At 66.4% G+C, this 57,671-nt stretch carries 48 protein-coding genes and 1 pseudogene (1 of these 49 running past the window's edge); 20 read left to right on the top strand and 29 right to left on the bottom strand.

Features of this window, described 5'->3' with window-relative positions:
* Positions 1-948, top strand: the 3' end of a protein-coding gene (locus ABZ004_RS29265; RefSeq protein WP_355684290.1) for a glycoside hydrolase family 6 protein. It extends 1,071 nt beyond the left edge of the window; the window shows 948 of its 2,019 coding nt (coding positions 1,072-2,019); its start codon lies off the left edge, out of view; the stop codon is at positions 946-948.
* Between the two features lie 126 nt (positions 949-1,074).
* Entirely contained in the window at positions 1,075-2,982 is a 1,908-nt protein-coding gene (locus ABZ004_RS29260) for a cellulase family glycosylhydrolase (protein WP_355684289.1), read from the top strand.
* A 53-nt stretch (positions 2,983-3,035) separates the two neighbouring features.
* Here the strand turns inward: ABZ004_RS29260 and ABZ004_RS29255 are convergent, their stop codons facing one another.
* Complete coding sequence (locus ABZ004_RS29255) at positions 3,036-3,665, bottom strand: helix-turn-helix domain-containing protein (protein WP_355684288.1); 630 nt, start codon at positions 3,663-3,665, stop codon at positions 3,036-3,038.
* A gap of 41 nt (positions 3,666-3,706) precedes the next feature.
* Here ABZ004_RS29255 and ABZ004_RS29250 point away from each other — a divergent pair, with 41 nt between their 5' ends.
* A complete protein-coding gene (locus ABZ004_RS29250; RefSeq protein ID WP_355684287.1) occupies positions 3,707-4,381 on the top strand; it encodes a flavodoxin family protein in 675 nt (224 codons plus the stop codon).
* Positions 4,381-4,701, top strand: coding sequence for a multidrug efflux SMR transporter (locus ABZ004_RS29245; RefSeq protein ID WP_355684286.1), 321 nt, complete (start codon positions 4,381-4,383; stop codon positions 4,699-4,701). The genes ABZ004_RS29250 and ABZ004_RS29245 overlap by 1 nt, the downstream gene beginning before the upstream one ends.
* Positions 4,702-4,708: 7 nt before the next feature.
* On the opposite strand, the gene ABZ004_RS29240 is transcribed toward ABZ004_RS29245, so the two are convergent.
* The 3 genes from ABZ004_RS29240 to ABZ004_RS29230 form a co-directional block, all read right to left on the bottom strand.
* The gene (locus tag ABZ004_RS29240; RefSeq protein WP_355684285.1) at positions 4,709-5,257 is read right to left on the bottom strand and encodes an N-acetyltransferase; all 549 of its coding nucleotides are present in this window, start codon (positions 5,255-5,257) and stop codon (positions 4,709-4,711) included.
* Between the two features lie 41 nt (positions 5,258-5,298).
* The gene (locus tag ABZ004_RS29235; RefSeq protein WP_355684284.1) at positions 5,299-5,967 is read right to left on the bottom strand and encodes a nucleotidyltransferase family protein; all 669 of its coding nucleotides are present in this window, start codon (positions 5,965-5,967) and stop codon (positions 5,299-5,301) included.
* Between the two features lie 119 nt (positions 5,968-6,086).
* Positions 6,087-6,725, bottom strand: coding sequence for a DUF4245 domain-containing protein (locus ABZ004_RS29230; protein WP_355684283.1), 639 nt, complete (start codon positions 6,723-6,725; stop codon positions 6,087-6,089).
* A 133-nt stretch (positions 6,726-6,858) separates the two neighbouring features.
* On the opposite strand from ABZ004_RS29230, the gene ABZ004_RS29225 reads away from it, so the two are divergent.
* Together ABZ004_RS29225 and ABZ004_RS29220 are read left to right on the top strand one after the other, a co-directional pair.
* Positions 6,859-7,878, top strand: a complete 1,020-nt coding sequence (locus tag ABZ004_RS29225; RefSeq protein ID WP_355684282.1) for a carbohydrate kinase — start codon at positions 6,859-6,861, stop codon at positions 7,876-7,878.
* Entirely contained in the window at positions 7,875-8,378 is a 504-nt protein-coding gene (locus ABZ004_RS29220; protein WP_355684281.1) for a hypothetical protein, read from the top strand. Before ABZ004_RS29225 ends, ABZ004_RS29220 begins: the two co-directional genes overlap by 4 nt.
* Positions 8,379-8,385: 7 nt before the next feature.
* Here ABZ004_RS29220 and ABZ004_RS29215 read toward each other — a convergent pair whose 3' ends face one another.
* Entirely contained in the window at positions 8,386-9,066 is a 681-nt protein-coding gene (locus tag ABZ004_RS29215; protein ID WP_355684280.1) for a DUF1707 domain-containing protein, read from the bottom strand.
* A gap of 170 nt (positions 9,067-9,236) precedes the next feature.
* Here ABZ004_RS29215 and ABZ004_RS29210 point away from each other — a divergent pair, with 170 nt between their 5' ends.
* Positions 9,237-10,901 carry a fumarate hydratase gene (locus ABZ004_RS29210; protein WP_355684279.1) on the top strand — a complete coding sequence of 555 codons (1,665 nt, stop codon included), beginning with the start codon at positions 9,237-9,239 and terminating at the stop codon, positions 10,899-10,901.
* 348 nt (positions 10,902-11,249) lie between these two features.
* Here the strand turns inward: ABZ004_RS29210 and ABZ004_RS29205 are convergent, their stop codons facing one another.
* The 3 genes from ABZ004_RS29205 to ABZ004_RS29195 all read right to left on the bottom strand — a co-directional run bounded on the left by ABZ004_RS29205 (position 11,250) and on the right by ABZ004_RS29195 (position 13,695).
* Positions 11,250-11,411, bottom strand: coding sequence for a hypothetical protein (locus ABZ004_RS29205; RefSeq protein WP_157979776.1), 162 nt, complete (start codon positions 11,409-11,411; stop codon positions 11,250-11,252).
* 197 nt (positions 11,412-11,608) lie between these two features.
* Positions 11,609-12,298 (bottom strand): DUF402 domain-containing protein, encoded by a 690-nt coding sequence (locus ABZ004_RS29200; RefSeq protein WP_355684278.1) that lies wholly within the window; start codon positions 12,296-12,298, stop codon positions 11,609-11,611.
* On the bottom strand, positions 12,295-13,695 hold the full coding sequence (locus ABZ004_RS29195) for a class II fumarate hydratase (RefSeq protein ID WP_355684277.1): 1,401 nt from the start codon (positions 13,693-13,695) through the stop codon (positions 12,295-12,297). Before ABZ004_RS29195 ends, ABZ004_RS29200 begins: the two co-directional genes overlap by 4 nt.
* 221 nt (positions 13,696-13,916) lie before the next feature.
* Here ABZ004_RS29195 and ABZ004_RS29190 point away from each other — a divergent pair, with 221 nt between their 5' ends.
* The gene (locus tag ABZ004_RS29190) at positions 13,917-14,294 is read left to right on the top strand and encodes a DUF3224 domain-containing protein (RefSeq protein WP_355684276.1); all 378 of its coding nucleotides are present in this window, start codon (positions 13,917-13,919) and stop codon (positions 14,292-14,294) included.
* Here ABZ004_RS29190 and ABZ004_RS29185 read toward each other — a convergent pair.
* The 4 genes from ABZ004_RS29185 to ABZ004_RS29170 form a co-directional block, all read right to left on the bottom strand.
* Complete coding sequence (locus ABZ004_RS29185; RefSeq protein ID WP_355684275.1) at positions 14,279-14,920, bottom strand: hypothetical protein; 642 nt, start codon at positions 14,918-14,920, stop codon at positions 14,279-14,281. The two genes, ABZ004_RS29190 and ABZ004_RS29185, sit on opposite strands and share 16 nt — an antisense overlap.
* A 380-nt stretch (positions 14,921-15,300) precedes the next feature.
* On the bottom strand, positions 15,301-15,999 hold the full coding sequence (locus tag ABZ004_RS29180) for a hypothetical protein (protein WP_355684274.1): 699 nt from the start codon (positions 15,997-15,999) through the stop codon (positions 15,301-15,303).
* Positions 16,000-16,162: 163 nt separating this feature from the next.
* The gene (locus tag ABZ004_RS29175; protein ID WP_355684273.1) at positions 16,163-17,500 is read right to left on the bottom strand and encodes a PhoH family protein; all 1,338 of its coding nucleotides are present in this window, start codon (positions 17,498-17,500) and stop codon (positions 16,163-16,165) included.
* A gap of 1,629 nt (positions 17,501-19,129) precedes the next feature.
* Entirely contained in the window at positions 19,130-19,909 is a 780-nt protein-coding gene (locus tag ABZ004_RS29170) for an isoprenyl transferase (RefSeq protein WP_112244371.1), read from the bottom strand.
* Between the two features lie 234 nt (positions 19,910-20,143).
* On the opposite strand from ABZ004_RS29170, the gene ABZ004_RS29165 reads away from it, so the two are divergent.
* On the top strand, positions 20,144-20,848 hold the full coding sequence (locus ABZ004_RS29165; protein WP_355684272.1) for a hemolysin III family protein: 705 nt from the start codon (positions 20,144-20,146) through the stop codon (positions 20,846-20,848).
* On the opposite strand, the gene ABZ004_RS29160 is transcribed toward ABZ004_RS29165, so the two are convergent.
* The gene (locus ABZ004_RS29160) at positions 20,833-21,291 is read right to left on the bottom strand and encodes a MarR family winged helix-turn-helix transcriptional regulator (protein ID WP_355684271.1); all 459 of its coding nucleotides are present in this window, start codon (positions 21,289-21,291) and stop codon (positions 20,833-20,835) included. The two genes, ABZ004_RS29165 and ABZ004_RS29160, sit on opposite strands and share 16 nt — an antisense overlap.
* Before the next feature lie 96 nt (positions 21,292-21,387).
* Between ABZ004_RS29160 and ABZ004_RS29155 the strand changes: the two genes are divergently transcribed.
* Positions 21,388-22,596, top strand: coding sequence for a phosphotransferase (locus ABZ004_RS29155; protein WP_355684270.1), 1,209 nt, complete (start codon positions 21,388-21,390; stop codon positions 22,594-22,596).
* Here the strand turns inward: ABZ004_RS29155 and ABZ004_RS29150 are convergent.
* Positions 22,589-23,059, bottom strand: coding sequence for a nitroreductase/quinone reductase family protein (locus ABZ004_RS29150; protein ID WP_355684269.1), 471 nt, complete (start codon positions 23,057-23,059; stop codon positions 22,589-22,591). The two genes, ABZ004_RS29155 and ABZ004_RS29150, sit on opposite strands and share 8 nt — an antisense overlap.
* A gap of 44 nt (positions 23,060-23,103) precedes the next feature.
* On the opposite strand from ABZ004_RS29150, the gene ABZ004_RS29145 reads away from it, so the two are divergent.
* Positions 23,104-23,622 carry a hypothetical protein gene (locus ABZ004_RS29145; protein WP_355684268.1) on the top strand — a complete coding sequence of 173 codons (519 nt, stop codon included), beginning with the start codon at positions 23,104-23,106 and terminating at the stop codon, positions 23,620-23,622.
* Here the strand turns inward: ABZ004_RS29145 and ABZ004_RS29140 are convergent.
* The 5 genes from ABZ004_RS29140 to ABZ004_RS29120 form a co-directional block, all read right to left on the bottom strand.
* Positions 23,619-25,037 carry a M28 family metallopeptidase gene (locus ABZ004_RS29140; RefSeq protein ID WP_355684267.1) on the bottom strand — a complete coding sequence of 473 codons (1,419 nt, stop codon included), beginning with the start codon at positions 25,035-25,037 and terminating at the stop codon, positions 23,619-23,621. The two genes, ABZ004_RS29145 and ABZ004_RS29140, sit on opposite strands and share 4 nt — an antisense overlap.
* A gap of 77 nt (positions 25,038-25,114) precedes the next feature.
* Positions 25,115-26,698, bottom strand: a complete 1,584-nt coding sequence (locus ABZ004_RS29135) for a M4 family metallopeptidase (RefSeq protein WP_355684266.1) — start codon at positions 26,696-26,698, stop codon at positions 25,115-25,117.
* A gap of 98 nt (positions 26,699-26,796) precedes the next feature.
* The gene (locus ABZ004_RS29130; protein ID WP_355684265.1) at positions 26,797-28,869 is read right to left on the bottom strand and encodes a M4 family metallopeptidase; all 2,073 of its coding nucleotides are present in this window, start codon (positions 28,867-28,869) and stop codon (positions 26,797-26,799) included.
* Between the two features lie 250 nt (positions 28,870-29,119).
* A complete protein-coding gene (locus ABZ004_RS29125) occupies positions 29,120-31,102 on the bottom strand; it encodes a thioredoxin domain-containing protein (protein ID WP_355684343.1) in 1,983 nt (660 codons plus the stop codon).
* A 134-nt stretch (positions 31,103-31,236) separates the two neighbouring features.
* Positions 31,237-33,633, bottom strand: coding sequence for a DEAD/DEAH box helicase family protein (locus ABZ004_RS29120; protein WP_355684264.1), 2,397 nt, complete (start codon positions 33,631-33,633; stop codon positions 31,237-31,239).
* A 396-nt stretch (positions 33,634-34,029) separates the two neighbouring features.
* On the opposite strand from ABZ004_RS29120, the gene ABZ004_RS29115 reads away from it, so the two are divergent.
* A complete protein-coding gene (locus ABZ004_RS29115; protein WP_355684263.1) occupies positions 34,030-34,638 on the top strand; it encodes a type IV toxin-antitoxin system AbiEi family antitoxin in 609 nt (202 codons plus the stop codon).
* Positions 34,635-35,582 (top strand): nucleotidyl transferase AbiEii/AbiGii toxin family protein, encoded by a 948-nt coding sequence (locus ABZ004_RS29110; protein WP_355684262.1) that lies wholly within the window; start codon positions 34,635-34,637, stop codon positions 35,580-35,582. The genes ABZ004_RS29115 and ABZ004_RS29110 overlap by 4 nt, the downstream gene beginning before the upstream one ends.
* A 460-nt stretch (positions 35,583-36,042) precedes the next feature.
* Here the strand turns inward: ABZ004_RS29110 and ABZ004_RS29105 are convergent, their stop codons facing one another.
* Genes ABZ004_RS29105 through ABZ004_RS29090 form a run of 4 tightly spaced genes read right to left on the bottom strand, consistent with a single transcriptional unit; the run spans position 36,043 to position 43,110 of the window.
* Positions 36,043-37,209 (bottom strand): Wadjet anti-phage system protein JetD domain-containing protein, encoded by a 1,167-nt coding sequence (locus tag ABZ004_RS29105; RefSeq protein ID WP_344220890.1) that lies wholly within the window; start codon positions 37,207-37,209, stop codon positions 36,043-36,045.
* Positions 37,206-40,703: an SbcC/MukB-like Walker B domain-containing protein gene (locus ABZ004_RS29100; RefSeq protein ID WP_355684261.1), complete on the bottom strand. Its 3,498-nt coding sequence runs from the start codon at positions 40,701-40,703 to the stop codon at positions 37,206-37,208. The genes ABZ004_RS29105 and ABZ004_RS29100 overlap by 4 nt, the downstream gene beginning before the upstream one ends.
* Positions 40,700-41,551, bottom strand: a complete 852-nt coding sequence (locus tag ABZ004_RS29095) for a DUF4194 domain-containing protein (protein ID WP_355684260.1) — start codon at positions 41,549-41,551, stop codon at positions 40,700-40,702. The genes ABZ004_RS29100 and ABZ004_RS29095 overlap by 4 nt, the downstream gene beginning before the upstream one ends.
* A complete protein-coding gene (locus ABZ004_RS29090; protein ID WP_355684259.1) occupies positions 41,548-43,110 on the bottom strand; it encodes a DUF3375 family protein in 1,563 nt (520 codons plus the stop codon). Before ABZ004_RS29090 ends, ABZ004_RS29095 begins: the two co-directional genes overlap by 4 nt.
* A gap of 1,243 nt (positions 43,111-44,353) precedes the next feature.
* Between ABZ004_RS29090 and ABZ004_RS29085 the strand changes: the two genes are divergently transcribed.
* Together ABZ004_RS29085 and ABZ004_RS29080 are read left to right on the top strand one after the other, a co-directional pair.
* On the top strand, positions 44,354-46,435 hold the full coding sequence (locus ABZ004_RS29085) for an ATP-dependent endonuclease (RefSeq protein ID WP_355684258.1): 2,082 nt from the start codon (positions 44,354-44,356) through the stop codon (positions 46,433-46,435).
* Positions 46,419-48,272, top strand: coding sequence for a UvrD-helicase domain-containing protein (locus ABZ004_RS29080; protein WP_355684257.1), 1,854 nt, complete (start codon positions 46,419-46,421; stop codon positions 48,270-48,272). The genes ABZ004_RS29085 and ABZ004_RS29080 overlap by 17 nt, the downstream gene beginning before the upstream one ends.
* Before the next feature lie 66 nt (positions 48,273-48,338).
* On the opposite strand, the gene ABZ004_RS29075 is transcribed toward ABZ004_RS29080, so the two are convergent.
* The 3 genes and pseudogenes from ABZ004_RS29075 to ABZ004_RS29065 all read right to left on the bottom strand — a co-directional run.
* Complete coding sequence (locus ABZ004_RS29075) at positions 48,339-48,440, bottom strand: GMC oxidoreductase (RefSeq protein ID WP_355684342.1); 102 nt, start codon at positions 48,438-48,440, stop codon at positions 48,339-48,341.
* The gene (locus ABZ004_RS29070) at positions 48,419-48,910 is read right to left on the bottom strand and encodes a GMC oxidoreductase (protein ID WP_355684256.1); all 492 of its coding nucleotides are present in this window, start codon (positions 48,908-48,910) and stop codon (positions 48,419-48,421) included. Before ABZ004_RS29070 ends, ABZ004_RS29075 begins: the two co-directional genes overlap by 22 nt.
* Positions 48,911-50,949: 2,039 nt before the next feature.
* Positions 50,950-51,123, bottom strand: a pseudogene (locus tag ABZ004_RS29065) (DUF255 domain-containing protein); the annotation flags it as partial.
* A gap of 121 nt (positions 51,124-51,244) precedes the next feature.
* Between ABZ004_RS29065 and ABZ004_RS29060 the strand changes: the two are divergent.
* On the top strand, positions 51,245-51,601 hold the full coding sequence (locus ABZ004_RS29060) for a DoxX family protein (protein WP_355684255.1): 357 nt from the start codon (positions 51,245-51,247) through the stop codon (positions 51,599-51,601).
* A 19-nt stretch (positions 51,602-51,620) separates the two neighbouring features.
* Positions 51,621-52,496, top strand: coding sequence for a sigma-70 family RNA polymerase sigma factor (locus ABZ004_RS29055; protein ID WP_355684254.1), 876 nt, complete (start codon positions 51,621-51,623; stop codon positions 52,494-52,496).
* A 39-nt stretch (positions 52,497-52,535) separates the two neighbouring features.
* Here the strand turns inward: ABZ004_RS29055 and ABZ004_RS29050 are convergent, their stop codons facing one another.
* The 3 genes from ABZ004_RS29050 to mca all read right to left on the bottom strand — a co-directional run bounded on the left by ABZ004_RS29050 (position 52,536) and on the right by mca (position 54,918).
* On the bottom strand, positions 52,536-53,558 hold the full coding sequence (locus ABZ004_RS29050) for a CopD family protein (protein ID WP_355684253.1): 1,023 nt from the start codon (positions 53,556-53,558) through the stop codon (positions 52,536-52,538).
* Between the two features lie 98 nt (positions 53,559-53,656).
* Positions 53,657-53,965, bottom strand: coding sequence for a hypothetical protein (locus ABZ004_RS29045; protein WP_355684252.1), 309 nt, complete (start codon positions 53,963-53,965; stop codon positions 53,657-53,659).
* 41 nt (positions 53,966-54,006) lie between these two features.
* Positions 54,007-54,918, bottom strand: coding sequence for a mycothiol conjugate amidase Mca (gene mca, locus ABZ004_RS29040; protein WP_355684251.1), 912 nt, complete (start codon positions 54,916-54,918; stop codon positions 54,007-54,009).
* On the opposite strand from mca, the gene ABZ004_RS29035 reads away from it, so the two are divergent.
* The 3 genes from ABZ004_RS29035 (at position 54,906) to ABZ004_RS29025 (ending at position 57,254) form a co-directional block, all read left to right on the top strand.
* On the top strand, positions 54,906-55,319 hold the full coding sequence (locus tag ABZ004_RS29035; RefSeq protein WP_355684250.1) for a DUF4307 domain-containing protein: 414 nt from the start codon (positions 54,906-54,908) through the stop codon (positions 55,317-55,319). The genes mca and ABZ004_RS29035 overlap by 13 nt on opposite strands.
* A 190-nt stretch (positions 55,320-55,509) precedes the next feature.
* Positions 55,510-56,022, top strand: coding sequence for a transcription elongation factor GreA (gene greA, locus ABZ004_RS29030; RefSeq protein ID WP_355684249.1), 513 nt, complete (start codon positions 55,510-55,512; stop codon positions 56,020-56,022).
* Between the two features lie 410 nt (positions 56,023-56,432).
* A complete protein-coding gene (locus ABZ004_RS29025) occupies positions 56,433-57,254 on the top strand; it encodes a DUF72 domain-containing protein (protein WP_355684248.1) in 822 nt (273 codons plus the stop codon).
* Positions 57,255-57,671 lie beyond the last annotated feature (417 nt).

Raw genomic sequence — 57,671 nt, 5'->3', positions numbered from 1 at the left:
AACCACCGCGGCGCGTGGTGCAACCCGCTCGGCGCCGGGATCGGCGAGCGTCCGCAGGCGACACCGGCCGCCCCGGCGGCCTCGCACCTCGACGCGTTCGTCTGGATCAAGCCGCCTGGTGAGTCCGACGGCGCGTCCACCGACATCCCGAACGACGAGGGCAAACGGTTCGACCGGATGTGCGACCCGACCTTCGTGTCGCCCAAGCTCGGCAACCGGCTCACCGGCGCCTCCCCCGGCGCGCCGCTTGCGGGCCACTGGTTCGAGTCGCAGTTCGTCGAGCTGGTCCGCAATGCATTCCCGGTGATCAACGGTGGCGGCAACCCGCCTGCGGACCAGACCTCACCTTCGGTACCCACCGCGCTCCGGGCCGGGACGATCACCGACACGTCGGTGGCGCTGACCTGGACGCCCTCGACGGACAACGTCGCAGTCACCGGCTACGACGTCTACCGCGGTACGACGCTCGCCGGAAGCTCCAGTACTGCGAGTTTCACCGCGACCGGCCTGACGGCGAACACCGCCTACTCGTTCACCGTCCGGGCGAAGGATGCCGCAGGCAACGTGTCTGCCGCCTCCGCCGCCTTGTCCGCGACAACGACCGGCACCACCAATCCGCCGCAGGGCAGCTGCAAGGTGAAGTACTCGGCGAACACCTGGAACACCGGTTTCACGGCGTCGATCAAGCTGACGAACACCTCGACCAGTCCGCTGAGCAACTGGCGGTTGACCTTCGCCTTCGCCAACGGGCAGACGGTCCAGCAGGGCTGGAGCGCCGTCTGGTCCCAGGCCGGCAGCGTCGTGACAGCCACCGCCATCCCGGGCCAGGGCACCGAGACGCTCGCCCCCGGAGCGAGTGTCGACATCGGCTTCAACGGCGCCCACTCCGGCACCAACAACGCACCGACCGCGTTCTCGGTCAGCGGTCAGCCCTGCACCATCGGCTGACCATCCTCGGAACCGCCGGTCGTGGTTCCAGCCTCTGCCCTTCAGGCAGGAGCCACGACCGGTCCCGCACAGTGTCCTGAGTCGGAGGTTCTCGTGTTCCTATCTTCAAGCACACGCATACTGTCCATGGCCGCAGCTGTAGTCCTCCTCGCCGGCACACTGATGTGCCAACCGGCGGCAACGCCCGCGGCTCAGGCTGTGCCTGCCCAGGACTGGTTGCATACCCAGGGCAACAAGATCGTCGACGAAGCCGGCAAGGAGGTCTGGCTGACCGGCACCAACTGGTTCGGCTTCAACACCAGCGAACGAGTTCTGCACGGCTTGTGGTCGGGCAACCTGCAGCAGATCACCAAGTCGATGGCGGATCGCGGGCTCAATGTGGTCCGGATCCCGATCTCGGCGCAGCTGCTGCTCGAATGGTCGAACGGCCAGACGATCATGCCGAACGTCAACACCAACGCGAATCCCGACCTGGCCGGGCTGAACAACCTGCAGGTGTTCGACCGCTTCCTCGCGCTCTGCGAGCAGCACGGACTGAAGGTCTTCCTCGACCTGCACAGCGCCGAGGCGGACAACGCCGGCCACGTCTATCCCTTGTGGTACAAGGGATCCATCACCACCGAGAACGTCTACCAGGCCTGGTCGTGGGTCACCAACAGGTACAAGACCAACGACACGATCATCGGCGCCGACCTGAAGAACGAGCCCCACGGTCAGTGGTCGGAGACCCTGTTCGCGAAGTGGGACAACTCCACCGACCCGACCAACTTCAAGCACTTCGCCGAGACCGCTGCGCAACGAATCCTGGCCATCAACCCGAAGCTGCTGATCTTCGTCGAGGGCACCGAGGTCTACCCCAAGGACGGCGTCTCCTGGACGTCGAAGAACAAGGACGACTGGTACAGCAACTGGTGGGGCGGACAGCTCCGCGGTGTCGCCCAGCAGCCGATCAACCTCGGCCAGTACCAGCATCAGCTGGTCTACTCCCCGCATGACTACGGTCCACTCGTCTACGAACAGCCCTGGTTCACCGGCGACTGGAACCGGACCACGCTCGAGCGGGACGTGTGGGACCCCAACTGGCTCTACATCCACAAGCAGGGCATCGCCCCACTGCTGATCGGTGAGTGGGGCGGCTTCATGGACGGCGGCCGGAACCAGAAGTGGATGATGGCGCTACGCGACCTGATCAAGGAGCAGCACCTGCATCACACCTTCTGGGTGCTGAACCCGAACTCCGGCGACACAGGCGGCCTGCTCAAGGACGACTGGGTGACCTGGGACGAAGCGAAGTACACGTTGCTCAAGTCGGCTTTGTGGACCCAAGGCACCAAGTTCGTCAGCCTCGACCACCAGGTCCGGCTCGGTGGCGCCGGCAGCACGACCGGCATTTCGTTGTCAGAGGCAACTGGAGGATCGGGTCCGGTCGACACGACGCCACCGAGTACGCCGACCGCGCTGACCGCCGGTACCGCGACGTCGACGTCGATCCCGCTCACCTGGGCGGCGTCCAGCGACGACGGCAGCGGCATCGCGGGCTACGACATCTACCGTGGCACGACTCTCGTCGGCACCTCGACCACCCCGGCCTACACCGCCACCGGGTTGACACCATCGACGACGTACTCGTTCACCGTGCGGGCGCGTGACGTGGCCGGCAATGTCTCGGCTGCTTCGACAGCCGTGACCGCCACGACGGCCGCGGGCCAGTCGACCGGCTCCTGTTCGGTCCAGTACCGGACGAACGACTGGAGCGGCGGGTTCACCGGCACGATCCGCATCACCAACACCGGCACGACGGCGCTGGCCGGCTGGACGCTCGGCTTCACCTTCCCGAGCGGCCAGCTCCTCTCCAACGGCTGGAGCGCGACCTGGACGCAGACCGGCACCTCGGTCAGCGCAACCGCCTTGTCGTGGAACGGCACCCTGGCTCCCGGAGCCGTAGTCGAGGTCGGCTTCAACGCGACCTCGCCGGGCGCCAACACCGCACCGACCACGTTCACCCTGAACAACAACCCCTGCAGCACTACCTAGTACGACGTACTCGGGGCGACGCCTTTCTCTGGGCGTCGCCCCTCACGCCTGAGCTACACCGGGCCCAGCAATCTCGTCACCAAACCGCGGAGACTCAGTTTCATCCGGTGGAGATCGAAACCCTCGGTCCGTAAGGCGTTGTGCAGGTCGGCGGCCAGCGGAGCCAGCAGGAAATGGGCCGTGTAGTCGACATCGAGCTCGGGTCGTGCCTCGGCGATCAGGATCGACAGGTGCCGATGCCACAACCGGTAGGAACCGATCCGGTACCGCGCGCTGTCCGAAGCGTTCTCGCTGTCCATGAACAGCTCGACATGCCGATCGAGCAGGTCCAGATACGCGTCCAGGAACGCGGTCACCCGCGCGACCGGCGCAGCACCTGGTCCCAGCGGCGGTGGCCCGGTCAGGATCTTGCCCTGCAGTTCCACCTCGCGTTCGTCGAGCAACGCGACGGCCAGGCCCGCGCGATCACCGAAGCGCCGGAACACCGTCCCCTTGCCGACGCCCGCCGCCGCCGCGATCGCATCGAGCGACACGTTCTTCACGCCGTGCTCGGCGAACAGCCGCTCGGCCGCCTCCAGCACCTTCAGCCGATTGCGGCGGGCATCAGCCCGTTCCGGACGGGGTTCGTCCAGCAACGGCAGACCCGATTGTGAAACGGACCGCGGTCCGTTACTGTCGTTCATAAGACGGACTGTAGTCCGCTAACGACGTGGGAGGAAGCACCATGAGCACCGAAGCAGCGATTGCCGACCTCGACCAGGGCCAGCCGGCCGACCGGAAAGTGGTCGTCGGCGCCGAGCCGGGCAGTTCCAGTGTTCGGATCGCAGTTGCGTACCACTCCGGACAGGGCCACACCGCGCGGCAGGCCGCGGCCGTCGCGGCGGGAGCGTCCGCAGTACCGGGGGCCGCCGCTGATCTGGTATCGCTGGACGAGTTGACCGAAGAGACATGGGACCGGCTGGCCGCCGCGGACGCGATCATCTTCGGCGCGCCCACCTACATGGGCAGCCCGAGCGCCGTCTTCAAGGCGTTTGCGGAGGCGAGCGTCCGGGTCTGGGCGGCCGACCTCGGCTGGCGGGACAAGTTCGCGGCCGGGTTCACCAACTCCAAGGCGATGGCCGGCGACAAGCTGAACAGCCTGGTCGACTTCGCTGTTCTCGCCGCCCAGCACGGGATGATCTGGGTAGGTCTGGATCTCTACCCGGGCTGGGCCGAGTCAACGGCCAGCATCGAGGACCTGAACCGGCTCGGCAGCTGGCTCGGCGCGACCGCCCAGTCCGACGCCGACCTTTCGGCCGAGAAAGCGCCGCCGGAGACCGACCTGCGCACCGCCGCCTACCTGGGTGAGCGGGTCGCGAAGATCACCCTCCGGCACCAGCGCGGTTCGCTGGCCGCCTGATGGCCTGGTTGATGCTGATCGCGGCGGCGGTCTTCGAGATCGCCTTCGCGCTCAGCCTCAAACCGAGCGAGGGGTTCAGCCGGTTCTGGCCGACGGCCGGCGTCCTGGTCTTCGGCGTCATCTCGGTCGTCCTGCTCTCCCGCACCCTCGACCGGCTTCCGGTCGGTACGGCGTACGCGGTCTGGACCGGGCTCGGCTCGCTCGGCGTCGTCATAGTGGGCGTGGTCCTGTTCGGCGAACCTTTGACCCTCGCCCGGGTCGCCTCGATCACGCTCATCATCGCCGGCGTCGTCGGCCTGAGAATCACCGGCGCAGCCTGACCGGACTCTATTCGTTCGGCTCGCGGAGGCCTACTGCGTCGTGCCGCCAGAACGCCTCTGCGTAGACCAGGGTCCCGGTCATCCAGGGCTCGTACTCCGGGAGCTTGACGACCTGGAAGGCGCCGTCTGGAATGCGCAGGGACGGCTTCCGGAAACCCTGGTCGCCACCGGGCAGGAAGCCCAAGCGGGAGTAGTAGCCCGGGTCGCCCTCCAGGAAGACGAGCGGGACGGCTCGCTCAGCGAGGGTCTGCAGCCCTTGGCGGACGAGGGCCGAGCCGATACCGCGTCGGTGATGCTCGGGTAGGACGGCCAACGGGCTGAGCACCTGCACCTCAACCAGTCGCCGTGGGGCGTCGAGGAGGCTGCGGGTGAACAGGACGTGCCCGACGAGCTGGCCGTCGAGCTCGGCGACCAGCGAGAGACCGTCCGTGGGCGTGATCGTGGTCCGCAGAGTGTCGACCAGGTCGGCCACGACTGAGCCATGGTCGCCGAAGGCCCGTAGGTGGATGTCCCGCACGGATTCCCTGTCACCCGGAAGTTCTTCGCGAAGCTGCATGACCGGAGGGTAGGGGTCTGACCCAGTCGCTCGCGAACGGTTTAGTGGCCGGTGCCTTCGCGGCGGCGTCGGCGGCGGTGGAGGCGGCTTCGGTTGGTGTGGACCGCGGGTGCGGGGACGGCGGGTGCGCCACCAGGCTCGTACTGCGCGACGAGGGACTGGTAGTCGTCCCAGGTCTCGACCCGGAGCGGAACGTTGCCGATGGCATCGACATCGGTGACCGGGGCCGGACCGTCGTCGATCAGCTTCCAGATGTCCTGGTCGCGACGCAGCGCCCGGAGCTTGCCGAACATCTCGCGCATGAAGAAGCACGGATGACCACGCCCGTTGTCGTAGCGGCTCACCCCGACCGGAGTGGCCACCTCCGCCACCAGCGACCAGACCGCGGCCGACGTCACGCCCGGCTGATCACCGAGCATCACAACCAGGCCGTCCGTCCGCCGGTCGAGCGCGTCGAGCGCCGGCACGATCGACGAGCTGCCTGTGTCGGCGTGCGGGGACTCGACCACCCGCGCGCCGTCCAGGTCGACCCGTTCGCGGACCTGCTCGGATGCCGCCCCCAGCGTCACGATCAGCTGGTCGAACCCGCAGTTGCGCGCGGTGTCCAGCGAGGCGCCGAGCAGCGTTTCGCCCTGGTAGGACAGCAGTTGTTTGGGAACGCCGAGCCCCGGCGAACCTTCGGCGGCGAGCACCAGCCCCGTGACGAACATGTCCGCCTCAGCCTCCGCGCCGAGAACAGGGGGTGAGCATGAGGGCTCCTTCGTCGCATCCGATCCATTGATCGAACAACGCGGCGCCCGTGATGTCAACCGTGCATAACTCGGAACAATCAGTGCAATGTGGCGGCAAACGTTTCGAGCGCGGAATATCCGGCATTCCCGGTGACGATCGTCGTCGCTCCGGAACCGATCAGAACAAGCGCATGTTCGTCATGCCTGTCCAGCAAGGTCTTCCGCTGCCAGACCACGCCCGCCACGGTCGACGTACCGTCATCGGCGGTCTTGCCGAGCTTGTCGGTCTGAAAGTTCTTGCCGGTAACATTCGACTGTTCCAGCCCGACGTATTTCTTCTGGTCGGTGACAATGCCCAGATGCCAGGTCATCGGGCTTTGCTCCGGAGCCTTGAATTCGGCACTGGTCGCGGTCCAGCCGGTCGGCATCGGGGCCGGCCCGAGCACCCACGGCGCCAGCTTCTTCGCATCCTGCAACTGCGCGGTGTACTCGATCGCGCGGACCTTCTCCGCCTTCGGCCGCCAGGTCACGATCGCCAGAAAGGCGACCACGATCAGGCAGGCCAGCATCGCCCAGAACATGTTGGTCAGCGTCCGCGCCTTCGCCCGGTTCGCGTTGTTCTGTTCCCGGAAGGCCGCTGCCTCGGCGCGGACCCGGGCCCGCTCGGCCTGCTCCGGGGAAACGTTCTCCCCGGTACCGGGCTGCGCGTGGGTCGACTCGGAATCCGTCGGGCTCATGGCACCAGTGTCTCCTGAGGCCGAACTCGGCCGATCAACGAGGTCGGGCGTTGGCTACGATCCGTGGCATGAGCGACGCCAGTACGCCCCCCGCCCAGCCCGCCGACGCCCGCGACCGGAACCTCGTCATCCGATGACGGCACCCGTCCTCGTCATCGGCGAGGCTCTCGTGGACATCGTCAGCGGCGGCCCGGCGAACAACTCCGGCGGCTCGGGCCCTGGCAGCGGCTCGGGCCCTGGCAGCGGTTCGGGCTCTGGCAGCGTTTCGGGCAACGGTCGCAGCGGGAAGAACGGCAGCAAGGCGACCCCGGGTGGCTCGCCGGCCAACGTCGCCGTCGGCCTGGCCCGGCTCGGCCTGCCCACTCAGCTGGTGACAAGATTCGGCACCGACCCGTACGGCGACCAGCTGGGCGCGCACCTGTTCGGCAACGGGGTCCAGCTCGCGCCGGGCTCGGTGGACCCGAGCTTCCGGACCAGCACGGCGACGGCGAAACTCGATGCGGCCGGCGTCGCGTCGTACGAGTTCGACATCACCTGGGATCTGCCGGCCCTGTCGCTGTCCCGTGGCTGCCCGGCGGTGCACACCGGGTCGATCGCGACCGTTCTCGAACCGGGTGCCGACGCGATCCGCCGGTTCCTCTCGTCGCTCGCTTCGGAGCCGGTGACGGTGACCCTCGACCCGAACGCGCGGCCGACGATCACTCCCGATCCGGTGACGACCTGGGCCGCAGTACGGGCTCTGGCTGCTGACGCGGATCTGGTGAAGCTCAGTGACGAGGACTGTGAGTTCCTGCGGCCGGGGTTGTCTCCGGACGAGATCGCGGCTGAGCTGCTGAGTGTGGACCGGACGTCCTGCGTGGTGATCACCCGTGGCGGCGAGGGCGCGATCGGTGTCAGCCGGACCGCACGTGTCGAGGTGGGCGCTCCGGCGATTGACGTGGTCGACACTGTTGGTGCTGGTGACTCGTTCATGTCGGCGTTGATCGCCGGGCTACAGACGCGCGACCTGCTGGGCGCAGTACGGCTGAAAGGCCTTACAGAGCAGAGCTTGCACGATGTTGTCGACTACGCGGTGAAGGCGGCTGCGATCACTTGCACCCGGCACGGTGCAGACCCGCCGACCGCAGCCGAACACACGGCGACGTGGGGATGAGTACTGCGGACGCCTGGTCCGCCGAGCTGGAGTCGAAGGGCAGCGTGGTGTTCCTGCCACGCCGCAGCCGACTGGCGATCAGACTGGCCGGATTCGGGCTCCTGATGGTGCTGTCGGCCTGGACAAACCTGGACCACCTCCGCGCCGACGGCATGTCCAGCACTCTCGCCGTACTCCGCCTGACGGCCCTAGCCGCCTTCGTCTACGGCACCGGTCTCACTGTCTGGCAACTCATTACCAACCGCCCAGCAGTCACCGTCGACGAAGCAGGCATCACCCGAGGCCGCACCCTCCCCTGGTCCCTCATCGCCACCATCGAAGACCCCACCGGCCTCCCCGGCGCCCGAACCATCCAGATCCGCCCCACCAACCCCCGCACCCGCCCCCTCACCATCCCCCAGGACAACACACCCAACCTCCCCGCCCTAGCCTCCTGGCTCCGCACCCTCCACGCCCACCACACCTCAAACCCAGACAGCCCATACCAGCCAGGCTCTTAGCAAGACGTCAGGTGAGGCGGAGGCGTTTGGTTAGGCGGGGGCCTCGTTTGATTTTGATTTCGCCGAGGATGGCGGTGCCTTGGATGTGGAAGGTCTTCGGGGGGCCGGTGGTGGGGTCTACGGTGCCGCCGAAGCCGGCGGATTCTTCGGAGACGGAGCCTAGGACCGGGTTGCTGTCGAGGTGGACGATGGCGTTCTGGGGGACGCGGATCTTGACGTCGGCCAGGATCGACTTCACCTCGATGTAGATCTCGTCGTACGGGAGATGGGCCTCGGTGTAGTCCAGGGTGACGTCGCCGAGGACGGCGTTGACCTCCTGGCGTTGCGGCGGCGTCCAAGGGCCTTGCCGCTTCTGCTCGGACATGAAGACGGTCATCGTCGGCGCGGTCGCCGGACCCGGCACGTACTGCGGGGTCAGTGTCGACGCAGCCGCGTTCGGTACGGCGAGGCCGTTCGGGAGGTCGGCGGTGATCTGGATCAGCTCGCCGTACGTCTTCGCGCCGTACACCGTCTCCAGGCGATCCTCGAGCTCGGTGTAGCTCAGCCGACCTTCACCGGCTGCTTCGCGGAGGCGTTCGGCGACGTCCTCGCGTTCCAGGTCCGAGACCCGTCGGCGCAGCGCCAACTCGTCACCGGTCGGCGGCCGCGGTGCATCCTGCTGCTGGGGAACCTCGTCGTCCTGAGCCACAGCAAAACCCTACGCGCGCGCACGGTCATCCCGGCATGAGATGAACCCCCGAGAAGTCCCCTAGACCGACCCTGACTCTTGAAGCGAAGCTAGGTAACCCTTACCTACGACGTGAGGACCGACAGACTTACGCTGGTGGGGCTCAGACCACTCGCCTGGAGGTATGCCCGGTGTCTGCCGATTTCCAATACTCCGACCTGCTCCCGCTCGGAGCCGACGACACGGAGTACCGGCTCCTCACCACCGAAGGGGTGAGCACGTTCACCGCCGGCGGGCGCAGCTTCCTGCAGGTCGACCCCGCGGTGCTGCAGATGCTGACCGCCGAGGCGATGCACGACATCTCGCACTACCTCCGTTCGGCGCACCTGGCCCAGCTCCGCCGGATCATCGACGACCCGGAGGCGTCCGGGAACGACCGGTTCGTCGCCCTCGACCTGCTGAAGAACGCGAACATCGCGGCCGGCGGTGTGCTGCCGATGTGCCAGGACACCGGTACGGCGATCGTGATGGGCAAGAAGTCCGAGGGCGTGCTGACCGGCGCGGTCGACGAGGAGTGGATCAGCCGCGGCGTGTACGACGCGTACACCAAGCTGAACCTGCGCTACTCCCAGATGGCGCCGCTGACGATGTGGGACGAGAAGAACACGGGCTCGAACCTTCCGGCCCAGATCGAGCTCTACTCGACACCGGGCACCGACAACCCGGCGTACAAGCTGCTCTTCATGGCGAAGGGCGGCGGGTCGGCCAACAAGTCGTTCCTGTTCCAGGAGACCAAGGCGGTGCTCAACCCGGCCGGGATGATGAAGTTCCTGGACGAGAAGATCCGCTCCCTCGGTACGTCGGCCTGCCCGCCGTACCACCTCGCGATCGTGGTCGGCGGGACGTCGGCCGAGTTCGCCCTCAAGACGGCGAAGTATGCGTCGGCGCACTACCTCGACGCGCTGCCTACGACCGGATCGCCGGCCGCGCACGGGTTCCGGGACGTGGAGCTCGAGGAGGAGGTCTTCAAGCTCACCCAGCAGTTCGGGATCGGCGCGCAGTTCGGCGGGAAATACTTCTGCCACGACGTTCGCGTGATCCGGCTGCCGCGGCACGGCGCTTCCTGCCCGGTCGCGATCGCGGTGTCGTGCTCGGCCGACCGGCAGGCGCTGGCGAAGATCACCGCCGAGGGTGTGTTCCTCGAGCAGCTCGAGCGCGACCCGGCGCGGTTCCTGCCGGACACCACCGACGAGCACCTCGCCGATGACGCCGACGTGGTGCGCATCGATCTCAACCGGCCGATGAGCGAGATCCGCGCGGAGCTGTCGAAGCTGCCGGTGAAGACACGGTTGTCGCTGAACGGGCCGCTGGTGGTGGCGCGGGACATCGCGCACGCGAAGATCAAGGAGCGGCTCGACGCGGGCGAGCCGATGCCGCAGTACTTGAAGGATCATGCCGTGTACTACGCGGGGCCGGCCAAGACGCCTGAGGGTTATGCGTCGGGGTCGTTCGGTCCGACGACGGCGGGGCGGATGGACGCGTACGTCGATCAGTTCCAGGCAGCCGGTGGATCATTCGTGATGCTTGCCAAGGGCAACCGGTCGGCAAAGGTCACGCAGGCGTGCAAGGAGCACGGCGGGTTCTACCTCGGGTCGATCGGCGGGCCTGCTGCTCGCCTCGCCCAGGACTGCATCAAGTCCGTCGACGTCATCGAGTACGCCGAACTCGGCATGGAAGCCGTCTGGAAGATCGAAGTAGAGGACTTCCCCGCCTTCGTCGTAGTAGATGACAAAGGCAACGACTTCTACACAGACACAGCCAAACCAGTCCCCCTGACTGTCCGCCCGCGCACCTAACAACCCGCCTCCGGCGGCGATGGAAGGAAACACAGCAAAACCGGTTCCCCTGACTGTCCGCCCGCGCACCTAACAACCCGCCTCCGGCGGCGATGGAAGGAAACACAGCCAAACCAGTCCCTCTCACCGTCCGCCCCCGCAGCTGATAAGCCGCCTTCGGCAACGGTGGAGGGACGCGGCGAGGCAGCCGGCGGGCGGAGGTGAACACCGCGGAGCCTGGCTTGCCTGACTGTTCGCTCGCGCGGCTGAGAAGGCTCGCCTTCGGGCGGTGGAGGGGCGCGACGAAGACGTCACCCTGACCTGCTTGCCGGTGCAGCTGACAAAGCTGGTGAGGGTGTGGCTAAGGGCTCAGCCGGTTGCGGTGGCGGTGGCCGGGTCGGGGAGTTTGCGCATCAGGTCTTTGGCGGCTCGGAGTTGGTCGGCTTCGTTGTGGCCGAAGGCTTGCAGGTACGAGCGGAGGGCTGCGCGCAGGATGCGCAGCTCCTCGTCGTTCAGTTCGATGGTGTTCATAAATCCACGGTAAGTCCGTTACCGCCGGAAGGAACCTCCCGTAACCGACTCGTTTCCGGGAGCCCTCCCCAGCATCTTTGAGCACGATCTAAGCACGCCCCGGCCCTGGCCGTACTCAAGCGATGCACAGAGTGGCGGAATTTTGGATTTGCCGAGCTACCGGCGGAGGGCGGGGGGCTACTGGGCTGACCGTGGGGTTAGCCCAGTAGTTCTTCGGCGATGTGGGTGACGGTGAAGCCGGTGGGGGCTTCGGGGAGGCGGAGGTGTGGGTCGGGGCGCCAGGTTTGCCAGCCGTCGGCGAACGGAGACGTCCACGCTTCGATCTCCCGTACGGCGGCATGCGCGTCGGCCACGATCCGGGCGGCCTCGTCCTCGGTGAAGCGGCCGCCGGTTACGGCGCCCTCGAGTTCGTCCTCGTCCTTCCATTCGATCGTTCGGTCCGGGTTGATCCAGAGGTCCAGCACATGGTCGACCGAGGAAGTGCGACGTGCCTCGGGATCGCGGTGGTGTTCGGCTTCGAGGTTCACGTACCAGCCGAGGAAGGTTTCGTCAGCCGCCCAGAAATGCCACACCGACCAGGGCTTCCCCGTCGGCGACACCTTGAGGATCCCGGTCCCCCGCCAGACGTCGAGCTTCAGCACCCGATCGTCGACGAACATCCCCACCGGTCCGGCATGCCGCAGCTCGCGCCCGTCGACCAGCACCGGCTTGATCAGCGGCGTCCCCGGCGCAAGCCAGGCGACCAACCCGAAAGCATCATCCTGGACCACCGTCATCGGCCGGACGTTCGGCAGCTCACTGTGCCGGCCGCGTCCCTCGTAGACCCATTCGATCGTGGTGCCCGGCTGCCAGTACTTGACGTCCTGTGACGCCTCGGCCGCCGTCACGCGCCGGGCCTGGTCATCGAGAGCACGTCCAGGGCCGCATCGAGCTGTTCTTCGGTCAGATCGCCCTTCTCCAGATGGCCGTTCTCGATCACGACCTCGCGGATCGTCTTGCCCTGCTTCAGCGCGCTCTTCGCCACCGCGGCCGCGTTCTCGTACCCGATGTAGCGGTTCAGCGGGGTCACGATCGACGGCGACGACTCCGCGAGCGCCCGGGCGTGTTCGACGTTGGCGGTGATCCCGTCCACGCACCGGTCCGCCAGCAGGCGCGACGCGTTGGCTAGCAACTGGATCGACTCGAGCAGGTTGCGCGCGATCACCGGCAGCATCACGTTCAGCTCGAAGTTGCCGCCGGCACCGGCCACCGTGATCGCGGTGTCGTTGCCGATCACCTGCGCCGCGACCATCAGTGTCGCCTCGCAGATCACCGGATTCACCTTGCCCGGCATGATGCTCGACCCCGGTTGCAGGTCGGGCAGCGAGATTTCGCCGAGCCCGGCGCGCGGCCCGGATCCCATCCAGCGCAGGTCGTTGCAGATCTTCGTCAGGCTGACCGCGATCGTCTTCAGCTGCCCCGACAGCTCGACCAGACCGTCCCGCGCACCCTGCGCCTCGAAGTGGTCGACCGCCTCGGTCAGCTCGAGTCCGGTCCGCCGGTTCAGCTCGGCGATCACCTTCGCTGCGAACCCAGGCGGCGTGTTGATCCCGGTGCCGACCGCGGTCCCGCCCAACGGCAGCTCGGAGACCCGGGGCAGCGACCCGCGCACCCGCTCGGCGCCGCGGCGTACCTGGGTGGCGTAGCCGTTGAACTCCTGGCCGAGCGTCACCGGGGTCGCGTCCATCAGGTGGGTGCGGCCGGACTTCACCACCTCGGCGAATTCAGATCCCTTACGTGACAGGGATTCCGCCAGGTGCTCCAGGGCCGGAAGCAGATCGTGGACGACACCGGCCGTGGCCGCGACGTGGATCGCCGACGGGAAGGTGTCGTTGCTCGACTGGCTCGCATTCACCTGGTCGTTCGGGTGGATCTCGGTGCCCGACGAACGGGTTGCCAGCGTCGCCAGCACCTCGTTCACGTTCATGTTGGTCGACGTACCCGACCCGGTCTGGAACACGTCGATCGGGAACTCGGCGTCGAATTCGCCCACCGCCACCCGGTCCGCCGCCGCGACGATCGCCTCGGCCTGGTCGGTAGTCACCACGCCCAGCTCCGCGTTGACGATCGCTGCCGAGGCCTTGATCTGGGCGAGCGCGTGCACGAGCGCCGGGGCCAGCGGCCGGCCGGAGATCGGGAAGTTCTCCACCGCACGCTGGGTCTGCGCCCGCCACAACGCGTCCCGAGGCACCTTCACCTCGCCCATCGTGTCGTGCTCGATCCTGAATTCCTCGTTGTCACCCATACCTGCAGAGTACGTCGATCGCACCTGTCCCCCGCGACTGATAGAAGGACTGTGGACAACGACACAAGGAAAAAGGCGAAGGAAGGCGAGAGGGGTTCTGGGAAAGGGAAAGAAGGCGCGAGGGGCACTGGGGAAGCCAAGGAAGGCGGGACGGGTTCCGGGGAAGGGAAAGAAGGCGGGAGGGGTACTGGGGTTGTGGATGACGACACAAGGGAGTGCAGATGAGGTTCACTCAGTCCTTCGAGATCACCAAGTGGGACCAGTCGGCGTACGACGAATCCGGCGACATCACCCTCGGCCGGGCGACCGTCGGCAAGAACTTCACCGGTGGTGAGCTGCAAGGCACCAGCGCCGCAGAGCTCCTGACGGTCGGCACCGAAGCCGGCCCAGCGGCGTACACGGCAGTCGAGCGGTTCACCGGCACGCTCAGCGGCAAGGAAGGCGAGTTCGTGATGCTGCACGGCGCCACAGCCGACCAGGACGCTTCACACGGCACGATCGTGGCAGCCACCGGCGGACTCACAGGCCTGACCGGCACGGTCCTCTACGAGCACGACGACAAGGGCCCGCGACTCACCCTGGACTACGAGCTGGCCTGATACACGTAGTACGTCTCCGCACGCCCCTGCAGCTGCACAGGCACGGGCGTGACCTCACAGTGCCCGAAGACAGCCTGTACTGCGTCCTGCAGCGCCGATGACTCCGACGAGGACCAAACAGTCAGTACGCCGTCCGCACGCAGCCGGTCCTTGCACACAGCAAGGAACGAGGACTCATAGATCGCCGCGTTCCCCTCGTACACCAAGAAGTCCGGCCCGTTGTCCACATCGAGCAAGATCCCGTCCAGCGTCCCCGCACCCGAGGCAGCAACAACCTCACGCACATCGCCCACGACCACAGACACCCGCGGATCCTCCAGCACCGACGGCACCACGCCGTCCCGCATCCACTCCACCAGCAACGGCTCGATCTCGGCGACCACGACCTCCCGTACGCCGGAGTCGGCCAGCAGCGTCCGCACGGTGTACCCGAGCCCCAGCCCACCGACCAGCAACCGCGAAGGCGCACCGGCGAGCGCAACGGACGCGAGCAGCTCCTCGCTGGACGTCTCCCGGTCGTCCATCACGAACACACCGTTGACCCGCAACTCCAGCGCACCATCATCGTCGCGCCGCCGCAGCACCACGTCGCCCCGCTCGCTGCTCCCCCGCACCACCTCACTCACGCCCCCAATCCTGCCTCAATCCGCTTGCGTCCGAAGAAGCGGAGGGACGTGTGGTCCACTTCTTCGGACGTAAGCCGGTTGGTTGGAGAGGTTGTCCACAGGGGGCGGGAAGGGAGTGGCGGAGGGCGGGCAGAAACCGCGATCGTCGGGTGGATGAGCAACAAGAGGAGGAGACCTGCCGAGGTCGCGCGGCTGGCCCGCCTGGAGCGCGCCAGACGGAAAGATTGTCCTCAGAATCCCCGTACTCGGCCTGCGCACCGAGCGGGACAGATTCCTCGGTCAAGTCCGCACCACTCTGCTCGCCCGCGGATGGCAACCGGTTGCGTCCGAAGAACCGGAGGGACGTGCCGTCCATTTCTTCGGACGTAAGCAATAGAGAGCTAGTACCAGCCCTTGGCTTGGGAGTGGGACCAGGCGTTGCAGGGGGAGCCGTAGGTGTTCTCGATGTAGTCGAGGCCCCACTTGATCTGGACGACCGGGTTGGTCCGCCAGTCGGAGCCGTAGGCCGCCATCCGGTTACCGGGAAGGGCCTGCGGGATGCCGTACGCCGTCGACGAAGGGTTGTCCGCGTTGACCTTCCAGCGGGACTCCTTGTTCCACAGCTTCTCCAGGCAGCTGAACTGGCTCGTCTTCCAGCCGTGGTCCGGGAGCAGGTTCATCGCGATCTCCTTCGGCGTACCGGAGATCTTCTTCCGCTCGGCATCGCGGCTGGCGCGTTCCTCGCGGGAGTTCTTGTCGGTCTTCTGCAGCAGCTTGTAGCGGGCGAGGGCCGCGTTCTTGGCCTTCTGGCGGAGGTCGGACTGGTCCTGCGCGGCCTTCCGTTCGGCCTCGACGGCCTCGATCTGGTTGCGCAGCCGGTTGACCTCGAGGGCCTGCTCCTCGGCCGTCTGCGGCTTCTCCGACGGGGACTTCGCGGCCTTGGCCTTCTCGCTGTTCAGGACGGCGAGTTCGGCGCGCCCGGAGACCGGGTCCGAGGCGGCGTCGCTCCCGGAGGGGCTGAAGAGATCGAGTCCTGCGACCACCGAGACGACGACGATCCCACTCACTGCGAGGATCGCGACGGAGCGCTTCGCTTTCATCTGTCCTTCCGAATACCCGACCCCCGTCGGCTGCAACAGGAACATACTCTGGCCTAAACACACCGTGATCACAACCACGTCACAATGAACGGTGCGGCCACATGGCCTGTGGCCGCACCGGGTACCGCGAAAGTCTTACTTCTCCTTAACGGAAACTAACTTTCTAAAGCTGCACATCCTCCAGCATCTCGGTCACCAGCGCCGCGATCGGCGACCGCTCGGAGCGGGTCAGCGTCACGTGCGCGAACAACGGGTGGCCCTTCAGCTTCTCCACCACCGCGACCACACCGTCGTGCCGGCCGACCCGCAGGTTGTCGCGCTGGGCGACGTCGTGGGTGAGCACCACCCGCGAGTTCGCCCCGATCCGGGAGAGCACGGTCAGCAGTACGTTGCGCTCGAGCGACTGGGCCTCGTCCACGATCACGAACGCGTCGTGCAGCGAGCGGCCGCGGATGTGGGTCAGCGGCAGTACTTCGAGCATGCCGCGGTCCATCACCTCGTCGATCACGTCACCGCTGGTCAGTGCACCCAGCGTGTCGTGCACGGCCTGCGCCCAGGGCGCCATCTTCTCCGACTCCGAACCCGGCAGGTACCCGAGCTCCTGGCCGCCGACCGCGAACAGCGGCCGGAAGACGACGACCTTCTTGTGCTGCCGGCGCTCCATCACCGCTTCCAGACCCGCGCACAGCGCGAGCGCCGACTTCCCGGTACCAGCCCGGCCGCCGAGCGAGATGATCCCGACGTCGGGATCCAGCAGCAGGTCGAGCGCGACCCGCTGCTCGGCGGACCGGCCGCGGATGCCGAAGGCCTCCCGGTCGCCGCGAACGAGCCGGATCCGCTTGTCCGGCATCACCCGGCCGAGCGCGCTGCCGCGTTCCGACAGCAGCACCAGTCCCGTGTGGGTCGGGAAGTCCCGGCCCTCGGGGATGTCCAGTACGCCGTCCTCGTAGAGCGAGTCGACGTCACTGGTCGGCACCTCCAGCTCGGCCATCCCGGTCCAGCCCGAGGACTCCAGCGCGAGCTCCGCGCGGTACTCCTCCGCGACCAGCCCGCAGGCCGACGCCTTGACCCGCATCGGCAGATCCTTGGAGACCAGCGTGACGTCGCGGCCCTCGGCCTTGAAGTTGCAGGCGACCGCCAGGATGCGGCTGTCGTTGTCGCCGAGCCGGAAACCGGCCGGCAACCCGTTCGGGTCGGTGTGGTTGAGCTCGACCCGGATCGTTCCACCCTTCTCCCCCACTGGCAGGGGCGCGTCCAGCCGTCCGTGCTTGATCCGGAGCTCGTCCATCAGGCGCAATGCGGTGCGAGCGAAGTAGCCGAGCTCAGGATGATGCCGTTTTGCCTCCAGTTCGGTGACGACGACCACCGGAATGACCACCTCGTGCTCGTCGAACCGCGTCATCGCATGCGGGTCCGACAGGAGCACGGAGGTGTCCAGCACGAACGTGCGCTGGTCCGGCGTGGATGAGGGGTTTGACGCCTTGGCTCGGGTGGCTGCCATGTCGCACGTCCTCTCGGACCGCAGCGTGCACCACGCCCGGTCCACCAGTGGTTAGGTGTTGGACCGGGTCCGGGCCCGGGAATCTGGTGCAGACTCCCTCCCCCACGCAGCCTGCGCGTAGGCGGAAATCAGCGAGAATGAGACCTTGGGTCTCGGGCACTCCGTTCGGCCCCTCATGGGGCTACCGGCGAGCAGTCACGTCTCATCTGATCGGGCCTCCCGGACAGCCGGCTTCCCCTCCGACCGTCACCACCGAGAGTAGGTCGGTCCGGCAACAGCCGCAGCCCGACACGCCAGCCCGCGGGGTTAACACGGTGTTACACCTTCGTGCGCAGGCAAGAAGGCGATGCGAAGGAAGGAAAACGAGGGGAGATCTGCGGCCGAGGGGAAGCAAACGAGGGGAAGGAAGCGAGGGGGAGCGAAGGCAAGAAAAGCGAGGGTGAAGGGCAGGAAGCGGGTGGGGCGGAGGGATCGGGTGGGAAGACGTTCCCCCAGGCGAGGGACCGTGGTCGCTCAGTGGAGGGAGCCGGTACTACGAGTTGCCGGGTCACCCTGAATTCATGCTCACAGCAACGCTCCGGGTAACCGCCCGATTACTCAACAAGTGGCCGGTCTGGTCCACCTACGCAGCAGCGACCTGGTCGCTTGCGTACGGCGTACTGGGTGTCTACTGGGCGACCGGTGGCGCGCACTACCCGTTCGCCAAAGTAGATGACGACCACTCGACCGCCTCGCTGCTTGAAGGCACTCCAGCGCACATCGTGGCGCCAGTGATTGCCGTAGTCGGCTTCCTGGGAGCAGCAGTAGCTCTAACAATGACCCGCACCAAGAGCCGAGCACTAGAGCGAACAGCAGTAGTCCTAGCCGTAGTACTGGCCCTGCTGATCCCGGACTACACACTGCTCGCGATGGTCGCCCTCTCCCCCGCCCTGCTCGTGTTCGCCTTCACCGGCGTACCAGGACAGCAGGACGGCCTCGGCGACATCCTCTACTGGCATCGCGTGAACCTCATCCTGATGTTCGTCGGCGGCCTGCTCTGGGCAGCTACCGCACTCGCCCACCACCGCCGCACCCGCAACCTCTGCCTGAGCTGCGGACGAGGCGACAGCCCGGAGAAGCACTGGCAGACCCCAGACGGCGCACTGCACTGGGGACGCCGCGCAGTGCTCATCGCAGTCCTCGCCAACGTCCCGTACGAGATCACCCGGATTGCCTGGTACTTCGGCTGGCCGCTCGGCATCACCGACGAGTTCGAGCAGATGATGCGCGATACGCCGTACATGCTCGACCTGGCGCTGCTGATGGCGCTGATGGCCATCTGCGGCAGCATCCTCACGCATGGGCTCGTGCACCATTGGGGCGAGGTCTACCCACGCTGGATCTGGTTCAAGGCGGGCAAGCGGATCCCACCCGCGCTGGCGATCGTGCCGGCCTCGCTAGTGGCCGTAGTACTGATCCCTGCCGGCTTGATGAACATCCGCCTCCAGGAAGACAACAGCTGGGGCATGGTCCTACCAGGCACCCTCTGGGTCGTCTGGGGCGCGGCACTGGGCGCAGCCACCTACGCCTATTACCTACGACGCCGTACTACGTGTCGCCGGTGCGGCCGCGGTGATCAAGCCGTGGAACTCATGTCCCGAAGCGACGCTCGCGTTGCGCGTAGTTCCGGATCGCCCGGAGGAAGTCGACGTGCCGGAAGTCCGGCCAGAGCGCCTCGCAGAAGTAGAACTCGCTCAACGCGCTCTGCCAGAGCAGGAAGCCGCCGAGACGTTGCTCCCCCGACGTACGGATGACCAGGTCCGGGTCGGGCTGGCCCTTGGTGTAGAGGTGTTCGGCGATGTGCTCGACGTCGACCCGCTCGGCCAGCTCCTCGATCGAGATGCCCTTGGCGGCCTCTTCGAGCAGCAACGACCGGACCGCGTCGGCCAGCTCGCGGCGGCCGCCGTACCCGACCGCGACGTTGACCAGCATCCCCTCGACGTTCTGGGTGGCCGCCTCGGCGCCCTTCAGCACCTCGGCGGTCGCGCCGGGCAGCAGGTCGAGCGCGCCGACCGGATGGATCCGCCAGCGGCCGATCGAGGTGAGCTCCTCGACCGTCTGCTCGATGATCCGCAGCAGCGGCTCCAGCTCCTCCGCGGGCCGGCTCAGGTTGTCGGTGGACAGCATCCAGACGGTGACCACCTTGACGCCGACCTCGTCGCACCAGCCGAGGAACTCGGTGATCTTGTTGGCGCCCGCCTCGTGACCGCGCGACACCGGATCACCGGTGGCCCGGGCCCAGCGCCGGTTGCCGTCGATGATGACGCCGATGTGGCGTGGCATCCGGTCCGGCGACAGCGATCTCGCCAGCCGGCGTTCGTACAGGCCGTACACCGCGCTGCGCAGTTTTTGCTTGCCAGGTGTCCGCATGGGCAGTTGATCTCCTCGGGAAGCTCGCCTACGAGGCTAACCGACAAACGCCCGCTTGACGCAGGCCCGCAGCGACATCGAACTTTCGCCGGAGCCGGTGCGTCGGACACTCCGGCGAGGGGTACCGGGGCGGGTGAGATCGCCTACATTTCATCCTTACGACCCATTGGACTTACGGAACCGTAGGTTACGGTGGCGTAGGTAAGACTTCCGCCCGCGCTCGAGAGGACGGCGATGACGGCCAGGACCACCTCCAGCACCACCTCCCCCGAAGCGGGCCACCGCCTGCACGATGCCGCCGCGGCGCTGAAGCCGAAGTTGCGAGGCTGGCTGCACGCGGGCACGTTCCCGCTCGCCACCGCCGCCGGCATCGTGCTGATCTGCCTGGCCCCGACGGCGAGCGCCCGCTGGGCCGCCGCGGTCTACACGCTGGGCTCGATGCTGCTGTTCGGCATCTCCGCGCTCTACCACCGGTTCTACTGGGGCCCGACCGGCGAGGCGATCCTGCGCCGGCTCGACCACAGCAACATCTTCCTGCTGATCGCCGGCACCTACACCCCGCTCGGGATGGTGCTGCTGCGCGGCAACGACCGGGTCCTGCTGCTCAGCATGGTCTGGGGCGGCGCCCTGCTGGGCATCCTGTTCCGGATCTTCTGGGTCGGCGCGCCGCGCTGGCTCTACACGCCGATCTACCTGGCGCTCGGCTGGGTCGCGATCTTCTGGATGGGCGACTTCTACCACCTGGGCGGCGCCTCGGTCGTCACGTTGCTCGCGATCGGCGGCGGGCTGTACTCGATCGGCGCGGTCGTCTACGGCACCAAGCGGCCGAACCCGTCGCCGCTCTGGTTCGGCTTCCACGAGATCTTCCACGCCTGCACGGTGGCCGCCTTCATCTGCCACTACATCGCCGTCAGCATCGCCACCTACCGAGCCGGCTGACCCGCAGGCTGACTCAGCTCGATCAGCGTCGCCCGGAGTTGCTCATAGCGCTCCGGGCCGAGCTGTTCGCGCCAGGCCGTCTCGATACGGTCGATCGCCGCGCGGCTGAAGGCGACCGCTTCGTCGCCTTTGCCGGTACGCCGGACCAACCGGACGCGCCGGTCACTCGTCAGCCGCTCGGACTCCGCGAAGCCGAGCTCCTGCAGGTAGTCGACATGCTGGCCGAGCCCTTGTTTGGTCATCGCGGCCAGCTCGGCCAGGTCGGTGATCCGCGCACCCCCGTCCGGAATCAACTCGAGCAGCCGGTAATGCGAGATCCGCAACCCCGGAAACTCCCGCTCGGAGTCCGCCAGGATCTCCATCCGTAGCCGCCCCATCACGACCCCCAGCAGGTTCGCGATGTGCGGCTCCAACGAACTGGCCAGAGCGTTGACGGAAGTCATAAAGCGATTTTACTATCTCAGTAGTAAGGCTGCTTTACCTCTTCGGCGAGTCGCGATCTGAAGGCTGGCTGAAGGGTGCGGGGCAGCATCGGGGGCATGACGCCAACGGGGGAAACCATGAACGGCACCGCAGACCTGACCGAGGCACTCGCACCGCTGGGCCGGGACGCCCTGGACGAGCAGGAACTCGCGCGTCTGGTCCGAACCATCACCGGCGAGCCGGCGGCCCGGCCCACGTCGGCCCGGGTCCAGCCGTTCGCCTACCCGATCGGCACGCCGAGCACCGAGGAGCTGCTCCAACTGTTCGGTACGGCGGAGCTGCCGACCGGCGACCAGGTGAAGTGGTCCTGCTTCATCAAGAAGCTTCAGTCGGTGCGGCACTCACCGCTGCTCACCCTGGTTCCGGAGCAGTTTCGCGAGGACTTCATCCGGAACATCCCCTGGCAGCTCGAGATCGCCGTCCATCAGGGCGAGATCTCGTCGATCCTGCCCGAGGGCCTTCGGCTCCCGACGGCGTACCGGATCGACGTGCATGACGACGACCGGGCCGTGCTGTGGATGGAAGACGTCCAGCAGGCACCGGGATGCTGGCCGATGGACCGGTTCGAGCGCGCGGCCTATCTGCTCGGACGCCTCTCGGCGCGGCGGCAGCTCCACTTGGTCGAGCCGATCCTGCCGCGCCCAGGCGTGGACACCCCGGGCGTCGGGCTGCGCTACTACACGAACGGCCGGGTGATGATGGCCGCGCTTCCAGGCCTCGCAGACGATCAGGTCTGGCGCCACCCGCTGCTTGCCGCGGCAGTCTGCAACGCCGGTGACCACGGCCTCCGGGACGAGTTGCTCGAGCTCGGCAACCGGCTCCCCGTAGTACTGGATGCGCTGGATGCGTTGCCGCAGACGTATCAGCACGGGGACGCGAGTCCGCAGAACCTCCTCGTGCCGAAGGACAACGAGGACGAGTTCGTGGTGATCGACTGGGGCTTCGACTGCCCGCAGGCGGTCGGTTTCGACCTCGGCCAGTTGCTGATCGGGCTCGCGCACGCCGGCGAGCTGTCACCGGATGCCTTACCTGCGGTCCATCGGGTCATCGTGCCGGCGTTCACGGAGGGATTGGCCGCCGACGGGATGACTGTGCCGCAGGAGCAGGTGCTCTACGGGTACCTCGGATCGCTGCTCTGCCGGGCGGCCTTCACCGCCTTGCCGTTGGAGCTGTTCGGCAAGACCGATGAGGCGACCGAGGCCTTGTTCTACGAGCGGGTCCGGCTCACCCGGGCGATGGTCGACTTGGTGAAGGAGATTATCTAGGAGTCAGGACGAAGACCCGGATGTCCCGGCCGCTGCGTACGACGTACGTGTCGTACGCCGGCCAGACGCGAGTCACGAGCGGCCAAACCCGATCCCGCTCAGGTCCTTCGGCCAGCCGGGCGCGGACCGGGATCTCCCGGCCGCCGTCCAGCGCCACCATGGCCTCGGCGGACGCGAGCAGGTTGGCCGACCACGCGGGATGGTGCTGCTGACCCCAGTTGGAGGCCGTGACGACGAAACCGTCACCGTCGGGCGCGTAGATCAGCGGCACGGTTCGGGGCAGTCCGGACTTTCGGCCGCGAGTCGTCAGAAGCAAAGTGGGCAAGGCGGATCGGCCGATGATGGTGACGCGTCCACCGGTCTTTCGTTGCAGCCAGCGATCGACCGGTACGGCAGCGCGACCGACAGTGGCGAACCAGCGGTGATGCCCTAACGACCGGATGACATTCGTGTACCAGCCCATGCACGAACGATCCCATCACCCCGTGCGCGGGTATGCATGTGGGTGTGAAGAACATCCGGTACGTAGTACTAGCAGCCGCCACCGCCCTGGCCCTGGCCGGATGCGGTGACGAAACGAACTCCGGCAGCAGCCCGACCACACCCTCGGTCGGCTCGTCGACAACGCCTGCCCCCAGTACGCCGACCAGCGCACCGAGCAGCTCGCGGACCTCCAGCGCGCTACCACTCACGGTCACCAGGACCGGTGGTTTCGCCGGTTTCGACGACCGGGTCGTGCTCGGTGCCGACGGTTTCGCGAGTGTCAGCCGTCGCGGTCAGGACCCGGTCCGCTGCAAGGTGGAGACCGGCCTGTTCAACACCGTGATCGCGGCCGTCGAGCAGGTCGACTGGGCTTCGGTCGGGTCGACCAAGCCGACGGTCGAGCACCCCGACGACATGATTATCGCGGTCTCGGCCGGTGGCGGGCTCGCCCGGCTGGAGAACCCGAAGGTCAAGCCGATGGTGACCCCGGTCAGCAAGCTGCTGGCCGAGGCCACCTCACCGAAGACCTGCAAGCCGGCCTAGCTAGCCGTAACCGCCACGTCGTCGATCACGAAACTGGTCTGCAGGGACGAGTCCTCTGCACCCAGGAACTTCACCGTGACCGTTTTGCCCTTGTAGGCAAGGACATTGAAGGTCTTCTGCACGTACGACGTGTTGTTGTTCAGGTTCGAGTACGTCGCGAGTGTGGTCGTCGTCGCGCCGTCGACGATCTGCACCTTCACGGTGTCGTAGACCGTCGAGGTGGTGGTCTCGGCGGTATCGATCCGGATCCACAACGACAGTGCTGCCGCCGTGGCCGTGGCCGGGATCGCCACCGACTGGCCGATGTTCTCGGTGCTGGTCCGGCCGTTGCCCTGCAGCCACGCCTTGTAGCTGCCGGTCCGGGCCGGCTTCGACGTGCTGTTGGTGATCACGCCGCTGGTGCCGGTCCAGTTGGTCGCGCCGGACTCGAAGCCCGGGTTTAGCAACAGGTTGTCACCGGTCGGCGGGACGGTGGTTCCGTAGTCCTTCTGGGCGTAGTTCCAGACCATGTGGCCGATCGCGTCGATCTGCCGGTCCAGCGAGGTCAGGTTCAGGTTCGTGCTGGTGTCGCACGAGCGGTGGTAGCAGGCGTCGAACGCCTGGTTCGCCGTACCGCCCCACTTGGTCGCCTGGGCGGAGGTCTTGATCTCCTCGGCACCCGAGAAGGTGCCCGCTGTCGGCAGGCCGAGCGACCGGAACGCCGCGTGGTCGGAGCGTCCTTGGACATCGATGTACTCGGTCTGGATGCTCTTGCTGGTGAAGTACGCCTTCAGGTCGTCGCGTGCGCCGTTGCCGGCCGCGTTGTCGTCATAGATGAAGTAGCCCGGGTTCGGCGACGCGATCATGTCGAAGTTCAGGTAGAGCTCGATTTTCGAGCGCTCCGCCGACGGCAGGTTGTTCACGTAGTACTTGGACCCGAGCAGGCCCAGCTCCTCAGCTCCCCAGAAGCCGAAACGCAACCGGTTCTTGGGCACCTGACCGCTCGCGGCGTACTCGAGGGCGGTCTCCAGGACACCAGCGCTACCACTGCCGTTGTCGTTGATCCCCGGACCGGCGCTGACGCTGTCCAGGTGCGAACCGGTCATCACGACATGGTTCGCATCACCGTGTGGCCACTCCGCGATCACGTTGTACGACGTACCGGCCGAGGTCGAGAAGGACTGCAGCGTGGTGGTGAAACCGGCCGCGTCGAGCTTGGCCTGCACGTAGTCGGCGGACGCGCGGTAACCGGACCGGCCGGTGTGGCGGTTGCCGCCGTTGTTGTTGGCGATGGTCTGGAGCTGGTCCAGGTGCGCCTTGGTGTTGGTGACGGAGATGTCGGGTGAGTCGACCGCGGTGGCGGTCGAGGCGGGGACGAGTACGGCGCCGGCGACGAGGGCGACGCCGAGTACGCCGTACAGAGGGGACTTGAGCATGGGCGGGTACTCCTTTGCCTCACAAAGGATGGACCCGGCGTACGGCCAGGGCGGGGCCGTACGCCGGGTCCGGGGTGTTAGCAGACTGCGGTGCCTGCCGGGGCGTTGATTGCGGCGAAGGCCCGCTGGATGCCGAGGCACTGCGCCGAACCCGCGCCATAGAGTTCCTTGGCGGAGGTGATCGCTCCGTTGCGAGCGGCCGCGTAGTTGGAACCGGAGGTGAGCTTGGTGCTCAGCGTCCGGTACCAGACCTTGGCGGCCACGTCACGACCCACACCGGCGAACGTCGTGCCGTTGCAGGAGGTGCTGTTGTAGTTGACGCCGTTGACGGTCTTGGCGCCGGTTCCCTCGGAGGCCAGGTAGAACCAGTGGTTCAGCGGGCCGGAGGAGTAGTGCGGGTCCAGGTTCTTCGTGCCGGTGGTCCAGCAGTCCTGGCTGCCGCGGCCGTCCTTGGACGGCTTGTCCATGTAGCGCAACGGGGTGCCGTTGCCGTTGATGTTGATCTTCTCGCCGATCAGGTAGTCACCGACGTCGGTCGGGTTGTTGGCGTAGAACTCGACCATGGTGCCGAAGATGTCCGAGGTGGCCTCGTTCAAGCCGCCGGCATCGCCGGAGTAGTTGAGGCCCGCGGTCGCCTCGGTGACGCCGTGGCTCATCTCGTGGCCGGCGACGTCGATCGCGGTCAGCGGGTGAGTGTTGCCCGAGCCGTCGCCGTACGTCATCTGGGTACCGTCCCAGAAGGCGTTGACGTACGCGTTGCCGTAGTGCACCCGGGAACGGGCACCGGCACCGTTGTTGAAGATGCCGTTACGGCCGTGGACGTTCTTGTAGTAGTCCCACGTCAGCTGGGATCCGTAGTGGGCGTCGACACCGGCGGTCTGCCGGTTCGAGGCCAGCCCGGTACCCCAGGTGTTGTCCGCGTCGGTGAAGGTGGTGCCTGCACCAGAGGTGCCACCGTTCAGGTCCGTGGTGTAGTTGTTGCCACGGCTCGGGTCCTTCATCACGAAGTTGGGCGCGCTACCCGACGTACCGATCGTGACTGTGCCGGCGTACATCGACTTGCCGGTACCTGTCTTGATCTCGTCGTCGGAGTCCAGCAGCGCGCCGGTCTTCGCGTCGATGAAGGAGTGCAGCACCGACGGGGTCTGGTCGGGCTTGACCCCGGTGGTGACGACCTCGTAGGCCAGCACCGGCTTGCTGGGCGTCACGTAGACGACCAGCGTGCCCTGGTTGCCGGTGGCCTTGAAGCCGGCCGCCTTGGCACCCTTGGCGAGCGCCGCGGACTGCGACAGCGTCGGCTTGGTGGACGCGACGCCGACCTTGCTCGCGCCACGGTTGTAGCTGACCTGGCTGATCGTGTCGCCGTTGGTGCGCTTCACGATCAGGTCACCGCCGACCACCTTCAGGCCGTTGAATGTCCGGTCGTAGCGGACGTACTCCGTTCCGTCGGCATCCTTCACCACGTCCTTGACCTTGAGCACCTCACCGCTGCCCAGTCCGAGCGCGGCCGCGGTCTTCGCGGACAGCGCCTGCTCGGACTGGACGGCGGCCGGCTGGTTGAAGCCGGAAGCTGGCAAGGGAGCGGAGCGGACAGCCGCTCCGGCGGGTGCGATGGCCAGGCCCGCCGCCGCCACGACGGCGACGATCCCTACTGATGTCATTCTCTTCAAGACAGCACTCCTCACGGTGTGGTCGCTGATTGGGCGCAGCGACTTGTTTCGGCGGGACACGTGCTTTCGTGCTTTTCCTGCAAGGGAAATCAGCTGACGGTCAGAGCCGTGTCGTCGATGACGAAACTGGTCTGCAGCGACGAGTCTTCCGACCCGAGGAACTTCACGGTGACGGTTTTGCCCTTGTAGGCAAGGACGTTGAAGGTCTTCTGGGCGTACGCCGTGTTCTTGTCCAGGTTGGACAGCGTGCCCAGTGTCGTGGTGGTCGTGCCGTCCACGATCTGCACCTTCACCGTGTCGTACTGCGTCGACGTGGTCGTCTCGGCGGTGTCGATCTTGACCCAGAGCGACAGGTTCGCTGCGGTCGCCGTCGCCGGGATCGCCACGGACTGGCCGATGTTCTCGGTGCTGGCGCGCCCGTTGCCCTGCAGCCAGGCCTTGTAGCTCCCGGTGCGAGCGGGCTTCGAGGTGCTGTTGGTGATCACGCCGCTGGTGCCGGTCCAGTTGGTCGCGCCGGACTCGAAGCCCGGGTTGAGCAGCTTGTTGTCGCCGGCCGGCGGCTCGGTGGTACCACCACAGGAGGCGGCGCCGGCCGGGACCGTGATCCCGTTGAACGCGGCCTGGATGACCTTGCACTCGTTCGAGTCGTTGCCGTACAGCTCCTTGGCGGAGGTGATGGCGCCTTCGCGAGCGTCCTTGTAGGTGCTGCCCGAGCTGAGCTTGGTGCTCAGCGTCCGGTACCAGACCTTGGCCGCCACATCGTGTCCGACGCCGACGATGGTGCCGCCGTCGCACGCGGTGCTCGAGTGGGTGACACCGCCGATCACCTTGCTGCCGGTGCCTTCCGAGGCCAGGTAGAACCAGTGGTTCAGCGGGCCGGAGGAGTAGTGCGGGTCGAGTCCGCCGGTGCTGGTGGTCCAGCAGTCCTTGCTGGCCCCGTCCTTCGACGGCTTGTCCATCCAGCGCAGCGGCGAACCGTCGCCGTTGATGTTGATCTTCTCGCCGATCAGGTAGTCACCCGGGTCGGACGAGTTGTTGGCGTAGAACTCCACCATGGTGCCGAAGATGTCCGAGGTGGCCTCGTTCAAGCCGCCGGCATCGCCGGAGTAGTTGAGGCCCGCGGTCGCCTCGGTGACACCGTGGCTCATCTCGTGACCGGCCACGTCGATGGCGGTCAGCGGGTGGGTGTTCCCCGAGCCGTCGCCGTACGTCATCTGGGTGCCGTCCCAGAACGCGTTCACATACGCGTTGCCGTAGTGCACGCGGGAGCGGGCGCCCTGACCGTTGTTGAAGATGCCGTTGCGGCCGTGGACGTTCTTGTAGTAGTCCCAGGTCAGCTGGCCACCGTAGTGCGCGTCGACACCGGCGGTCTGCCGGTTCGAAGCGGTGCCGTCGCCCCAGGTGTCGTCGGCGTCGGTGAACACCGTGCCGTTGCCGGAGGTGCTGCCGTTCAGGTCGGTGGTGTTGTTGCCACCGCGGGTCGGGTCACTCAGGCTGAAGCTGCCCGACGTACCGATGTTGACCGTGCCGGCGTACATCGAGTTGCCGGTACCGGTCTTGATCTCGTCGTCGGTGGCAAGCACCGCGCCGGTCTTCGCGTCGATGAACGAGTGCAGGACGGACGGGGTCTGGTCGGCCTTCGTGCCGCTCGTGACGACCTCGTAGGCGAGCACCGGCCTGGTCGGCGTCACGTAGACGACGAGCGCGCCTTTGTTGCCGGTGGCCTTGAAGTCGGCCGACTTCGCACCCTTGGCCAATGCGGCCGACTGCGACAACGTCGGCTTGGTGGAGGCGATCGCGACCTTGTGGGCGCCACGGTTGTAGGTGACCTGCGAGATCTTTTCGCCGGTGCGCTTCACGATCAGGTCGCCGCCGACGACCTTGAGACCGTTGAAGGTCCGGTCGTAGCGGACATATTCGGTGCCGTCGGCATCTTTCACCACATCGCGAACCTTGAGCACCTCGCCACCGGCGAGTCCGAGCGCTGCGGCCGTCTGCGCGGTGAGCGCCTGTTCGGCCTGTACGGCGGCCGGCTGGTTGAAACCGGATGCCGGCAGTGGAGCCGTACGGGTGGCGGCTCCGGCGGGCGAGCCGGTGAAGGTCGCAGCCAGTCCAGCTGCTGCGACGATGGCCACCGCCCCTGCTGATGTCAGTCGTTTCAAGACAACATCTCCTCACGGTGTGGTCGCTGTTTGGGCGCAGCGACCGCGTTGTGGTTGCTGTTTGGGCGCAGCAACCGCTTCCAGATGGGGACGCCGGACGATCCTGGCCCAGCAGTGCCATTGCCTACTTGTGACACTGTGTGTCAGGGCGTGCGAGTTCTGTTACATCCGACTGAAGGAGGACTCTGTCCCCAACCGGCCTCGGCGTCAAGCGATTCTGCCGAAATGACAGGGAAAACCCGCAGTTCGCTCAGGCCTGCTGCACGGGACGCAACGCACGGCGAAGGTCTTCCGGCAACACGACCGGCAAGCGACAGGTGAACTTCTGACACACGTACGCCGCGGCGCGCCCGTCCCGCAGTTCGCGGCCTTCCATCAGTGGTACGTCGAGCCCGGGCTCGCCCTGGACCACCGCTGTCCCCCACGGCGAATCGGTGATCGCGACCCGCAGCAACTCGGCGTCGCTTCCGGCGATGGCGATCTCCAGCGGTCCGGACTCGAGGGTCTCGGCAACCGCCAGAGCTCTCCCGGCGAATCGCGGCGCCCGGTTGCCGAGCGCGGCCGAAGCGGCCAGCGCCTGAGCGGCAGCGGTCTCGTACCGGGTCGATCCGGTCACCGAGGCCAACGTCGTCAAGGCTTCCGCGGCGAGCGCTACGCCGGACGGGCTGGCGTTGTCGGTCGGATCCTTCGGCCGCCAGACCAGCGCCTCCGCATCGGCGGCCGTGTCGTAGAAGGTGCCATCGGCAACGAACTGCTCGAGTACCCGCCCCAGCAGGGATTCAGCTGTCCTCAGCCAGCTCGCGTCGCCGGTCACCCCGAGCAGAGTGAGGCACGCCTGAGCGAACGCGGCGTAGTCCTCCAGTACGCCGTACGCGGTGCCGGCCTTTCCGTCGCGCGAGGTCCTTCGGAGCTTTCCGGTCTCGTCGAGATGCACCTGCCGGACCAATCCGGCCGCGTTCTTTGCTGCTTCGAGATATTCGGGTTTCCGGAGTACTACGCCTGCCCGGGCGAGGGCGGTGATGGCGAGACCGTTCCAGGCGGCAACCACCTTGTCGTCGCGTGCGGGGTAAGTACGCCGGGCCCGAGCGTCCCGTAGTACGGACCGTACTTTGTTCCACCGGTCGAGATCGTCGGGGTCCTGGCGGAGCTGCAGGACGGACAGGCCGTGCTCGAACGTGCCGGTGACGTCGCAGAGCTCGATCACCCAGCCGGCGTCCTCCGGGCTGAGGGCCTCGCGGAGCTCGTCGGGGGTCCAGACGTAGTACTTGCCTTCGACACCTTCTGTGTCGGCGTCCAGGGCGGAGGCGAAACCGCCTTCCGGCGTACGGAGTTCGGCGATGAGGAAGTCGGCCGTTTCGATCGCGATCCGGCGGGCCAGTGGCTCTTCGGTGAGCGCGAACCACTGGGTGTAGACGTCGAGCAGGAGTGCGTTGTCGTACAGCATCTTCTCGAAGTGCGGCACGACCCACTGCCCGTCGACGCTGTACCGCGCGAAGCCGCCGGCCAGTTGGTCGTACATGCCGCCACGAGCCATCCGCTCGCAGGTCTCGGTCACCATCCGGAGCGCATCCTCGGAACCGGTCCGCCGATAGTGGCGCAGCAGGAAGTCGAGCACCATCGACGGCGGGAACTTCGGCGCCCGCCCGAAGCCGGCATCGACCGGATCGAAGTCGGTCTTCAGCAACGCGACCGCCTTCCCGAGGTCCAGCTCGCCACCCGCGGGATGGCTACGAGCGCTCAACTGCGCGACCACCGACCGCCCGATCTCGTCGATCTGCCCGCGCTTGCTCCCCCACGCTTCCGTCAACGACTCCAGCACCTGCCGGAAGGTCGCCATCCCGTGCCGCGGCTCGGCCGGAAAGTACGTCCCGCAGAAGAACGGCTCCCCCGTCGGCGTCAGGAACACCGACATCGGCCAGCCGCCCTGCCCGGTCATCGCGACCGTCGCCTCCATATAGATCGCATCCACATCAGGCCGCTCCTCGCGATCCACCTTGACGCAGACAAAATGCTCATTCAGGTACTCCGCCGTCGCCACATCCTCGAACGACTCATGAGCCATCACATGACACCAGTGACACGCAGCGTAACCAACCGATAGCAGAACGGGTACATCGCGCCGCCGCGCTTCCTCGAAAGCCTCTGGAGTCCAGGGCCACCAATCCACTGGATTCTCAGCGTGTTGGAGCAGGTAGGGACTTGTGGAGGATCCGAGACGGTTCACATCGGCCATCCTCTCGCAGACCCAGCGGCACAGGGCGCCAGCGACCAAATGATGCATGACGGTGATGCAACAGGCCCCGCCACTGTTCACCAGTGACAATTGCATCACTCGACCATCTGTGATGCTCAGCTGAGGGACCGCCTTCAGGCCCGGTCGAATCGCAGCCGCTTGTACCCGGGCATGCGTCGCTGGAGCGAGACTGCCAGCATCGGGACGAGCACATCGTGGTAGTCGTGGACCTCAGCGACGGTCTTGCCGGGTGCGGGGCGCACGACTCGTCCGGCGCACTGGAGCAGAAGTCCATCGAAGGAGATCGGCGCCGCGAGAAACAGGGTGTCCAGGGCCGGTGCGTCGAACCCTTCGCCGACGAACGGTGTAGTGCCCACGACCAGGACACCGTCGCCGGCCTTGGCGTCGGCGAGTCGTTCGACGATGGCACGCCGTTCCTTGGCTGGCATGCCGCCCTGGAGCACAAGCGGTTCGTGGCCGCGACCGGCCAGGAGCGAGGTCAGCGTCTCGAGGTGGGCCACCCGGCGGGTCAGGATCAGACAGTTCCGCCCCCGGGTGAGAGCGGCGTGGATGTCGTCGACGATCTTCTCGTTGCGATTTTTGTCGGCCGTGAGTGCCCGGTGAGCCTCGGCGATAAGCGACGGCGCATCCTGAGCAATGTCTGCCGCGGTGAAGCTGGTCTCGTGCACTTGCAGCACTCGCGCCGGTCCTGCACTGGCGTCGGCTGCTTCGGGCAGCGTCCCTGGTATCTCGTCAGTCATCGTGTGCCGGACCGGTCCGAGCTGCCAGCGCAGAAGCTCGCCGAGGCCGTCGCGGCGGTCAGGGGTGGCAGTGAGACCGAGCCAATACCTGGCGCCGATCTTCTTCACCGAGTGGTCGTAGGCAGCTGCGGCGACGTGGTGAGCTTCGTCGACGATGATCTGCCCGTATCCGGTAGTCAGGTTCTCGATGTCGTCATGCCTGGCCAGGGTGGGCAGCATGGCGACATCGACGATCCCTGTCAGCTTGGTCCGTCCGCCGCCGAGCTGTCCTGGTTTGAGGCCGAGGAACTCGGTCAGTCGAGTCCGCCATTGGTCGGCGAGGGCCTTGCGGTCGACCAGGATCAGTGTGGACACCGCTCGTTCGGCGATGACCGCGCACGCCATAACGGTCTTGCCCGATCCTGGCGGGGCGACCAAGATGCCGTCGTCGTGCGCGAGCAGCTCGCTGACTGCCGCGGCCTGCCGGTCGGCGAGCTCGCCGATGAGCGCGACGTCGATCTCCGTGCCGACAGTCCGGTTGTCGGTGACATCGAGGCGGGCGCCGCTGCGCTCGACGATGCCGGTGACCAGGTGCCGGAGTCCGCGAGGCAGGACAAGCTTCTCGTCCAGGGTCAGGTCGTAGCCGGTAACGAACCGCGGGGTATCCCAGGTGGACTTGCGCAGCCGTTGCAGCTCGTAGAACTTCGGGTTCGCCATCGATGCGGCATGCTTGAAGGTCGCAAGAGCAGCGGGCGGGAGTGCGGTCGCGTCGAGAACCAGCCCAGCGGCGAGTTCGGCGCGCACAACCGGCGGCATGGGCGGGTGCACCTTGGTGGACTCGGCTCGTGCCAGGGTCGTGACGTCGCTGCCAACGGTGGCGCGTGACGCCTTACGGGCGAGACGTGAGGCGTCACCCGGCGTGAGCCGGTCCAGGGTCGAGAGGAACGCCCATTGGTCCTCGTACGGTTCCAGCGTGGCCGGGTCGAGAAAGAGCGTGAGCCCGTTCTTGCGGCGGTTACCGTGGAGCGGTGCGGCGATCAGGTTGCCTGGACCAGAGCCGGGCAGTACGTCCTGGCTTGGGAACAGACGGTCGTAGGAGCCTAGGCTCATGGTGCCGCGCTGAAGGATTGCCTCGTGGATCAGCGCGGTCCCGACCGAGCGCGCCGTCTGTGCGGGGATCGCCTCGGTGAAGAAGATCCACACGTGCGCCCCGGCACCGGACTCGGAGATCTCTAGCGAAGCGGGGACGCCTGCGATTCGGGCGGCCTTGACGTACGCAAGGGCGTCGAGCATCGCGGTCTTGCCGTCGAAGTCGGCGGCCAGCCACCAGCAGGTGTTGTTTGGGAGCATCGGGTAGAGGCCGATGAACAGATCCTGCCGCGACCGCGCGGCCAGGTGCTCCGCGACGACATCTGGAGTCAGCGGGAGCAGACGGGCGGTCGCGCGAGTCATACCCTTGCGCCACCCACCCGCCGCCACGGGCATCCACCCCTTCTTTCCCGTGCGCGGATCCTCCCAATGCTTGGCGTACGTGTCGTTCCTTGCGCGGAACAGGCTCAGGTAGAGGGCAAGCTTCTGCTGCGGCGTCGAGCCTGCCATCGACACCAACCCGCCAGGCCCGATCGGGGCCGCAAGTTGCTCGTCCGCGGGCGTGGTGTCCTGGCCTCGCAGCTCCAGCAGACGGGACAGCCGTACGTTCTCGACCCGCAACCGGTCTCGCTCGGCCCGGAGCTCGGACAGCTCACGACGCAGGTCGAGGCCGCCGCCGTCGCGATCGTCACCGACTCTCACGCGACCATCCTGCCAGGTGCAAATAGCGATTACGTTTCACGATGAGCGACCACACTGACAGCTCACCCTAGGCGCGAACAACATACGAGCGCACTGTAGTTGACACCGCACGGTATCTAAACTGGTTACTTATGCGTTCGTCTTGACAGTACTGTCACATGCGGTACGTTGGTATCTGAAATGGTTACCTGGGAGGCTCTCATGGCAGCACCTGCACGGACCCTGTCGCGGGGCCTTGCACCTTTGGTCGCTGACCTGGAGCTCCGTCAACTCACCCTGGTCAGGATGGACGACCTTGCCCGCCTCGCCGAGGAGGCGGGACTTCGAACTCCACCGAAGATACTCGCCGGCCGGCTGCGCGCGGCAGGGTGGCTACTACCCACCGGGCAACGCGGTGTGTACGAGTTCGCCCCCGGTGCGCACGCCGGACCCTACAGCCACGGCGACCCGTTCATCGACTTACGGGCCGCCATGCTGGCTGGTCACGACTCAGCGACAGTTGCCCTGGGCAGCGCCCTGTGGCTCCACGGATTGGCCGAGCGCGCGCCGGATCGCCACGAGATCGCAGTGCCGGTCAAGACAGTAGTCCCCGACTCGCTCAAGCAGCGCATGCGAGTCGTGCATTTCTCCGCTCGACTCACCCCAGCGGCCCTCGAGCAACTTCCGGTCCACCAGCCAGCCACGATCCTGGCTCACCTGGCGACCAAGCCGGGCGATGTGCGGGACTGGACCACGTTCGCCGAGGCGCTCCCCGACCTCGCCGAGCGGTCACCGATCAACGATCTGGACGAGGAACTACACCGGCGACCGACCACCGTGCGCCCACGGCTTGCCTATCTACTCAGTGGCGTCGCGCCGAAGACAGCGGACCTGCTGCAACCGACCAAACCAAACAACGTGACCTGGTTTGGTCGACCACGAGTCAGTCGGCGCTTTGACAAGCGCTTCAACGTGGCCGACGGCCTACTGCCATTCGACCCCCGCGAACTTACAGAGGCGACATGAGCCGCATTACCACTGGCTGGCTGGCACGTCATACCCCTCAGGGCCCCGGCGGTCGGCACGCCGCTCTGATCGACGTTGCACAGGACCTCTTGCTGGCGCACCTGCACGAACAAGCCACATTCGAGCACCTCGTCTTCAAAGGCGGCACCGCACTCCGCAAGCTCTATGCGGGCAACGCAGGACGCTTTTCCACCGATCTGGATTTCTCGGTCCGTGACCCCGCCGATGACACAACCGTTGTGTCTGACCTGCTGCGCGGTGAGATCGACGGTCTCGAGATCGACGGCTTCCACTACCGCGTTGACGACCATCGCGGACGACCCCAAGTTGCCTACGACACACCGTTCGGCGGGGTCGGCAATCTGACGACCAAACTCGACATCGGACCAGCCCCGTGGCTGCCACCCGACGAGCGAGGATGGATCCGGCTCGCCATCCACGACGCCTACGACCTGCCGACCGCCCTACCGGTCATGGCGCTCGCGGAGAACATGGCCGAAAAGATCGCCCGCCTCACCCGACGCACACCCGCACGTGATGTGTACGACCTGGTGTGGATCGCAACCAACAGCCCTCACTCGAGCTTCGACCGCGCAGCAGTGCGTCGCCTGGCCGTACTCAAGAACTGGGTCGACCAGTACGGTCTGGCCTCGCCGCCAGCGGTGTGGGCGCCGGTCTCCGGTGCGGTCGCCTATGCCCCCGCACTCTGGCGTCGAGCCAGGACAGCCGCCGACTTCGACGAACAAAGCATCGGCCTACTCGCTGTGCCGCCACCCAGCCTGAACGAGCTCAGCGAGCAACTGCGCAGCCTCTACGGCTTCCTCGCCGAACCCGACGACATTGAGTTGGCGATCCTCGCCGGCGGCGCGAGCAGCCGAGGACAAGTCCTCGACGCGATCAGACAGCTCCACGGCGCCCGCTACGCCGACCGCGCCCTGTACTAGACCGTCGTCGCCCCTGACCTGCCGCGAAGGCCTCGTAGTCCTGCTGATCATCCAGGCGAAGTCCGGGTACGAGCTCGCCGTGATTGGTCGGGTCTGCTTCAAGCTGCACGCAGCTGGTGGCTGGCCTACCGCGTTCCCGTCCGAGCGACCAGTCTGCCGAAGTTGAACGCGATGCCGAGCCGGTCGCATCTAAACGACTTGCGGAACTCAGCACGCCGGCAAAGGCGTGCCACCGACGAAATCATGGTCTGGTACGTCCTCGAACGATTCCTCTGCCAGGAAGGTTCGCCGGATGCGCTGTTCGTGTCGGGCCTGGACCGGTCGGCCGCTGCTGATGCCTGAGGAGTCGCCGTCGTTGCGGTGGTCAGCTCGGTACGATCCTCCGCATCGGCCACCTCCAGCGTCACGGTCACGTCGTTCATGTTGACCCAGGTGCGGCGCGACGGTCTGGGCCGGACAGTCAGCACCAGGACCCGACGATCCGGGCCGCGACCGCGAGCGGTATGCGTTCTTGTTCGACGCGGCGATGCCTGGTCCAGCCAGGTGAGCACAAGTCGTGGTACAGCCCGCGTTCGGTATCGGTCAGGGTTGGCACCAGTCGTGGTGGTCGGGGTCCCAGCGGCCGACCTTTCGGGTCCGTGTTCGTGCCGTACCGTTCCCAGGTCTCGTAGGCGTCGCCATCCATCAAGATGCTTTGGACGGGCAGTCCGGCGGTGCGGAATCCGTCAAGGATCTCCATCCCGTCGGCATCCATATCGCCCCAGTACACCAGGATCTGGGCGTCGCGGACCCAGGAGAAAGACGCCACGGTGCCTCCGCCGCGGCCCACACCTTCAATGGAGATACCACCCGGGATCGGTGGGAAATGGATCGCGGTGTCCTTGTTCTCCGAGATGATCACGACACGAGGCCGGTAAGCTGGCGCGGCGTGGTCACCGACGGTCGCCGAGTCATGGCGCCGGCCGCCCGTTGCCAGGTAGGCGGAGTCCAGGTAGGTGAAATGGATGCGGGCGGGGTGCGGTGGCAGTAGCCCGAGAGCCGCCTCGTCGCCCAGCCCGGCGAGCCTGGCGACGAGGCGGCGGTTGGTGTTGAGCCATTTCGCGTGCACGCCCGGCACCGGCACCTGCCGGGGCGTCAGGCCGGCGGCTTCGCCGCCATGGTCACGAAACCATTCACCGACCGCGCAGAGTGTCTGGAAGTCCTGGTCGCCGAGAAGGTCTGTATCGCGGACCGTCGTTGAGAGCCCGGCACCGAGCAGCGGGAACCGCTCGGCGAGCACCAGTTGGCGGGCGCGGCCTCGCGCGAGCCGGTCGGGCCAGGTCCCGCCGAGGAGTCTGGCTGCCTCGTCGACTGTGGCCACCTGCAGGTGGGTCGGGAGTTGCTGGAAGGTTCCACTCACCCGCCGATTCGCCGTCTCGAGGGCGGCGTATTGGTCGGCGGCCCACCGCCACCAGGTCTCGGCCTGGCGGTGGATCGCTGCGAAGTCGGTCTCTAGGTCGGCGCCGGTCGGCTCCCCCAGCGGGAAGGGGTGCGGCCAGTCGCCGCACGGACCGGTCGTGACCTCGTGGAACCAGGACCGTTCGAGGCGATTGCGGACCGAGGTCAGTATTTGCGCGGGTTCTTTCATGACTCGTCGGCCGGATCGAGCAGCGTTCCAGTCGCCTCAAGCCACGGGTCGCGCTCGAACGCGGCCAGCGGTTCGACCTTCATGATCTGGGAGAACCCGGTCTTCTGGCTCTTCCCTACCGTGGCCAGGGTGCCCATGTACTCGCCGAGTCCGGAGACCTTGTCGAACGGTGCGGCGATGACCAACTGGAAGCCGAGTCCGTGCCAGGCCTGAACGGCGCGGCCGGCGAACTCTGCATCGGCCTTGATGAACCCCTCGTCGAGGAAGACCGGCGCGAACCGTGGCCGTGCGCGTTCTTCGTCGCCGAGCCGGTACCGCAGCGCGGATCCGAGGATGAACGCGATCAGTTCCTGTGTTTCGCCGCCCGACTTCTCCGATAGACGCCGGTAGGTCGCGAGCCGGGCACCTGTCTGGCTGTGGCGGACCGCTTCGATCTCGATGTGGCGACGCACATCGAGTAGCGCGTCGCGGCCCGGGTTCCGTTCGATCATCTCGCGGGTCAGGTGTCTGTCGTCGCTACGGCGGATCAGCCCAATGAACTCCTGCAGTTCGGTGAAGCGCTGAACGAGCTGATCCTCGCTGAGTTCTCGCGACGGGACGTTCGCGAGGCGGCGCAGTTCTTTGCGGAAGGAGACGACCACATCGGGCGCCAGGCGCCGAGACGAGATCCGGAGTCGGTCACGGCCGGCGCCGAACGGCAACATGGCAAGGATGGTGTTGATGTCGTCGAGCCTTTTCTCGATGTCGTTGAGCGAGTTCTCCACGGCGCCGTTGAGTGGGAGGAGGTCCTGGGCGGTCCACTCGCGGACAGCTTCGAGCCAGGCGACGCGCCGTGCGTGTAGTCCGGTGGCGAGGATGTCGTCGAGGATGCGTTTGTAGTCGGGGTATGCGTCCGCTGTGTCGGACAGGTTCGGGTCGGGCCACTGGGCGAGGTAGGACTGGAAGATCGTGCGCAGCTGCTGGTGCATGTCTCCCAGCCGCTGCTGCGCCGCCTGGAGCCGCTCACTGAGATGGTTGCTGACCGCACGGACCCAGGTCTGCCGAAACGACTGATGGTCGAACGGCGCCCCGGCCGCGAGGGCGGTCAATGCCTGGTCGAGGCGGCGGGTGTGGTCCTCAGTGAGCGTCGAGCGTCCTGAGTCCTCGATGCGTTCCCGTTCCCGGTTGAGGTCGTCTTGACGGTCGACGAGTTCACCGAAGACCTTCTGGACGGCCTCGACCTTCCCTTCGGCGTCGAAGGTGAGGCGACGCGCGCGGCGCAGCCGGCCGTCGAGGTCGAGGATCTTCTGGTCGACCTCGTGCAGTCCTACGTCGGAGGCCAGCAGTCTGGACCGGTCGTCGTGGCGCTGCTTGATCCGGCCTTCGATTCCTTCGATGTCGATCCGGTCCCAGGCGGCATCGATGAGGTGCTCGCTGGCTCTGAGCAGGGCAGTGAACTTGGCATGGCCCTCGTCGTGGGCCTTCAGTTCGGTGTCGATCGCCATCAGCTGCGTTTCGAGTGCGTCCACCTCAAGGCTCAGGTCGGCGATGAGTTGCTCGTTCGCGAAGCCGATAATGCTGTGCCGACCGGATTGGCCGACCGTTCCCGACGTGCCGTTGCGGGTCTGCCCGGACAGCGCGACGCGGTACCCAGGCCCATTCAAGCCGTCGGCGTGCTCGACGCAGATCGCGTCGCGTTTGCCGATCTCGGCGGCGATCCAGTGGCTGAACGCCGTTGGCTTGTAGACGACGCGTGCCGAGATGCGGTCGGGGTCGCCGACCAGGTCCTCGTGGTCGCGCAGCGCGACTCCTTCGAATCGCAGCTGTGCGGAGAGTTTGACGCCGTCGATGCGGTGGGAGAACTCGGCCAGGAAGTCCTGGTCGACGACCAAGGTGCGGGCGAACGCGCCCAGCACGCTGTCGACGGCGGTGCGCCACCGCTCCTGGCCGTCGGCCACATCAATGAGCTCGGCGACAAACGGCAGATCGATCGGTTGCAGCCCGGCAGCATGGGCCAGCTGGTTGCGGCGCTCGTCGAGGCGCGTATCAATGCGGCTTTCACGCCCGGACATTGTCGCGATGTCGCGTTTCAGCCGGTTGAGTTCGTCCAGCAGCGGGTAGCGGCGTTCCTGGATCGCGTCGCGGGCGGCGCGGAGCATGGTTTCTCGCGACGGTGCGCCGGCGACATGCGTCTGTGCTGCCGCCGCGGCGGCAGCCAATGCCGCCACCGAGGCCAGTGGCGACTGTTCGCCGGCTGCCTGGGCTTGTTCTACCAGCGGGCCGATCTTGCCCAGCAGCCGGTCGCGCTCCTCTTCGGCTGCTCGCCGGTCTGCTTCGAGGCGCAGAATGGAGGCGTCCAGCTCGTCGAGGCGGTCACCGCCGAGCGCGCGGCGGACCTCCTGGGTCTGCAGGAGTTCCTCGCTGAGCCCGTCCTCGGTTGCCCGCGCCGCTGAGTGTTCGGTGTCGGTAGCTGTGCGTTCGTCGCGGTTCTTGTCCAGCGCGGCATCGATCAGGCGACTTTCCGTGGCCAGCCGCCATTCCAGGTAGGGGGTGTCGCCGTCTCGGGTGATGCCGACGCTGTCGATGGCTTCGAGCTCGCGCTGGCTCGCGACCGCGGTGTCGTAGGTCTCGACGATCGGGGCGAGCCGGTCCGACTTCTCTTTGGCGGTACGCATCTTCAGGTACATCGACTGGAGATTGTTGAAGTGCCCGACGGCATTCTCAGCCTTCGTGTAGGTGTCGGGCCTCTCCAGGACCCGGTTGCGGTACAGGTCGTTCACCGTGCTGATCGACCCGCCGGCCTGGATCTGCGCGAGCATCAGCAACGCTTTCCCGCCATCGCCGTTCGCGCCGATCCCCAGCGCGGCATAGACCGTCTGCGAGAAGCCGCTGTAGCGCAGGTGGTGCCGAGTTCCGGGCAGCGTCTGCTCGACAGTGGCGGGTTTGAACCCGGTGGCGGCGAGGGCAGCTAAATCCTGCACGTCGATCTCGCCGGGGCCGGCGAACATCCTCATCTGGACCTCGTTGGGGGACCGGACACTCGCAGCCGCGAAGTACGTTCGAAACAGCGTGTATCGGTTGCCGCGGTCGCTGCGGAACTCGGCCGAGATGATGCTCCACGTCGACCGGTTCTTGCCCCGCAGAACCTGGGCGATCTCCTCACCGGTGACCGGGTCCGCGTCGGCGTCGATCTTGCCGCGCATGTAGCTGAGCGTGTTGCGCTGCCCCTCGCTGCGGGCCCGGCCCTCGGCCTGGTTCGACGCGCCGTTGAGGGGCACGTTGTACGGCATGATCAGTGCGAGATAGGCATCCAGCAGAGTGCTCTTGCCGCATCCTGACGCCCCTGTCACCAACGTCCCGAGCGGATGGAACTCCAACGTGTTGAGGCCCTCGAACCCACCCCAGTTGATGACCTGGATCTTGGCGATCCTCCACTGCTGATCCGGGTGAGTTCCGGCGTTGCGGCCGGCAGCAGGCCGCGGAACGGTCTGGTGCGGGTCGGTGATAGTGGTCACGCAGGCTCCTGTGGGGTCTGGCTGGTCGGGTCGTCCATCGTCGAGTCCGGGGACCGATCCTCGTCTGGCGGATCGCTGGATCCGTTCGCTTTTCTCAGCCACTCCAGGAGACGTTCGAGGGTCTCCATCTCGAGGACGACTTCGATGGCGCGCGGAACCTCGAACCGGTGCTCATCGGCGGTCTTGACCAAGAGCCCGGCAACACGGACGTTGTCGATGGCCTTGCGGGTCTTCGCGTCGATGCCGGCGATATCGGTGTGCGACGGCGGCCGGAACGAGCGAGAATGCTCGACGATCTCGTCGACATCGACCAGCACCCGGCCGGGTGTACCTGACATCTGCTCAACCAGATAGCGGCTGCGCAAGTACACCAGCACCACCGTTTCCTCGCGCGTATACGGGGTGTCATACAGCAGGGTCGGGAACTTCCCCCGCTCCCCCTCCGGCGCGACTTGACGCTTATAGGCGACTTCGCGATCCAGGTCGATATGCAACTCGAGGAACATGTCGTTGAGCCGAGACCTGATCAACCCCGGGTTCGCGACCAGCGCACGCCACTCCCGCGGCTTGGACTGCGCGGTGATGAAACGGCTGCTCACGACGGCGACGAACGCCCGCCGCTGGTTCAGGTCCAGACGTCCCTCATCGCCATCGAACAAGACCCAATCCACACTCTCATCAGCCCCGAGCCCGTCGTCGAGCCTGGCGGCGACATCAACCGGCACCCCGTCTGCAGCGCCACCGCCGGCATGTTCGTCAAGGGGTTCCTCGAGATCGCCGTAGAGGTCACCGGCTGCAAACAGGTCATCGTCGTGACCGGGAGCATCGGTCCCGTCGATGCCCGTCACAGCTCGGCGCCTTCCGGAGCCAGCGGTGACTGATCACCATCGGCCACCAGTTGCGGCAGGGCCTCAATCGGAGTCGCCCCACCGGGATCGGCGACGATGCGAGGAACCATCACAGGGAAAGCCGTACCGCCTGGCAGGACTGCGTCGTACTGTTCGTAGCCGTGCTCGGTCACATCCGGATCGAGCGACATCAGCAGGTGCAGCAAACCGAGCACCTCGACCGGGCGACGGTCGTCTGCCGGCAGCTCGTTGAATGCCTCACCAACCGACCGGGCCCGGCCGGCAGCCTCGTCGCCGGTCCACAACGATTGCAGTGAGACCAAGACTGTCCGCAGCAGGGGAAACGTCGGGCCGCCCTGCGCACGCAACTCCTCCAGAGACGGCGCGCGCAGATCCCCGTCCGGTGCGACGTTCGTGAGCGGAGGTGGTGGGACGTCGTTGGCCGGGTCATAGAAACGCAACTTCAGATGATGCACCTCGGGTCGCTGCGGCAGCAGGTCGAGCGGCACCCGGGCCTGGCTGTTGGTGCCGGCGACCCAGGTGACAAGTTCGCTGTCCAACTGGCGCAGCACCGTCGACAGCGCCCGGTTCCGGTCGATGTCCTGGTTCACGATCTGCTCCCGCAACGTCCGCGTCAACCGAGACCGAAACTCCAGGACGCCATCGATACCGCCACGGATCACCTCGACCGTCGACCGCAGGTCGACCCGGTCACTTCGGCTCAGGATGCTCGCAGCGCGCGGATGCTCCAGCAGGTCCCGGATATCGCTGTGGAGTTCCTGGAGCAAGACGTCGTCGCGCAGCAGCGCGAACGCTCCCTCGAAGGCGCGCCCCTGCGGGGTCGCGGTCATCAGGTCGGCAGTGCGCCGCAGATAGTCGTCGATGACCTCACCGATCGGCCGCTCCTCCAACCGGAACGACGCCATGATTTCCCGCCGCATCAGCTCGTAAGCTTCCTCGACCCGTTTGAACTCCCCCGGCAAGTCACCGATCAAGGTGAGGAGCTGGACGAACCCCTCCAGCAGCGTGTCGTCGCTGGCCAGCTCGAGTTCTCCCCCGTTGACTAGCCGGTCGCGTTCCCGTTCCAGTTTCACGATCTCGTCGTTCAGCAACGCCACCCTCGCGGCCCGATCGGGGTTCACGACCGTGTTCATATAGCGAAACGCCGACCTGATCGTGTTGATCCGGTGCTCGCTCAACGTGACCCGGTCTCGCATCAAGCTGTTCACCAGCGACAACGCTGCCTGAGCGTGCGACGTCAGCGTGTACACCTCGCCACCATCGTCCTCGTACCGGGTCAGCCACTGCTCCCGCATCCATTTACGGCACAGATCGCGCCCGGTCCCTTTGGGGGCATCCTGGCCGATCTGCCGCAGCTCACCCAGATACACGTCGACCTGGGTGTGAAGCCGGTCGGCCGGAACCGAAGCCATGTCACGGCCGAACGCCGTCCTGAAAACTGTCAGGACCAGCGCTGCCTGCGGCTTGTGCAGGAGCGTGAGCGTCGGACGTTCGAAGGCCTCGCGTACACGTGCGAGTTCAGCTACGACATCACTCACAGGCTCTCCCTACAACCAATCGTCTGACCGCGACTCATTCTGTCCCTGGGCGCCGACAATTTGTGATGACCGCTTTTCCCCACACCGAGACAACACCCGGCTTTCCTGGCCACCTATCGTGCAGAGATGAAGACGCAGAAGCTCTGGGGGTAGCAACGCCAGGCCGGTGAGACGCCGACCGTGAGAGACCGGCGAAACGTGACTGCCTGCTCCACAGGCGCCGTGGTGTTGGATGCAATACCTCCCATTTGGCCCGCTTGGGCATCGGCAGGGCTCTCCCGGCATCGCGACACCCCGTCAACAATCCCCCAGCTTGTCCGGGGCCGTTGGCAACGAGTTTCTCCTCGTTGGCCTGAAGTTGCTGGACTGTGTCGTCGGTGCGCTCCCGGTGAGGCGGGCGCACATCACAGGGCCGGCTCAGTCAAGCAACAACGAGCCTTGCAGGTTGAGACGACCGGCACCGCAGGTCTCGGCTACCCGGCTCCGGTTCGGCTGCGGTCCCCGAAACGACCGTCCCTCCTGGAACATCGGTACAGGTGTTCTCACCGCAGTTCCGATTCGAGCCCGGCCGGACCACGCAGAATGTCACGGTCGCTGTCGAGGGTGACGTCCGCGACTCCTGCGACCTGCTGTTCAGCGTGGCGCTCTCGCTGCCGCAGGACGCCGGGCTGAGCAAGCCGTTCGGCCGGGCGGAGGTGATCGACGATGACGCCACGCCGACTCTGACTGTGACCGGGGCGACGGCAAAGGAGAACCCGGCGCGCTGCGCTTCCAGCTCGGACTGTCCGCCCCGAGCGGCAAGTTCGTCCAGGTCCATGGTCAGGTGCTGGACGGTACTGCCGTGGCCGACCAGGACTACGAGACACCGAGCAGTGAGGTGCCCAGTGGTCCCCCGATCGAAATGGCCCAGGAGGACGACACCGGTCCGCCGGCACCGGGGTCGACGGACGCCGGGTTCGAGCAGCGGGAGACCAGCATCGAGATCCCCATCACGTTAATCGACGACAAGGTCGCGGAGCCTACCGCGACCCTCTTTTGCGCGTCGACGGCGTCTTCGACGCGGAGTACCAGGTGCCGCCGACGGTCACTGGCACGATCACCGACGACGACTGACCGGCCTCGGCGCTGTCCCGGCCGCCGTGGCCACGCCGAAGGGTTGGCAACTCTGGGTAATCAGTGCATAATCTCTATCTCGATCGGTGTGGGGCGGAAATGCGCACCGATACCGTAGGGGGAAATTTCTATGCACTTGCAGTCTTTCGCGATCAGAAACTTTCGGCGACTGCGCCGGATCACGGTGGATCTGGACGACGAGGCAACGATCTTCGTCGGCGCCAACAACTCCGGAAAAACGTCGGCGATGCACATCTTCCAGTATTTCCTGACCAAGGGTGTGAACTTCGGGATTCACGACTTCAGCGCCGCCTGCTGGCAGCAGTTCAACGAGTACGATCCGGCCGTCGAGGGCGCGGCCCTGCCGGACATCACCCTCGACCTGTGGTTCGACGTCGACGAGACCAACCTGCACCGGGTGATCGACCTGCTGCCGGACCTCGAGTGGGAGAACTCGGCGCCGGTCGGCGTCCGATTGTCTTTTGAGGCCAAGGATCCAGCCGACCTGAACGCGAACTATCTGGCGATGAAGGACGAGCCGGGACAGTGGCCCGAGGACCTGCACGACTACCTGCGCAAACGGCTCGGAGTCGAGTACCACGTCGTGCACTACAAACTCGACCGCCGGCAGTTCGACGATCAGTTGCTGCTGAAGCCCGGGCAGACTCTGCAGGTCCTTGAAAAAGGCACGGAAATCCTGCGGTCGATCATCAAGGTCGACCTCCTGCACGCCCAGCGGCACCTCGCCGACACCGAACAGCGTGGCCGCGACGAGGATCTCTCCCGCACCCTCGGGCGCTATTACCAAAGCTATCTGGAAAAGCCCGATCCGGCGCAGGCGCCGTTGCAGGCGCTGGCCGATACCGAGGTGGGCATCAACAAACACTTCAACAAAGTCTTCGGCCCGATCGTGACCCGGCTCAACAAACTCGGATATCCGGGCATCGACAATCCCGATCTGATGGTGAAGACCGAGCTCCGCGGCGAGACCCTGATGAACACGAGCGCCCAGGTGCACTATGTGGTGCCCGGCGCCCCGGCCGGTCAGCCGGCGATCACCCTGCCCGACCGCTACAACGGGCTCGGGTTCAAGAACCTGATCTACATGGTGGTCGAGATCGTCGCCGCCCACGAGGCCCGCAAGCAGATGGCCGAGGGCCAGCCGCCGGTGCACCTGATCATGGTCGAGGAGCCGGAGTCGCATCTGCACGCCCAGCTCCAGCAGGTGTTCATCCGGCAGCTTAAGAGCATCATCGACGACGTCGAGGACCCCGGCACGCAGTTCGTGCTGACCACCCACTCCTCGCACATCGTGTACGAGGACTTCAGCTCGATCCGCTACTTCGCCAGAGTGCGCGACAAGGACACCTTCCGCTACAGCGACGTCCGTGACCTCTCGGTGTTCTCCGACGAGGTCGAGGCCGACACCCGGAAGTTCCTGCTGCAGTACCTCAAGCTGACCCACTGCGACCTGTTTTTCGCCGACGCAGCCATCCTGGTCGAGGGCAACGTTGAGCGGCTGCTGGTGCCGTTGATCATCGCCCAGTTCTGCGACCGGCTGGCGACCTCCCACCTGACCATCCTCGAGCTCGGCGGCGCGTTCGCCCACAGGTTCAGGAAGCTCGTCGAGTTCCTCGGCCTGCACTGCCTGGTGATCACTGACATCGACAGCATCTCCGGACCGCCGAAGGCCCGGGAAGCATGCACCACCGACGAGCCCGGGGCGATCACGGCCAACCAGACACTGATCCAGTGGCTGCCCGCCGAGGAGAGCATCGAGAAGCTGCTGGAGTTCGAGCCGGAGAAGAAGGAATACCGCGGCGGTCCGGGAAAGGCGACGGTCCGGGTCGCGTACCAGACACCGCACGAGATCGCCTGGAACGGCGAGAAGCTGACCATCGCCGGCCGGACCTTCGAGGAGGCGCTGGCGTTCGAGAACCTCAGCTGGAGCCAGGACGACGCCAACAAGTCGCTGAGACTGAAGGTGAAGGATCCGGCCGATCTCGAGGCTGTCGTCCAAGGCGTCTTCGAGCGGGTCCGCACGCTCGACAAGACGAAGTTCGCGCTGACCCTGATCGAGCGCGAGGTCGACTGGACCTGCCCCAGCTACATCACCGAAGGGCTGGACTGGCTGGCCGACGAGATCTGCGACCTGGACGTGCCGCCGAGCGTGGTGCCCACCGAGGAGGTGACCGATGAGTCCTCGGATTGACAGTCCCAACACCCCGGCCGACGAGGAACTGCAGCAGATCCTCGCCGACCCGGAGATCTCCGGCTTCACCATGATCGCCGGCGCCGGCTCCGGCAAGACGACGTCGCTGGTGAAGGCGCTGCACCACGTGATCTCCACCCGTGGTGCGCAGTTCCTGGCGAACCGGCAGCAGATCGCGTGTATCACCTACACGGAGATCGCCCGGCAGGAGATCGAGGATGATCTGGCGAAGAGCCCGATCGCGCACGTCTCGACCATCCACAGCTTCCTGTGGACCCTGGTCGAGCCCTTCCAAGGCGACATCCGGGGCTGGCTGGACGAGAACGGGCGAGCTGCTCTGGCCGAGCTCGAGGACAAGTACGCGAATCCGGGCTCGCGGACACAGCAGAAGACGCTGGATGCTCTCAAACGGCGGATCGAGCGTCGGCGCGACGGGCTGGCGAAGATGGACAAAGTCGAGAAGTTCCAGTTCGGAGTGGCCACCAGCTACGGCGAGGGGATCGTCGGTTATGCCGACGTCCTGAAGATGGTGCCCGAGCTGATCCTGGCCAAGCCGCTGTTCGGCAAGCTGATCGCCCGCAGGTACCCGTTCGTGTTCGTCGACGAGAGCCAGGACACCTTCAAGTCCGTGGTCGACTGCCTCCGGCACGTCGCGGTGACACAGAAGGCGCATTTCTGCCTGGGTTTCTTCGGCGACCCGGTCCAGAAGATCTACAGCACGGGGATCGGCGCGATCGCCCCCGAGGACGGCTGGCGCAGGGTGGAGAAGCCGGAGAACTTCCGGTCACCGCTGCGGGTGCTCGAGGTCATCAACTCGATCCGGGCCGATGCCGACGGCCTCGAACAGGTCTCCGGCCTCCCGGCCGACCGGCAGCGCGAGGGCGAGGTCACGTACTTCGTGTTTCCCCTCGGCACTGATCGCAACGCATTACTGCAGAAGGCGCGGGGCTGGCTGGAGCAGCACTCCGGCATCGGCGCCTGGCACTGCGAGAAGGACACCAAGACGCTCGTCATCACGCACCGGATGGCGGCCGGCCGGCTCGGCTTCCAGGCCTTGTACGACGCGTTCCACGGAACGCGGCTGCAGGAAGGCTTTACCGAAGGGAACGCCTGGCCACTTACACCGTTTCTCAGCACCCTGCTACCTCTGGTCGAGGCGGCGAACAGCAACCGCGCTGAGCTGCTACCGCGATTGCGAAAGTCGAGCCCGTTGCTCCGGCCGGAGAACGTCGACGAGACCACCGTGCGACCGACTCTGGCGACTCTCGCCGCAGGTGTGGACGAACTCGTCAAGACGGTGGCGGACGGCGGTCCCGGGTCTGTTCGCAAGGCGTTCTCGGTGGCGCACGAGCGCAGCCTGGTCGAGCTCGACGACCGCCTGCTTCAGGTCCTGACGGAGGAACCGCCGGAGTCCGAGGATGACGAAGATCAGATGCTCACGGCACTGATGCAGTGTGATGTGGCCGAACTGCAGGGTTACGCCCGCTATATCGGCAACGACTCGCCGTACTCGACGCAGCAAGGTGTTAAGGGCGCGGAATACAAGGACGTGATCGTCGTCCTCGACGACGACGAAGGCCGGCACTTCCAGTTCTCCTACAACAAGTACCTCGGCCTGGAGAACCTCTCGAAAACGGAGTCGGCCAGGGGCGCCGACGAAGAGACGAGCATCGACCGCACCCGTCGCCTCCTCTACGTGTGCGCCTCGCGCGCCACCCGGGCACTGGCCATCGTCCTGTACGCCGTCGACGTCGACGCAGCCACCAAGGCAATACAGGACTTACTACCCGGCGCCCACCAGGTCTCCACCGAGGACCTCGCCTCGGTGGAGACCTGAATGATCAGGCGGTGATTCGGAAGGTCGGCGGCCTTTTCGGCGATGGCGAGGACGGTGGCGTGCGGGTTAGGCGGCAGGTACCGACGGCATCAGCGAGGCGTCGACGACGCGGAGGCCGGAGATACCGTGGACGCGGAGTTCGGGGTTTACGACGTCGGTTGGCGAAATTCCGATTCGGCAGGTTCCGACCAGGTGATGCTGGCTCTCGTTGGCCAGCCGGATGTAGGCGCTGCGACCCTCCGGGACGCCTCCCAGGGTTCCGGGAACGCCTCGTCCTTGCGCCAGTACGACAACGACTCCGCCGCTCCCACCTCACGGGCGATCCGTACGCCGGCCTCCAGCGTGTCGAGATCGGCAGGGTCGGAGAAGAAGGCCGGGTCGACCAACGGCGTCGTATGGGCTGATGCGTCCGCCAGATTGACGGTGCCACGACTCCTGGGCGACAGCAACGACGCGTAGAGGGTGCAGACAGGATGGCCCTTGTCGAGCAGTTTCGTCGGTACCGGCACCGTCACCAGTGCGGGCTGGATGTCCGACGTCGGACCGTTCAGGCCGGTGCTGATGTGGGCGGCCGCCTCGAGGTGGTTGAGCAGGCTGGGCTGCAGTTCCCCGGCGATCGTGTAGACGACCGGGACCATCGCGTGGTCCTGCAGGTTCGCCCCGATGCCGGGGCGGTCGGCAACTAAGAATACCTCTGGAACAAGCGCCCACGACGGCACAATCGCTGCACCGGCTCCACGACAACACAGGCAGCACATTGGTTGCTATGCCTCCACATGGGCTGCGTGGGGCCATGAGCGAACCGGTGAAGGCCCAGGGTCTAGATCAGGGCACGTAGAGGACGGATGGTGGGCTCGCTGGCGACCGAGGACTGGGGCACGTCCGGCCGCCGGTCTCGCTGGGGCGACTGAATGACCAGGCCGAGACCTCGCAGGTGCCCTGATCGGCCTGATCGGTCTTGTGTGGCCGCCTGCGGGTCCATCCGGGGTACACCAGAGTCCCGGCATGACCAGGTCTCGGCCCACCAGGGTGTTGAGGGATTCCAGCCTCCATTCCAATGTCGCCGAGGGCCGCACTGCCGCGCCAGGCTCGCCCGTATGGCCACCAGACGGTCCCGCGCGACGCCTTGGAGGGGGTATTGGGGTCGGACACATCACGGTGCCAGCGAGGAACGCGCTTGCTAGAGCTCACAGGTCCCTTATCTCGGCACGCAGGGCCCCGGCAACCGGTGCAAGGCCACCAGGTCACAAACTGCGCCTCGATGCCGGAGAGCGCAGGCCCAGGGACCGCCTGAGAGACCGGCGTCTAGGGTCAGGTGACGCCCGCCCCGATAGCGCCGTCGGCGCTCTGCATCAGAGAGGCTCGGCGTGAGGCCGCGCCGCCGCGGTGTCGTCCTGGCTGCTGAGCTCCCAGTTCAGCCATCTGGTTCCGACCGTCGATCGAGGCGCGCGCGTCCCGCCGCTGAACGGTGCTCAACGTCCCACAACGCCCAGTGCTGGTCTCCTGATTCGGCCAAGAGATGGGATGCGAACAGCTTTCCGTACTTTGGCCCGTACCTGGCAGATCCCAGACATGGGGAAGGCCCCTCCGATTCAGGCGTTTTGCCTGGTCAGAGGGGCTTTGGTGGAGCCGCCTATCGGAATCGAACCGATGACCTTCTCAATCCCCGGTCCAAGGCAAGGGCCTGCAGGTGTCCAGCTCTGACCGAAAGCGATACATCCTGACTCGATCGCAGCAGCCGAGCATACCTGGCGTACAGGCGTCTGGATCATCGTCGAGAGGGTCGAGCGCGTGAGAGACGATCACGTGCTGCATGGAGTACTTCTGCCCATCATTGTCTATAGGGAGTCACAGGCCATCGACTCATCTCACCCAGGACGTGGTTCATGTCAGGACGCGGCATCTCCGCGGATCGCGCCGCGGTCCTGGTCCATCACGCTTTACACGCCCGGACGATCGGCTCGGTCGCACGATGAGCCGGTCAGCGAGTCCGGCATCGCGTTCGACGCGGGACCTCACCCGAGGCGCGTATTCCTCAGCGCGCAAGAGGTAATCGCGCGCTACCGTTGGGGGCATCGCGGGGACTACCAGAACCTCCAGGATCGCGAGCTAGTCCCACCGCCGGTTGTGAGGCACCCGGATCGCTGGCGGCTCGATCAACTGCTTGCCAACGAGGATCGCCACAGCGCTCTCTCGGAGAAGGAGTTGGAGAGGTTGATGGCGGCGAGCCAGCCGACCGCGCCGGATCGCGAGTCGGAACCGGGCGCGCATCGCCGCATGGCGACCCTCCTCCCCCAGCCCAAGCAACAGCACCGCCGCTCCGCCTGACCTTCGCTGCGGCGTGCGGCTCTGTGAGGGTCGGCGGCTCTTACCAGGATGCGCCTTGCCCAGCAGAAGTTGACCATCGTTCGCCCTCTCGACCGCACTCGTCCAGAGGCTCGCATCCACGGCCGTTCGGACCGGGGGCGATATCGGATAGCTTGAGGCGGTGATCAGCCTGGGGCGGCGCAAATGGCCCCGCCACCATCGTGTCGTTCGGGTGTCACGCGATGCATCAGAGTGATGCATTAGGTGTTGCAGACGCTGCGGAATATGGCCGAGCCATGCGCCAACAAGCCGCGTTTTGCGCCTGGATCACAGGGATCCCGACCCTACGGGGTCCCCACTGGAGCGGGCTGGCAATCACATGACACCAATGACAAGCCGAATACCCGATGCTCAAGAACACCGGCACGTCCCGCTCCCGAGCCTCCGCGAACGCCCCTTCCGACCACTGCCGCCAGTGCACCGGGTTGTCGGCGTGCTGCCGCAGATACGGAGAACTGGACTTATCAAGCTCGTTGGAGGCCATGCCCCAACGGTAGACCGTGACGTTTCCCGAACACGCAAGAGCTGATCCGGTTCACCACTCAGGCACAGCTAGCGATACTCCCGTGGTGTCAGGTTCTGGCGGCGCGGCGTGTCAAGGTTGTATGCGCATCACTTACCTCATCGCCACAGTCCTGGCGGCGGTCATGAATGGCTATGCCGCGACTTTGAACTTCGTCGGCGCCGGGTCGGTCAAGGAAGTCGCCGACCGTGTGCGAGTGCCGCACCGGTGGATTGTCCCGTTCGGTGTCCTGCTGGCCTTCGGGGCGGTCGGACTGCTGGTCGGATTGGCTGTGCCGTTCGTCGGCGCTGCTGCGGCCAGCGGGCTCATCCTGTACTTCGTCTGCGCCGTGACCGCCCACCTACGTGTGCATGACAGTCACTTTGGTGGCGCGGTCTTCTTCTTGCTTTCGGCAGTAGCCGCGTTGGTCACCGACGTCGTCTATCGGAACCCAGGGTGAGTCCTGGAGAGTGGAGGCGATGACCGAACAGGAATGGCTCGAGGAGTTCGAGCAGCACCGGCCGCGGCTTCATGCGGTCGCTCACCGGATGCTCGGGTCGGTGGACGACGCGGACGATGCTCTGCAGGATGCTTGGTTGCGAATCCGCGACCAAGCTCCGGAGAGCGTCGAGAACATGCGTGCATGGCTCACGACAGTCGTCGGCAGGGTGTGTTTGAACATGCTGCGCGCTCGACGCTCGCGACGTGAAGTGTTCTCCGAAACGCATGTGCCTGACCCGATCGTGACGGTGGCCGACACTGTCGGTCCCGAGGAGGAGGTGCTCCTCGCCGAGGCCGTGGGCCCGGCGCTACTGATCGCGCTCGACGCATTGACTCCTGCCGAGCGGTTCGCTTTCGTGCTGCACGACGTGTTCGGCGTCCGGTTCGCGGAGATCGCCGCCGCTCTCGACCGGTCCGAAGCGGCCGTGCAACAACTCGCCAGCCGTGGCCGTCGCCGGATGCGGGGCGCGCAGACGGCTGAGCGTGACCTCGTGCGACAGCGCCAGGTTGTCGACGCGTTCTTCGCGGCTTCGCGCGACGGGAACTTCGAAGCCCTCCTCGAGGTGCTGGATCCCGACGTCGAACTGCGCATCGACGGCGGCGTCCTCCGCGCCGATGCATCGCTCGTACTGCGCGGGGCCGATGCCGTGACCCGGCACACGACGACCTATGCGAGGCTCTTCCCGTTCCTCGAACCCGCGCTGGTCAACGGCGCGGCCGGAGCCTTGGTGGTGACGCAAGGCCGACTGTTCTCCGTGATGGGCTTCACCATCTCCGACGGTCGAATCTCCGCGATAGAAGCACTCGTCGACCCCGAGCGTCTGGCGCGACTCGACCTCGACCGCCGCAGATAGGGCGAGGTAGAAGACCGCAGCTCGTTCAGACCCTCACCGTCAGGCGGTTTGGGCTAGTGCTACTGAGAGGCCTATGGCTACGGCCATGATGACCAGTTCGGTGCCTACCAGTTGCCAGAAGGCGGTGTTGGATTCGTCGACTTTTTCGATGACTCGGCGGCGGTGGAACCAGCCGCCGATGATGAGGACGAGGAAGGCGAGGGTTTTGGCGAGCAGCAGGCCGCCGTACGCGTCGGAGGTGAGGACGTCGAGGGCTGAGCCGAACCCTCCGCCCTTGGCGGCGAGGCGGCCGGCTGCGCTGATCACGCCGCTCACCAGGACCGCGATCGACGATGCCAGTGCGACCTGGCTGAACCGTTCGAGCACCAGCGGCAGCCCTTGCCGGCTGGCTCGCCCGTAGCGGACCAGGCCGGCAAGCCCGCCGACCCAGGTGGTAGCGGCGATCACGTGAATGACCAGGGCCGCGCCCGCGAGTACGACGTACGACTCGTTGCGCGGGTAAGTCGTCAGCGCCGGCGGGACCAATGCCGCGATCGCGACCAGTACGCCGATTCCCGCCGCCGAGGAGGTCTGCACCCGGCGTACGCCGATCGCGAGGGCCACGACGAGGATGCCGGTGATCAGCAGCGACTTCACTTCCGGTACGCCGAGCGCGTCGTCGAGCTTCAGGCGGAGCAGGTCGACCCGGGTGTTGGTGAGCACAGCGGCCGTGATGATCGCCCCACCGAACGCCGCGACCGCCCAGATGATCGCCGAGTTGCTCGCGTCGCGCACCGCGCGCCGGCCCTGGATGCCGAGTGGGCCGCCGTCGGTACGGAGCAGGACGACAGCGGCCAGGAGTGCGCCGGCGCAGCCGACCGTGGCCAGCGTCGAGACGAGGTGGAAGAACGGAAGCAACCAGTAGACGAAGAGGCCGGGACCGCCGATCCCGTCGTCGTGAGGTTCACTGCCGGCGGCGAAGAGACCGACCACCAGCGCGACGGAAGCGACCAGCACCGCGCTCATACCACCCGCGACCAGACGTCCGGGCACGCGATGCCGGGCGGCGCGGGTCGCGGTCACAGAGCGTTCCCGCCCTCGACACCTTGGTTCGACACGCGCTCACTATAGGGGGGTCGCGAAAAACCGCCACGTCACGACACCATCTCGTGACAATCCCCTTACCTAGTTGGTTTCGAGGCTTCCGGGTCAGTCGTCTCCGGCGCGGCAGCGCCAGCCTGGTCCGCTGAGCTGTCCGTGGTCGGCTGGTCTACGGACAGTGCTCGGCCGGGCGCAGTCCCGCCCCCGTCCGACGGCTGTCCGTCGGTGGGATCGAAGTCGATCCGCTTCAGCTGCTTGCCCATGTTGCGCCAGAGCAGCACCGTGGCGGCACCGAGCGCGAGCACGATCAGCAGCGCGACCCAGCCGGGCCGGACCGAGTTCGGGTCGATCTCGGTCATCGGGAGCCCGGTCGTCAGAAGTGGGGTCATCGCGGTCACCTGGCCAGTGTCTCACCGTCGTCGTCCCGCCCTCAGCGCAGCCCCGCGAAGAGGTCGTCCTCGGGCAGTTCGGACTCCACCAGACTGCGCGCCAGTTCGTAGTCCTCGGTCGGCCAGGCCTGCTGGTGAACCTCCAGCGGCACGGTGAACCAACCGCCGTCCGGGTCGATCTGGGTGGCATGCGCGAGCAGCGCCCGGTCCCGTACGCCGAAGTACTCCGCGCACTCCACCCGGGTGGTGATCCGGCGCTCGTTCTCCGGGTCCGGCTTCCAGTCCTTCAGCCGCTCGGCGTACGGCGACTCCAGGCCGCGGGCGACCATCGCGTCGTGCAGCGCCTTCATCCGCTCGCGATGGAAGGTGTGGTGGTAGTACAGCTTCAGCGGCTGCCACGGCTCACCGAGCTCCGGGTACGCGTCCTTGTCACCAGCCGCCTCGAAGGCCGCGACGGTGATCTGGTGGCACATCACGTGATCCGGATGCGGGTAACCGCCGTTCTCGTCGTACGTCGTGACGACCTGCGGCCGGAACTCGCGGATCAGCTTCACCAGTGGGGCCGCGGCGTCCTCCACCTTGAGCAAGGCGAAACAGCCCTCCGGCAGCGGCGGCAGCGGATCGCCCTCGGGATAGCCGGAGTCGACCCAGCCGAGCCATTCCTGCCGGATGCCGAGGATCTCGCGGGCCGCGTCCATCTCCTGGCGGCGGATCTCGCTGATGTTCGCCAGTACCTCGGGGCGGTCCATCTTCGGGTTCAGGATCGAGCCACGCTCACCACCGGTACAGGTGGCCACCATCACGTCGACGCCCTCGGCGACGTACTTCGCGGTCGATGCGGCGCCCTTGCTGGACTCGTCATCGGGGTGAGCATGGACATGCAGCAGACGGAGATCTTCGGTCACAAGACACAATGGTCCTCCAAGCCCGAGGAGAACCGTTGACCGACCCATCCGCAACCGACCTGGACGCCCGCTACGGGCGGGGCCGCGGCCGCCGTCCGCTGGTGCTGGGAATCATCGGGGTGCTGGCGCTCGCCGGCCTGGCCTGGCTGCTCTGGGCGGCGTTCGTGCAGTCCAACCCGCCGGTCTCGTCGCGGATGATCGGCTTCACCATCGACTCCCCGACGTCGGCGACGGCGAACTTCCAGGTGGACCGGTCCAAGAGCGTCGAGGCGTCCTGCCGGTTGCAGGCGAAGGCGGCCGACTTCTCGATCGTCGGGGAGCTGACAGTCACCGTTCCGGCGGATTCTCCGCGCCGGCAGAGCCTGGAGGCGAAGCTGACCACGCAGCGGGACGCGACGGCCGTCGTACTGGTCGGTTGTACTACCGCGGACGCTCATCGGCCGCACTGAGCCGTCGCTTCCTGATCCAGGCGGGGTAAACGATTGCCTCCGGCGCCGCGCAAACGTTTGCGCGAGGTCGGAGGTGGCTGTGAACTGTGGGGTTCCGGGCCCGATCTTGCTAGGCTCAGAGGATTGGTCGCCGTCGACGACGGCGGCCAACGCATTTTCCTGTCCATCCCATCGATACAAGGAGCAGCCCATGACGCAGAAGATTGACGAGGAAAGCGTTGTCTGGCTGACACAGGATGGCTATGACCAACTGAAGTCCGAGCTCGAGCATCTCAAGGGCCCGGCCCGTGCGGAGATCACGCAGCGGATCAGCGACGCCCGCGACGAGGGCGACCTCAAAGAGAACGGTGGCTACCACGCCGCCAAGGACGAGCAGGGCAAGATGGAGGCGCGGATCCGGCAGCTCGAGGACATGCTGCGCCGGGCCCGGGTCGGCGAGACCCCGAAGGCCGGCGGCAAGGTCGAGCCCGGGATGAAGGTCTCCATCAAGTTCGCCGGTGACGACGACGTCGAGACGTTCCTACTCGGCTCCCGCGAACTGCTGGCCCTGGACGCGTCGGTCGACATCGACGTCTACTCGCCGCAGTCCCCGCTCGGCTCGGCGATCCTCGGCAAGAAGAAGGGCGACAAGGCAACCTACGCCGCCCCCAACGGCAAGGACGTCACGGTCGAGATCGTCGCCGCAGTTCCCTTCACCGGCTGACCTTCCCCCACTTCCAGCGCCCCGGTGAACCTTCACCGGGGCGCTTCGCTTTCCAGACACCTCCGAGCACGACCCCCGGGCGCTCTCCTTCCCGGGCAACTCCCAGGACGATCCCGGGGCGCTCTCCTCCGGGCAACTCCCAGGACGATCCCGGGGCGCTCTCCTTCCCGGGCAACTCCCAGGACGATCCCGGGGCGCTCTCCTCCGGGCAACTCCGAGGACGATCCCGGGGCTCGGACAGGAAAGAGCGGGCGGGGACACGTTATTTCCTGTCCCCGACGACAGCTCGGTGTCCGAGCCCGCAGTTTGGAGTGTGCCCGCGGGCGCAGTTTCCTGTCCGGGGCCGCAGTTTGGGGTGAGTGTCGCGCGGACGCAGTTTGGTATGTATCCGCGCGGGAGACTGGGGGGTTGTGGGTATTTGGATCGGGACTTCGGGGTGGGTCTATCCGCCGTGGCGTGGAGTGTTCTACCCGAAGGGGCTCGCTCAGAAGCGGGAGTTGGAGTATTTGTCGCGGCAGGTGAACTCTGTCGAGATCAACGGGTCGTTCTATTCGCTGCAGCGGCCGGAGAGTTATGCGCGGTGGCGGGCGAGTGTGCCGGACGACTTCGTGTTCTCGGTCAAGGGCGGCCGGTTCATCACGCACATGAAGCGGTTGCGCGACGCCGACACCGTACTCGCCAACTTCTTCGCCTCCGGCCTGCTCGCCCTCGGTCCCACCCTCGGCCCGATCCTGTGGCAGACGCCGGCCAACCTGCCGTTCGAGGCCGAGGTACTCGACCAGTTCCTGGCAGCACTACCCCGTACGACTGGCGAGGCGGCAGCGCTTGCCGCGAAGCACGACGAGCGCCTCGACGGTCGGGCGCTCACCGAGACCGACGTCGATCGTCCGCTCCGGCACGCGATGGAGGTGAGGCATCCCGGTTTCGCCGATCCCGCCTTCACCGACCTGCTCCGCAAGCACGGGGTCGCTTGCGTGATCGCCGATACGGCAGGCACCTGGCCGGTCTTCGACCAGGTGACCACCGATTTCGTCTACGTCCGGCTGCACGGTGACGAGGAGCTCTACACCAGCGGCTACACCGACAAGGCCCTCAAACGCTGGGCCAAACGCATCCGCGGCTGGGCAACAGACCACGACGTCTTCGTGTACTTCGACAACGACGCCAAGGTGATGGCGCCCAGAGACGCCATCACCTTGATGCACCTCCTCAACCTCTCCCCCAGCCCCTGAGCGACGGCTTAACTCCTCTTGGCGCGGTTCCCCCATCGGCGCACCAGTGGGGTAACCACAACAGGAGGGGTGAAGCACACCAACTGCCCGACCTCTTACGTACCAAGGAGGCAGCCACGGCTCACCCCGAGAGGCGATCACCCACCCGGAGGGGTCGCCGGCGGGCGGCTCACCCGGAGGGGTTGCCGGCGGGCGGCTCACCCGGAGGGGTTGCCGGCGGACGCTCCCGGAGAGGTAGCCGGGGGCACGCTCACCCGGAGGGGTAGCCCGCGGACACTCCCGGAGAGATAGCCGGGGGCACGCTCACCCAGAGGGGTAGCCGGCGGACACTCCCGGAGAGATAGCCGGGGGCACGCTCACCCAGAGGGGTAGCCCGCGGACACTCCCGGAGAGATAGCCGGGGGCACGCTCACCCGG

The organism is Kribbella sp. NPDC006257, from assembly GCF_040613535.1.
In the GTDB taxonomy this organism is placed as follows: domain Bacteria; phylum Actinomycetota; class Actinomycetes; order Propionibacteriales; family Kribbellaceae; genus Kribbella.
Note: the sequence above shows the minus strand (reverse complement) of the source record. Positions and strands in the feature narration are given on the sequence as shown.

Bases quoted from the DNA above. Each gene is read 5' to 3' on its own strand.
- ABZ004_RS29260 (WP_355684289.1), top strand. From the start codon at position 1,075: ATGGCCGCAGCTGTAGTCCTCCTCGCCGGCACACTGATGTGCCAACCG.
- ABZ004_RS29255 (WP_355684288.1), bottom strand. From the start codon at position 3,665: ATGAACGACAGTAACGGACCGCGGTCCGTTTCACAATCGGGTCTGCCG.
- ABZ004_RS29250 (WP_355684287.1), top strand. From the start codon at position 3,707: ATGAGCACCGAAGCAGCGATTGCCGACCTCGACCAGGGCCAGCCGGCC.
- ABZ004_RS29245 (WP_355684286.1), top strand. From the start codon at position 4,381: ATGGCCTGGTTGATGCTGATCGCGGCGGCGGTCTTCGAGATCGCCTTC.
- ABZ004_RS29240 (WP_355684285.1), bottom strand. From the start codon at position 5,257: ATGCAGCTTCGCGAAGAACTTCCGGGTGACAGGGAATCCGTGCGGGAC.
- ABZ004_RS29235 (WP_355684284.1), bottom strand. From the start codon at position 5,967: ATGTTCGTCACGGGGCTGGTGCTCGCCGCCGAAGGTTCGCCGGGGCTC.
- ABZ004_RS29230 (WP_355684283.1), bottom strand. From the start codon at position 6,725: ATGAGCCCGACGGATTCCGAGTCGACCCACGCGCAGCCCGGTACCGGG.
- ABZ004_RS29225 (WP_355684282.1), top strand. From the start codon at position 6,859: ATGACGGCACCCGTCCTCGTCATCGGCGAGGCTCTCGTGGACATCGTC.
- ABZ004_RS29220 (WP_355684281.1), top strand. From the start codon at position 7,875: ATGAGTACTGCGGACGCCTGGTCCGCCGAGCTGGAGTCGAAGGGCAGC.
- ABZ004_RS29205 (WP_157979776.1), bottom strand. From the start codon at position 11,411: ATGAACACCATCGAACTGAACGACGAGGAGCTGCGCATCCTGCGCGCA.
- ABZ004_RS29195 (WP_355684277.1), bottom strand. From the start codon at position 13,695: ATGGGTGACAACGAGGAATTCAGGATCGAGCACGACACGATGGGCGAG.
- ABZ004_RS29190 (WP_355684276.1), top strand. From the start codon at position 13,917: ATGAGGTTCACTCAGTCCTTCGAGATCACCAAGTGGGACCAGTCGGCG.
- ABZ004_RS29180 (WP_355684274.1), bottom strand. From the start codon at position 15,999: ATGAAAGCGAAGCGCTCCGTCGCGATCCTCGCAGTGAGTGGGATCGTC.
- ABZ004_RS29175 (WP_355684273.1), bottom strand. From the start codon at position 17,500: ATGGCAGCCACCCGAGCCAAGGCGTCAAACCCCTCATCCACGCCGGAC.
- ABZ004_RS29170 (WP_112244371.1), bottom strand. From the start codon at position 19,909: ATGCGGACACCTGGCAAGCAAAAACTGCGCAGCGCGGTGTACGGCCTG.
- ABZ004_RS29165 (WP_355684272.1), top strand. From the start codon at position 20,144: ATGACGGCCAGGACCACCTCCAGCACCACCTCCCCCGAAGCGGGCCAC.
- ABZ004_RS29160 (WP_355684271.1), bottom strand. From the start codon at position 21,291: ATGACTTCCGTCAACGCTCTGGCCAGTTCGTTGGAGCCGCACATCGCG.
- ABZ004_RS29155 (WP_355684270.1), top strand. From the start codon at position 21,388: ATGACGCCAACGGGGGAAACCATGAACGGCACCGCAGACCTGACCGAG.
- ABZ004_RS29150 (WP_355684269.1), bottom strand. From the start codon at position 23,059: ATGGGCTGGTACACGAATGTCATCCGGTCGTTAGGGCATCACCGCTGG.
- ABZ004_RS29140 (WP_355684267.1), bottom strand. From the start codon at position 25,037: ATGCTCAAGTCCCCTCTGTACGGCGTACTCGGCGTCGCCCTCGTCGCC.
- ABZ004_RS29135 (WP_355684266.1), bottom strand. From the start codon at position 26,698: ATGACATCAGTAGGGATCGTCGCCGTCGTGGCGGCGGCGGGCCTGGCC.
- ABZ004_RS29125 (WP_355684343.1), bottom strand. From the start codon at position 31,102: ATGGCCGATGTGAACCGTCTCGGATCCTCCACAAGTCCCTACCTGCTC.
- ABZ004_RS29110 (WP_355684262.1), top strand. From the start codon at position 34,635: ATGAGCCGCATTACCACTGGCTGGCTGGCACGTCATACCCCTCAGGGC.
- ABZ004_RS29105 (WP_344220890.1), bottom strand. From the start codon at position 37,209: ATGAAAGAACCCGCGCAAATACTGACCTCGGTCCGCAATCGCCTCGAA.
- ABZ004_RS29085 (WP_355684258.1), top strand. From the start codon at position 44,354: ATGCACTTGCAGTCTTTCGCGATCAGAAACTTTCGGCGACTGCGCCGG.
- ABZ004_RS29080 (WP_355684257.1), top strand. From the start codon at position 46,419: ATGAGTCCTCGGATTGACAGTCCCAACACCCCGGCCGACGAGGAACTG.
- ABZ004_RS29070 (WP_355684256.1), bottom strand. From the start codon at position 48,910: ATGGTCCCGGTCGTCTACACGATCGCCGGGGAACTGCAGCCCAGCCTG.
- ABZ004_RS29060 (WP_355684255.1), top strand. From the start codon at position 51,245: ATGCGCATCACTTACCTCATCGCCACAGTCCTGGCGGCGGTCATGAAT.
- ABZ004_RS29055 (WP_355684254.1), top strand. From the start codon at position 51,621: ATGACCGAACAGGAATGGCTCGAGGAGTTCGAGCAGCACCGGCCGCGG.
- ABZ004_RS29045 (WP_355684252.1), bottom strand. From the start codon at position 53,965: ATGACCCCACTTCTGACGACCGGGCTCCCGATGACCGAGATCGACCCG.
- mca (WP_355684251.1), bottom strand. From the start codon at position 54,918: ATGGGTCGGTCAACGGTTCTCCTCGGGCTTGGAGGACCATTGTGTCTT.
- greA (WP_355684249.1), top strand. From the start codon at position 55,510: ATGACGCAGAAGATTGACGAGGAAAGCGTTGTCTGGCTGACACAGGAT.